We start from the raw sequence: 57671 nt of genomic DNA, 5'->3' as shown, positions 1-57671 counted from the left end.
TACAATACGGAATAAATGATCCTCTACACCTTTTTTTAATTGAATCGGTTCAATTAACCATTCAATTTTCATATGTTGCTTTCTAGACAGTTCTGTTAATAATTCTTCTATACCCTCTATTAGTTTCTTACCTTCTAACTGCACTGGGCGTAAATGAAGGAGCAATGCTCTCATTTCTGATTGTGCATTTACAACCATATTCTCAACAAGCTGCAACTGTTTTTTCGTCGTGTCTGGAATTTCAGCTGCTTGTTCATTAATGGCTGACATCATCATCGACATTGCAAAAAGCTGCTGACTTACAGAATCATGCAGCTCTCTCGCTAATCGATGCCTTTCTTGAGAAATCGCTTCTTGTCTCATCTCTTCATTCCAATGGGCTCGTTCATTCGTTACTTTTTGAAATAGCCCAGCTTGCTCCTCTAAGCGACGAGCAAGACCAATTACTTTTCGTTCCACTTCATGAAATTCATCGTCCGCAGTAAATGAAACATCACTTGGAAAATTCCCTCGTTCTACTTCAAATAGAAAAGTATTTAATCCTTGTATACGCTGTTCTATATAATAACCGATTGCATATCCTACAATTCCTCCGATAAGAAGACTCGTACTCACAATAAACAAGCCAATTGGAACAGAAGCAATGGATTCTTTCCATAGTAAATCATAAACTTGTTGCTCGCTTTTCCATACATATACAATTGTACAAATAAGTGCGATACTCACAGAGGACAACATAGAATAACGAATATACATCCACGAAATATTCCTTTGTTTTTTCATTATACTTTCCTCACTTCCGTATCGCCTACGACAAGCGAAGAAATAATTTTAATACGACGAGGGGCCTCTTTATACTGTTCTGTTCTAAACGTAACATTACGGTTAAATCCAGTTTCTTCGTGTCCTGGCAGGAGCACTCGCCCAACAATAACAGAATGATTTAAAGACAATTCAATATCATATGGTACATATAAACGAATATTACCAATGACGCCCCGAATAACAATAACCGTTTCCCCCTCTGGAATCATAGCAGTTGTTAAATCAATCTCGACATCACAAGCACCATATTGGACGTTAATATCCTCTAGTTCATAAATATGATCCATCATTCGTACATTACCTACAAACATATTTTTTATATACGGTTCTGTACGATATATTTGTTTTTCTTCATCTATATATCCCTTTTCTTTAATTTCAACTTTCATTGCTTTTTGCTGATGTCCTTGTTGAATAAGTTGATAACCAATTAAAGCTAAACAAGCAAACACAACAAGTACGAATGCTGCTGATGAAAATAAGAAGAATAAGAATACAATACCACCGACAAATAAAAATACATTCCCTCTTACATAACGGTTCTTCTTTCGATAATGTCTTCCAAACATAATCATAATAAATGCAAATATTAGACCACCTGGTTCAAAATGTCCAAGTATCATATCAAGAAAAAGACCGAATCCAAATATGATGAGGAGCATCCCCATTAATTGTGTTTTTGAAAAGTGCTTCTTCATTTCAGCTCCCCCCCTCTTTGTCACCTATACATAGAAGAAAAGGCATTGCTTTCCAACACCTTTTCTTCTATCACTATATCATAAGCCTGTTTTATTATATACTACAATTATTTTGTTACTTCTTTCGTTAACGATACTTCATTTTTCTCTTTCATTTCACGCTCTAGTTTTGCAATTTTCATATCAAATGTATCACGCTCATGCTCTTCATTTATACGAAGCTCTATGTCACGAATGTGATCTTCAATTTCTTCGAATCGTAAGAACGGATTATTTTCATCCATTTTATGAATTGCAGTATTCATACGACGATTTGCATGCGCCATATTTTCACGTGCCATTAGTTCCATACGCTTTGCGTTCATTTCTTTTAATTTATTTTTCATTTCAGAAAGGCGACGCTCTAACTCATCAATTTGCTCTACAACACCTGCATACATTTCTTCTAAGCGAGTTACTTGCCCTTCATAATACGCTACTTCTTCTAATGCACGTTCATGCAATTGCAATTCGCCTGCTTCTTGTGCGATGATAGCTTGCTTTGATCTTTTATTAACGAAATAACGTGCTTGCTCAAGCTCACGAGCAAAGTTAGATTTTAATGTTTTATGACGCTGAATTAACTTCTCAATTTTTGATATTTCACGCTCACTATCGCGTAAATATTGGTTTAACATAGCAATTGGATTTTTTCTTTCTTTCTCATCTAACACATTATGAAAATCAGCTAAAATTGCATCGCGTACACGTCCGAATAAAGATTGTTTCATTATAATCTTCCTCTCTTCTACTTCATAGTTTGATTTATTTTATATTAGTTTTTCATTAACTTGTTCCACTCATCTTCAAAGTTGCTATATGGCTTAGAACTTTCCGGAGCAGAATCAACAACTACATTTTTTCCTTTTTTCCACTCACGGTATCCGTAGTATAAAACTACTAATGCTGCGATGCCGATTAATGCTGGGGAATGAGAAAGTGCAATGGACAAACCGATTAAACCAACAATACCCCAAGCTAACTTTCCAAAAAACGATTTAGCTCGCACAAATGATTTATAGCTCCAGTACACAACTCCTGCTCCAATGGCAAATCCTACAATACCAGCAAGACTACCAAGAGCAATTAAAGCCAAAATACCGGCCGCGATAAACGCTAGAAATTGTTTCATCTTGTGCTCGCCTCCCTTCGATTTGATACTCTTATCTTAACTATTTTTTCATTTTTTCATAACGAGCTTAAGAACTGTTTTCGACTCAGACTTAAGACCGAGTTGCATTCAGCCTTTTGTGAAAATATAAGGAAAGATAGGATAACTCACTCTTTTATCGCACATAAAAAGCCGTACAGAGAATATTCTCTGTACGGCTTCTGTTGCTACTAATAAAACTCATATTTAATTATGCTGTTTTATGATACTCTTTTTTTTCCGCCACTTTAGAAAACCTCGGGAAACCAATTAATATAGAAATGATTCCACATACTCCAACTAAAATTGGATAAAATGCATATGGTAACAATTCGACCGGAGATAACGCAGCAAATCCTGCCGCTGTTAACATTTGAGCACCATATGGGATTAATCCTTGCACACAACATGAGAAAAGATCTAATACACTCGCTGATTTACGGGGATCAATTTCATACTGATCCGCAATGTTTTTCGCAAGCGGACCTGTAAAGATAATCGAAATCGTATTATTTGCTGTACACATATTCGTCATGCTCACTAAACCAGCTATACCAAATTCCGCTCCTTTTTTCGAACGAATATTACGCGTTAAAAGATTCATTAAATATTGAATACCACCATTATATTGGATCAGTTCAACCATACCACCGATTAATATAGCAAGTAGTACTAGCTCCATCATACCGCCCATTCCAGTCGTTATACTTTTAAAGAAACTCTCTAACGTGTAACTTCCATCTATAAGGCCGATAGCACCTGATAATACTGTTCCACCAGTTAACACAATAAGTACATTCCAACCAAGTAGTGCTGTAATAAGTACTCCTGCATACGGTAAAATCTTTATCCAGTCAAAACTATGAGCTTTAACTTGTGTATCACTTCCTAAAGTAATTATTACTAATAGTACAATTGTAATAATAGCGGCTGGTAATACAATTAAAAAGTTCGTTTTAAACTTATCTTTCATTTCTGTTCCTTGTGAACGAACAGCTGCGATTGTCGTATCTGAAATAAATGATAAATTATCACCAAACATCGCTCCGCCCACAACAGTAGCCATCGCAAGTGCAATTGAGATATCAGTTTGCCCACTAATACCTACAGCAATCGGTGCTAATGCAGCAATTGTTCCCATTGAAGTTCCCATCGCTAATGAAATAAATGCCCCTATAACAAAAATTCCAGCAACGATAAATCCTTGGGGTAAAATAGATAACGCTAAGTTAACAGTGGAATCTACTCCACCCATTCCTTTTGCTGTTTCAGAAAACGCCCCTGCAAGTACAAAAATCAGAACCATGATCATAATATCAGGGTTTCCTGCACCTTTAGCAAATCGTTCTACTTTCACATTAAAGCTTTCCTTACGATTCATCACTAAAGCAATTCCTACAGCAATTGAAATCGCTACAAGTATCGGCAATTTATAGAAATCACCTGTAATAATCCCAGAACCAATAAATAGCGCCAAAAATATTCCAAGTGGTAATAAAGCTAAACCATTTCCTCTCGTTTCTTTCAAAGTATCATCTCTCCCTAGTTTTCAACCTTTTCTAATGAATAACAAAAGACCTCTTCCGAAAAGAAGAGGTCTTATACATCTATAAGAAACGCTCTTCTCATCATTCAAGCACATGCTTGCTGGATTTGGCACAGCACTCTGAAATCGAGTCCGCTGCCGAGGCATCGTAGGGCCAGTCCCTCCGCCTCTCTTTATAAGAAGGTTTCATATTTAATTTTTAATAATAATTTCTTTCCTAACTTTACTCGCTTACAAAACAAAAGTCAATTATTTTTTGTATAGATTTTTTTGGTAATTATACAAAAACACGAATACACCAATCATTTTAACTTTTCAATTTCTTTATCCAATATTGAGATCCAATAAAATTTTCTATTTTTTATGGTCGCTATAATCCATTTTGTTGTATTCCATGCTAACTCATATTCTTCTTTTGTAACATCACCAGTTTTATAAGCATCCTCTAACTCGTCTTCATCCAGTACATAGATTTCACCGTTCGGTAACAATACTACATCTAAGTATAAATCATCAAAATAAGGTAAACCACGATCGTCTATTTTAAATTCTTTCGTCACATCGATATAATATTGCACTAATTGTTTTTGATTGTCTAACATAGCTGTAATTGCAAAGTTTTTCCCATTTATAAAGTATTGCATCCATGTATACCCACCATCTGCAATGCAAAGCTCTTTACTATTGTATTCTTTATAACTAGGCTCTCTCACCTTTTTTATATCCAATATTCCTAACATACCTGCTTCAGCTTGTTTTACTGTGTATGTCTTCTCTAGTAATCGCTTCCACGTAGAACCATCACCGTACTTACGTTTCATAACTTTCTCTCCTCTTCTACATACAGAAAAGCTCTCACATAATATGTGAGAGCTTTATAAATCATAATTAAGCCGCTTGACCTTTTTCAGAAATCTCTTTTAAATAGGCTTGTCCTTTTTCAGCGTCATATTGACCTTCCCACTTAGACATAACTACAGCCGCTAAAGAGTTACCTACAACGTTAACTGCTGTACGAGCCATATCTAAAATACGGTCAATACCTGCGATAAATGCTAAACCTTCTGCTGGAATACCTACTGTACCAAGTGTTGCTAATAGTACAACGAATGATACGCCCGGTACACCCGCGATACCTTTTGATGTAACCATTAATACAAGTAATAATGTAATTTGTTGTGTAATGGATAAATCAATACCATACATTTGCGCTAAGAAAATTGCCGCAATTGCTTGATATAATGTTGATCCATCTAAGTTAAATGAATAACCTGTCGGAATAACGAAAGATGTAATTGCTTTCGGACAACCGAATTTCTCCATTTTCTCCATAATTTTCGGTAAAACTGTTTCTGAACTTGCTGTAGAATACGCTAAGATCAGCTCGTCTTTTAAAATTTTAAAGAATTGGAAAATGTTAATACCGAATATTTTCGCTGTAAGTCCTAATACTACTACAACGAAGAAGATCATTGCTCCATATACGACAATTAGTAATTTTCCTAATGGAATCAATGAAGCTAAACCGAATGTAGAAACTGTAACACCAATTAATGCAAATACACCAAATGGTGCGAATTTCATAACTTGGTTCGTTACGTAAAACATTGCATCAGCTACACCTTGGAAAAATTGAAGAACCGGTCTTCCTCTTTCACCAATCGCTGCAACCCCTAAACCAAATAGTACAGAGAAGAAAATAATGGCAAGCATATCACCATCAGCTAATGATTTCATAATATTCGTCGGAACAATATTTACAAATGTATCCGCGAACGAATGACTTTGTACTTGCTCTGTCGTAGCTGTATATTTTGAAATATCTGTCTTCGTTAATTTATCCATATCGACGCCGTTTCCTGGTTGGAAAATATTCGCTACCAATAGACCGACAACAATCGCAATCGTTGTAATAATTTCAAAGTAAAGAATTGTTTTTCCGCCTAATCGACCTAACTTTTTAATATCACCAACACCAGCAACCCCAACAACAATACTTGCTACAACAATCGGTACAACGATCATTTTAATTAATCGGATGAAAATATCACCAATTGGTTGTAAGTACTTCACCACTGCCGGATTGTCAAAGAAAATCGCCCCAACTGCAATACCAAGCACAAGTCCTATTAAAATTTGCCATGCAAGTCCTATTCTTTTCATACTTGTGGTAACCCCCTCTTCGATGTGTCACTCTATCTCTCATTCTATCTCTATAAAACATGAAATTAAGAGTATTACATATTATTCGACAATTCACTACATTTTGTCCCTGTTAAAAATCATAAATCAAAAAATTAAATCTGACAACAAAATAACTTTTCCCGAACGCAAATAATTTTCTTGACAAAAACAAATCCCATGTCAGAAAACCTCACATGAGAACGATTCCTCACTAATGATTTATAGGTTTTTAAAGTAATGTTTCATCATGGAAAACTCCATCATTTTCCATGATTTTTTTAGAAAAAAAATAGAAATTGATACCTTTTTCTATACATTCAAGAATTTTAACTTTATGACAAACACTACGAAAAGGTGCTAAATTCCGACAAAACTTAGCAAGTTTATAAAGTTTTCTTTACATTATGATTACAACGATAGACACCCTTCTTCTTCTTATGATATATACATTCATAGGGAAAGGAGCAAGACAACAATGAAAAAGAAATTTGCAGCGTTTAGTGTTTTAGCAGCTGGAACAATTTTCGTTTCCCCGTTACTTTCACCCGTATACGCTGAAACGAATGAAAATAAATTATCTAATATTCAATCTGAATTAGAAGGCAAACAAAATGACTTACAAAATAAATCAGCTGAGAAAGAACAAATAGAAAAAGAAATCCAAGAATTACAAAAGAAAATCGACGAATTAACTACTTCTATTAATAAAAACGAGGCTGAATTAAACGATACAAAAAAAGAAATTAGCAAAACGCAGCAAGTTATTGCTGAAAAAAAGAAACATATAGAGCAATTACAAACGAACATAGATACACGGCAGGAAGTTATTAAACAACGACTACAATCTATGCAAGAAAAGCCTCGTACGAGTATCATTACAGAAGTAATAACAAGTTCTGCAAATATTGCCGATCTTGTTGATAATATGTATTCTGTAAGTTTAATTTTAAATAACGATACAGATATTGTAAAAAAACAAACAAGTGATCAAAATGCTGTAACGACAGAAAAAGAAGCCGTTGAAAAAAAAGAGCAACAACTGAAAGAATCCGAGCAAAAATTAGTACAAAAACAACAAGAGTTACAAAATAACCAACAACAGCAACAAACTCTTATTAAAGATCTACATACGAAAGTATCAAAAGTAGATTCCGAGATTGAAGGATTAGAAGAGTCACAAGGTATTTTAGAAAACCAGCGTCAAGCTGTTCAAAAAGCAATTGAAGAAGAAAAACGTGCGGAAGAAGCTCGGAAAGCTGAAGAGGCACGTAAGGCTGAGGAAGCAAAAAAACAAGCCACCGCTTCTGCTAAAGAAAGCACACAATCCGCACCAACACCGCAAGATACGAACAAAGGTGGATTTATTAAGCCAGCCGCTGGATCAAAAACTTCTGGATTTGGCACACGTTCTTTAGATAACCATAAAGGAATCGATATCGCAGCTTCGGGGACAGTTCCAATTATTGCCGCTGCAGATGGCGTTGTTATCCGTTCAGAATTATCCTCTAGTTACGGAAACGTTGTCTACTTATCTCACCGTGTTAACGGAAAAACATATACGACAGTGTACGCACATATGAATAGCCGCTCTGTATCCAATGGACAAACTGTAAAACAAGGCGATCAACTTGGCTTCATGGGAAATACTGGACAATCTTTTGGACAACATTTACACTTCGAACTTCATATTGGAGAATGGAATGTCGGTAAGACAAACGCAGTTGATCCATCTCCTTATATCGGACTATAAAAAAACTCGGTGCATACCGAGTTTTTTTACTACCATTTCACACTTTATAGGCATTTCACATAGACTACAACTACATGCCTATATTTTGCGGGGGGATCAATATGAATACACAATTACAAGAAGAAATAGAGGAAGCGAGGGAAACATACATCGGCCGATTATTTACATTTGGCGGCTCAGCGTTATTTTTAATTGGATCATTTATCGCCGTTGTCACAGCTTATAAAGCATATAATCGCTTATTAAATACATCTACAACATAATAAAAAGACGGAGAAATCTCCGTCTTTTTATTATGCAAACATTTTAAATACGCCTACCGCATTTAAAAATACGATAATTACAGTTACCGGAATAACATAGCGAAGTAAGAAGAACCAAATGTTAAATAATGTTTTCCCTTTCGTTTCCGTAACTTCTAATTCTTTCATTAATAACTCTTTATTCATTTTATTTGGTACGAATAGCGAAATGGCTAGTACTCCTAATGGCAGTAATACATTACTTACCGAAAAATCGACGAAATCAAAGAATGTCTTACCAAATATTTTCACATCACTCATAATTCCAAACGATAACGCTGATGGAATTCCAACTGCGAAAATAAGAATACCAATTAATAACGAAGCTGACGGACGCTTCTTCTCATTATCTTTCGCAACAGATGCTACTACAATTTCAAGCATTGAAATCGCAGATGTTAAAGTCGCAAAGAAGAATAACACTAAAAACATAATGAAGAAAAATTGTCCAAATGGAATTTTCGCAAAGACAGCAGGAAGAACGATAAACAGTAGCCCTGGTCCTTCTGTCGGTTTAACTCCTAATGCGAAAATCGCCGGAAAAATCGCTAATCCTGCAAGTACTGTAATAAATACAGTTAAACTTACAATAGATGTTGCTGATTTAGCTAAATGCTCTTCTTTCTTTAAATACGAACTATACGTTACCATTACCGAGGCACCTACCGTTAGTGAGAAGAAAGATTGTCCCATCGCATATAAAATCGTATCTGCTGTAAGCTTTGAAAAATCTGGTTTTAAGAAGAACTCTACCCCAGCCATAGCACCATCAAGTGTTAATGCACGAATAATGATAGCAATAAATAAAATGAATAATAGCGGCATCATGTACTTACTTGCTTTTTCTATGCCTTTTTCCACACCTTTACTAACAACAAAAATGGTACAAAGCATAAAGATGAATTGCGCCCCAATCGCACTTACTGGATTTGAAATTGTTTCAGCAAACAATTGCCCATAATCGACTACCCCGTTCCAGAAACTACCTGTGACACTATAGTATAAATAAAGTAAAATCCATCCACCTACAACACTATAAAAAGATAGTACGCTAAAACAAGTAACAACTCCCATACGACCAATCCAAGGATATAACTTGCTATTCGGTACTAATACTTTATAAGCTGTAACTGCCTCTTTTTGAGTACTACGGCCAATAACAAATTCAGCTAAAAGAAGGGGCATACCAATAAATACAGTTAATAGTAAGAATACAAGGAAGAATGCGCCTCCCCCTCCATTACCTGCAACATATGGAAACTTCCATATTGCACCAAGACCTACTGCGGCTCCGGCTGCTGCGAGTACAAATCCAATTTTCGACGTCCATTGCTGTGTTTCTTTCATCATAATTTCTCCTTTTCTGAATATTATAACTTTTATCAATTATACACTTTCATTTCATACTCGCACACCTCCTTTAGAAAATAAAAAAGTCCCCTACACGCAAATATGCATGTAGAGGACGATATATGTAATATAAATACCGTGGTACCACCTCAATTGGATTGATAAATCCCACTTGTTCAAGTACAGGAAAATTCCGATACTCTATCCTTTTAACGGCGGAACCCGGGTTGCCTACTGCAATGTTCAGCATACCTCTCGCAAGCCCATTCTGTATATTTTATCGTACCGGGCTCACACCTTACCCCAGTTCTCTGAACGCCTCAAATATACGTACTCTTCTTGCTCATCGATTTCATCTATTGAAGTTACTTGTGATTATAAATTATATTTTTATATTTGTAAAGGACAATTCACTCACTATCCTATATAAATTCCCCTCTCTAATTCTTGTAAAAAAAGCTCTCTTTTTTGTTCACTTTGAACATATATCGACTTTAATACTTCTTGCAACAATATATTTTTTTGCCTTTTCTCTACTTGTAATTCTTTCACTTTTATTCTAACTTCATATAAAAAATCAAGATACAATTCATACTTCTCATCATATTTATTTGCGATATCATCACGAATTTTTTTTGCAAGTTTCGGACTTGCCCCTCCAGTAGAAACAGCTACATTAAGTAGTCCACGATGAATTGCCGCCGGAAAATGAACATTTCCACTTTCCGGATTCGTAATAACATTTACCAGTTGATTTACCGAGGCATCTTCAGCAATTTGTTCATTTAGTACCGAATCGCTAGTCGCTACAACTACTAAAAAAGCATCTTTAATATCACTTTTCTCATACTCTCTTTGATACCAACGAATTTGCTTTTCTTCTACAAGTTTCACTAAATTCGCATCTAATTCTGTACTTACCACAACTATATCCGCACCTTGTTTTAGTAAAGGAATAATTTTAAACCCTGCTACTTTCCCCCCACCAATGACAACAACACGTTTCTTATCAACTCGCACTGTAAGTGGATACATATTGATCTCCCTTCAATATTTCCTCTGTTTTCTGAATTAACATCTCCCGAAACGCTACATTCTTTCCTAAATATGGACTTATTTTTATCTCTTCCGACTCATATTGACGCACTTCTTTCTCAACATGTTTCATGAGTAAGCCTGTAAATAATAAGTAAGGTAACACAACAATGTTTCGTTCTTTTTGTTCTACAATTTCTTTCAACTTCTCATCAAACTTCGGCTCCGCGGCTGCTAAATAACAAACTTCCACCTCTTTAATGTTCTCTTCTTTTTGAAATAAAGAAGAAATCCACTTTATGTCTTGTAAAGTTTCCGGATCACTACTCCCTCTTGCAACAAGCAAAAGTGTTACTTCTTCTTCATAGTCTTTAATGCCAATTCCGTTATATACCGCTTTTACAAGCACTTCTGATACACCAAATGGATTACCATACACTATTTTGATATCCGGATATTCCTCGTTTAACTTTCGTAATTCGAGCGGAATATCTTTCTTTACATGTCCTGCCGCTAATAAAAAAACAGGAATGGCGACAATCTCTGTAGCACCACGCTTCACACATGTACGAAATCCTTCTTCAATAGAAGGACTCGCTAGCTCTAAAAAACAAATTTCTTGAATATTTGCCTCTACACGGTTCATACATGACGTAATAAATGCAACCGCTTCTTCTTTTGCTGCTTTCAAACGACTTCCATGACATATATATATAACAGCCTTCATTTTACAATACTCCGCTTACTTGATATGCATTTTCCGTTTGTTTCTCAAACCAATGTATCTTTTCTCTAAAACGGACAACTTCTCCAATAACAATCATACTCGGATTTTGAATTTGTTCTTTTTTGGCAACATCTACAATTGTTCCTAACGTCGCTGTAACAGTACGCTGCATAGATGTCGTTCCCCACTCAATGATAGCGGCAGGTGTATTTTGATCTTTTCCATGTTTTATAAGTTGTTCACATATATAAGGTAAATTACTAACCCCCATATAGACCGCTAATGTATCCACACCTTTCGCTAAACTTTCCCACTTCACTTCCTCTTCAGCACCTTCTTTCCGGTGCCCTGTCACAACAGCAAAACTTGCACTTGCATCGCGGTGCGTTACTGGAATTCCAGCGTAAGCAGGAGCAGCTATACCAGCTGAAATACCAGGAATAATTTCAAATGGGATACTTTGCTTCGCTAACGCTTCAGCTTCTTCTCCACCTCTTCCAAATACAAATGGATCTCCGCCCTTAAGCCTCGTTACAACTTTTCCTTTTTTCGCATATTTAATAAGAAATGTGTTAATTGTCTCTTGCTTCATCGTGTGATAATTCGGGAGTTTCCCGCAATAAATTAAATCTGCCTCAGGCTTTGCATAAGAAAGTAACTCTTTATTCACAAGGCGATCATATAAAATAACATCTGCCTTCTCAATACATTTCAACCCTTTAACAGTAATTAAATCCGGATCACCAGGACCCGCCCCGACGATATAAACCTTCCCCATCATCTCTCCTCATTTCTACTATAAAATGAAACTTCCACTCTTCATCACGAATGGAAGTTACCCTTATTTCGTATTACACTGCTCCTTACTCATGAATAACAAATGCCGCGCCTTTTCGAATCTTCTTTTTTTCATATAAAGAGAGTTCTTTCACTTCTGGTAGCGGTAAAAAGTATTTTTCAAGTTCTATCTCCGCAAGCTTAAATGCTTGTTCTTCACTTTGAGCAACAACGACTATCGGAACAACACTATTCGCTAATACAGCTTCAAATCGATATAAATCCATATTGTCCCTCCTAAGACGCTATTACTTCTTCTAATACACGATTTAGTACAATTTGTAATTCTTCCACTCCAACACGTCCTACGAAATCATAAAACGTTTCGGCTAGTAATTTATTCTTTTGGAAATAACTTAAAAAGGACACGAGAACATCCGGCAAATCTTCTCCATCTATTTTCCCTTTTAATTTTTCGTTATATGCTCCTCCGTCTAATAGCGTTCCGCCCACATATATTTCAAACGCCTCAACGATTCCCTTTTCCTTCGTTTTCAGTTTTACCCCTTGCAAACCAATATCAGCAATTTGACGTTGACCACAGGAGTTCGGGCATCCTACCATGTGAATTCGAACTGGAACATCGAGTGCAATTTGTGTATCTAAGTACTCTGCGATTTTGCGTAATCTTTCTTTCGTTTCTACTAACGCAAGATTGCAATACTCAATACCAGTACATGAAACCGCATGACCAATAAATGATTTCGGATTTGCAGAAATTGCTTCAAACAACGGTTCACTTAATAATCCTGCAACATTTTCCGGCGGAATATTCGGAACAATGAAGTTTTGAGAGTTACAAGTTCGAATTTGCCCGTTTCCATATTTCTTTGCAATTCTTGCAATCTCAAACATTTCCTCTGCATGTAAACGTCCTACTGGTACATTAAAGCCGACATACTTTAATCCTTCTTGTTTTTGATCTTGAACGCCATAAAAGTATCCTGCATTCCAGCCTTTGAGAGCACTTTCCCCTTTACCTTGCAACGGGCCTGTGTATTCTACTAGTTTCTCTTTAAATTTCTCAGCGCCCCAGTCAGCGACAAGAAATTTCAAACGTGCTAAGTGGCGTTTTTCACGATATCCAAAATCACGGAATATAGTAGCAATTGCAATCGATACTGCCTTCACTTCTTCTGGTAAAACAAATACATCTAATTCTTCCGCTAAGTACGGACGAGCTGATAAGCCTCCGCCTACTTTTATATGAAAACCAACTTTTTTCTCACCATCTATTTCTTTCGTAGCAGGTGTAAATGCCACACAGTTAATTTCAGCATTTGCTGAATTATAAATGTTAGAACTAATAGACATTTTAAATTTACGTGGTAGATTAGAAAACTCTTCATTATGTTGGAAGTAATCGTATATTTCTTTAACAATCGATGTTGTATCAAATAGTTCATTCGCATCAATTCCAGCAAGCGGATTACCTGTAATATTACGCGTAATATCACCGCATGCCCCTGCTGAAGATAAACCAACTCTCGCTAATCTTTTAAAAATATCCGGAATTTGCCCAATTTCTAACCAATGAAACTGAATCGCCTGTCTTGTCGTAATATCTAACACATCACGCCCATAATCTTCAGCGATGGAAGCTAGCACCTCTGCCTGCGCATTTGTAATGATCCCAGAAGGAATATTAACACGCATCATAAAATAGCCAGCTTCTTTTGGTCGTTGCAAATACAATCCCGCCCATTTAAAGGCATCCCACTCTTCTTTCGGAATAGATTCAAATCCATTCTCCGCATAGTAAGGAATGTTATTAAAGATTTCTAACCCATCTTTTTCTAATTTATTTTTCTCTGTCTGATTTAATTTTTCATTATTAGCCCACACTTTTTCATAACTCATCTTTTATCCCCCTATATGAAACTACGCTCTTGTAAGTACTTCACAATTTGTTCTGCACATTCTTCAATAGAATACTTGTGCGTTTCTACAATTAATTCTGCTCGTTCTGGTTCCTCATATGGTGAATCAATGCCCGTAAACTGCTTAACATCACCTTGTCTCGCTTTTTTATAAAGTCCTTTCGGATCACGTTTCTCACATTCTTCAATTGGACACTTCACAAAGACTTCAATAAATTCATTTGCTGCCAAAAGGTCTCTAACTTGTTTACGATCTACTCGATATGGTGAAATAAACGCTGTAAGGACAACTGTTCCTTCATCTACAAATAGCTTCGCCACTTCACCAATGCGCCTTATATTTTCCATACGATCACTTTCAGAAAAACCTAAATCTTTATTTAAACCGTGGCGGATGTTATCTCCATCTAATACATAGTTTCCGATATTGTTTTCAAATAGTTTCCGAGCCACCGCATTTGCTACTGTTGATTTACCCGAAGCTGATAAGCCCGTAAACCAAATTACAAAACTATGATGACCATTCTTCTCTCTTCTCTCACCCTTTGAAACAGACGCTGCATGCCAAGTAATATTTGTATCCATCTCGTTCTCTCCCTATTCTGTTACTGCTTCTTTCTTCAAGCCTTTAATTAACACTTCCACTACTTCTTTACGGCTAAATGCACTTGGGGGAATCTCTCCATTTCGTAACATTTCTCTTACTTTCGTACCTGACAAAATAACATGGTCCTCTTTCCCGTGTGGGCACGTTTTTGTCGAAGCCATTGCTTCACATCTAGTACAGTAAAAACTATGTTCAAAGAATAGCGGCGTAATCCCTAACTCTTCCACCGTAAAGTCCGTAAAGATTTCCTGCGCTTCATATGTTCCATAATAATTTCCCACTCCAGCGTGATCCCGCCCTACAATAAAGTGTGTACAGCCGAAATTTTTTCTTACAAGCGCATGAAATATCGCTTCACGTGGTCCTGCATAACGCATCGCTGCGGGAAATACCCCTAAAAAAACGCGATTTGGCGGATAATAATTTTTCAGTAATACCTCATAACTTTCCATCCTTACATCAGCTGGAATATCATCTGATTTCGTTTCACCAACGAGCGGGTTTAAAAAGAGACCATCTACAATTTCAAGTGCAGATTTTTGAATATATTCATGTGCACGATGTACAGGATTGCGTGTTTGGAAACCAACTACTGTTTTCCATCCCCGTTTTTTAAATTCTTCTCTTGTTTCGATTGGATCTAAATAATAGGAAGCAAACGGATTATTTTCAGAGCGTTGTATTAGAATAATAGCTCCTCCAACGTAAACGTTCGGTCGATCGTACAATTTTTTCACACCTGGATGAGCCTCATCCGTCGTTTTATACACAAGTAACGCTTCTTTTTCTTTATCCGGTACAAAAATATCTTCTATTTGAATAACACCATATACAGTTCCATCTTTAACCAGTTTTACTTCTTCTCCAATTTTCAATCTATCCGCTTCTTCTTCTGTTACTGGTAATGCAATCGGTATACTCCAAACACTACCGTTTACTAAGCGAAGTGTTTCTACAACTGAGTCATAATCTCTCTTCCCTAAAAATCCTGTAAGTGGACTATATCCCCCTATCGCCAGAAGTTCTAAATCACTAAGCGCAATTTTGTCTAGCTCAATTTCTTTTACAATGTTCGATATGTCATATGTTTCATCAATACGGTTTACTAATTTATTTGTTGTACTCATCTTTTTATATCCCTTCTTAGAGTTATTTCAAGATCTATCTTATTGAAAATGAAGTCCGCATTCTGTCTTCATTTTCCCAGCCCATCTTCCATCTCTTGAGTCGCCACCATTTCCTATAGGCAATGTACATTTTTCACACCCAATACTCGGATAGCCAACATCATGCAGCGGATTATACGGCAAACTATGTTTGTATACATATCGCCAAACTTCTTTCCAAGTCCAATGAATGAGCGGACAAATTTTAATAGACCGAAAACGATGATCTTGATTCACAAATTTTGTATGCTTACGCGTTTCTGATTGTTCCCTTCTAAGGCCTGATATCCACGCTTTTTCGGCTGCTAATGATTTTTCTAGCGGCAAAACTTTTCTGATTTTACAACAGAGGTTCGGATTACTTTCCCATAATTTTTCTCCATGAAGCTTCGCCTGTTCTTCAAGTGTAAGTGCTGGCTGTTTTTCTATAATATTTAATGAAGGAAATCTCTCTCGTACCTTTTTAATTAATTCGTACGTTTCTTGAAAGTGAACATTTGTATCTAAAAATACAACTTTAGCAGATGGATTTACTTGGTTTATAAGATACAATAAAACCATCCCTTCCACTCCAAAGCTACATGCATATACAATTTCACCTTTATATTCTTTATAAGCCCAACTTAATACTGATAGAGCGCCTTTCGTTTCATCTTCTTCTGAAAATGAAATACCATTTTCTTCCCACGTTTCATACGTCAACATGTTTTTTCCCCCTGTAAAAGCAAAAAGGCGGTTTTAATCTAATAAAATAGATTAAAACCGCCTCTAGTTTTTCTAGTCAGCGCTTTTTACTTTAAACGGACCTTTTCACTTTTCTCTAATTGAATCACTTTTCCATCTTGCACAACAATTGTAATTGAACCATATTTCATATCAGCAAGCATCGTTTGAATTTTTTCGGACACTTCAGCAAAATGTTCTCGTACGCTCACGCAAACAGCCCCCCTTTTTATTCATAAAAAAAATCTTTCCCATTTCGAAAAGACTGTTCGGTAATATATTTTACCTTATCTTTCAAAATGGATTCCATTTTGCTGGATTTAGCACCTTGCTTTCTATAAGCAGGTTGCCGAGCTTCATAGGGCCAGTTCCCTCCGCTTCTCTTGATAAGCTTTGTATTTGTATTTTATCACAATTCTGATTTTTTTCAATCCTAGTTTTCCGATATATTTTAATTATTTTATTTTATCCCGCTATTTGTAGGCAGTAAAACTCCCACCTCAAAATTCGGCTGGAGCAAAGAAGTTAGGTGGGAGCCCTGCTGCCCGTAAACGCCCGATTGGTGAGGGCTGATAATCAGTGGGGGATGAACAAAACCCCCATTGATTATCGTTTCACTTTATAAAAAAGGAATTGCCCATCCTGAACAACTCCTTTTTTCGTATTTAAACAAGTTCTTTAATACGTATGCGATCGTTCCCAATAATATTTTCATATGTTTCACGTTCTACAACAATTTGTGATGTTCCGCCTTTTGCGAAGACTACAGCTGGTCTACGAATACGATTATAATTATTAGCCATCGAGTACCCATATGCTCCCGTGCAAGAAATCGCTAGTAAATCAGAAGAAGCAACTTTAGGAAGATTAATATCCCAAATCAGCATATCTCCACTTTCACAGCATTTCCCAGCAATCGAAACAAGTTCTTCATTCTCATCATTCCCTCGATTCGCCAACATCGCCTCATAACGCGCTCCATATAGAGCCGGCCTTAAATTATCTGTCATCCCACCATCGACTGAAACATATTTTCTTATGCCTGGAATCTCTTTCACCGCTCCGACTGTATAAATTGTTGTTCCCGCATCACCTACAATACTACGCCCTGGCTCAATCCATATTTCAGGAAGCGGATATTCACATAATGTAAACTGCTCTCTCACCGTACTTGTTACAGCGTGCACATACGTTTCAAGTGTTAACGGTGTATCAGACTCCGTATAACGTATACCGAAACCTCCGCCGACATTTAATACTTTCACTACATAATTTGTTCGCTCTCTCACTTCTTCTAAAAATTGACGTAGTACTTCAATTGCTCGAACAAAACCAGCCGTTTCGAATATTTGCGATCCGATGTGCGAGTGAATTCCTAGCACATTATAATTTGATTTTTGTAAAGCTAGCTCAATTGCTTGCATCGCTTGACCATTTGAAACACCAAATCCAAATTTCGAATCCTCTTGACCTGTTGTTATATATTCGTGTGTATGTGCCTCTACTCCAGGCGTTACACGGATTAATATGTTCACAAATTTCCCATGTTGCACTGCTAAATCATGTAAAATTTCTAATTCCAAGAAATTATCTACCACAAAACAACCAATACTCGCCTGAAGAGCCATAATCATTTCTTCTTCTGTTTTATTATTTCCGTGAAAATGAATGCGCGATGCCGGAAATCCTGCTTGGAGTGCAGTATATAATTCCCCTCCAGAGACAACGTCTAAAGACATATTTTCTTCACGAGCTACTCGGCACATCTCCATGCACAAGAACGCCTTGCTAGCATATGCTACTTGATAAGAGAAACCACTTTCTTTAAAAGCACGATGAAACGCACGACATTTCCCTCGAATTGACTCTTCATCGTATACATAAAGTGGTGTTCCGTATTGTTTTGCTAGTTGCGTCGTATCGCACCCTCCAATTTCTAAGTGTCCTTGCCCATTGATTCGGCTTGTGCCGTGTAAATACATTTGAATTCCTCCCTTATTTCCTCTAAAACTCATAACCCCAATCTTCTATTCATTGCAGCACGCTTTTAGATAGACAAAAAACGCGCGGAACAATGTTCACACGCGTTTCTTATTAGGAAAAATATATATTGAAAAAATAAACGAGTTGTTATCTTCTCAAAATAAGAAACCGCATCAACATCTCCAAATAGCTCTTCATAAAATAAATATTATGACAGTACTACATTTATTCAATGCAGTCCCAATATAAGAATAACGTGGTCATTCTTATATTTCGGCAATAGTCCCTTTCAACCTATGATCACAGATTCCACTAAATCTCCCATAGCTTACTCTTTCCTATCGCGGCCTCTACCTTTGAGAGTAGATGAGGTAAGTCTATTTAATTTTCAAACATCTAATTGTTGCTATTAACAATACCAAAGGAACATTTTATTTGTCAAACAATTTTTTATATTGTTTTTTTACAGTTTAATTTCGTGTCATTTGGTAAGCGCTTTATAGAGATTTTTGTAACAGTCCATTCTCCTTCTTCATTGTTAAACGTCATACTTATCTTCTCAAACGGCGGAAGTACTTTTCCACCTATTCCTGATTCATATTTCGTTATTTCAATTACTGCTTGAAATAAATATGTACCGCTATAAAGTTTTTTTAAACTAATAATTTTAGGACAATCAAACGGTTTTAATTTTCCATATTGTTTCTCAATCGCTTCATTTATTTTTGGAAATAACACAGAATAAAGAGCATCTTCCATGAGCGGTGCATCATATTGTGCTACTGATACACTCGGTGAAACAAAAAGCATAAAACTAATGCATACTATAAAATATAATAATTTCCGCATCATAACCTCCGTATCATTACGCGATACTTTCCATGTTTAACGAATGATAATAATCATACATAGAAATTCCATTTTATTGTCTCCCACTTCGCTTTTTCTACTCAATTGTTACAAAAAAAGCCCACAACTCCCCTTTATTTTCGTATAATGATACTCATAGTATAATAATCATAATAATAAAGGACTGTTCGTATATATATAGTGAGACGATTTTCAAACAAACTCACATGAACTGTCATGCTTTTAGGAGAGGAGTATATTATGCTAAAACATTTGTTTCCAAAACTGCGATTTGCACTCGTTGCGGTCGTTTTATTATGGATTAAAACATATATTGTGTACAAGCTAGCATTTGATATTAAAATTGATAACTTCTTTGAAGAATTTATGCTTTTTATTAATCCAATAGCTTCATTACTTTTATTTTTCGGTTTAGCTTTACTTGCATCTAAGTACCGAAACCGAATTATTATTGGAATTAGTTTTGTACTGTCATTTATTTTATTTGGAAATGCAATGTTTTACGGGTTCTATAACGATTTTGTTACTTTCCCTGTTTTATTCCAAACAAATAATATGGCCGACTTAGGAACGAGCATTAAAGAGCTCTTTACGTACAAAACATTACTTTTATTTGCAGATGCAATTATTTTAATGTTTATTTCACGTAAATTCCCATCATTTTGTGACAGGGCGCCACTTTCTCGTTCTGAGAAACGGGCTTTCTTTAGTGGTGTAACAGCGCTATTGGCACTGCAAATTGCTGTTTCAGTTATTTATAAACCACAAATGTTCTCACGCTCATTTGATCGTCAAACTGTCGTGAAAAATTTAGGTTTATACACATATCATCTATTCGATATTACACTTCAATCTAAATCTTCGGCTGAACGTGTATTTGCAAGTGGCGACGGATTCTCCGAAATTAAAAATTATACTGACGCAAAAGATAAGCAAGTTGATAAAAACTTATTCGGAGCTGCAAAAGGTAAAAATGTAATTTTAATTTCAATGGAATCTACACAAAGTTTTGTTATTAATAAAAAAATAAATGGAAAAGAGATTACTCCATTTTTAAATCAGTTTATAAAAGATAGTTTTTACTTCGATAACTTCTATCATCAAACGGGACAAGGTAAAACTTCCGATGCTGAATTTATCGTTGAAAACTCACTTTATCCGTTAGACCGTGGTTCTGTATTCTTTACTCATGCAACAAATGAATATACTGCCACACCAGAACAGTTAAAGAAATACGGATATTCTTCCGCTGTCTTCCATTCAAACGATAAAACATTTTGGAATCGTGATGTAATGTATCCTGCACTTGGATATGATCGTTATTTTAATTTAAATGATTACGTAGGCACTGAACAAATGTCTGTCGGTTGGGGATTAAAAGATAAAGAGTTCTTTGAACAATCTATTCCAAAGTTGAAATCTTTACCGCAACCGTTCTATACGAAATTTATTACTTTAACAAACCATTTTCCATTTCTTCTAAATCCAGAAGATCAATATATTGATGAGTTTAATTCGGAAAGCGGTGTTCTAAACCGCTATTTCCCAACGGTTCGCTACACGGATGAAGCTCTCAAATTATTCATTAACCAATTAAAAGAAGAAGGAATATACGACAATTCCGTTATTGTTATTTATGGGGATCACTACGGCATTTCCGAAAACCATAATGCAGCTATGGCTCAGTTCCTTGGGAAAGACGCTATTACACCATTTGATTCTATGCAATTACAGCGCGTCCCTCTCATTATTCATGTACCTGGTCAAGAAGGAAAAGTTATCTCTAAAGTATCAGGACAAATTGATATTAAACCAACACTGCTTCATTTACTTGGTATTAAAACGAATCAATCAGTTGAATTTGGAACTGACTTATTTATAAAAGAAAAAGATCCACTTATGGTAATGCGCGATGGTAGTTTTGTAACAGAGGATTATGTGTATACAAAAAATATGTGCTACAAAAGAAGCTCAGGTGAAGAGGCAGATGTAGCACTATGTCAGCCGTATATTGAAAAAGCAAAAACAGATTTAAAACTCTCTGACAAACTGATTTATGGAGATTTATTACGATTCGATCCTAACAATCGATATAAAACTGGAACGATGACAACAAAATTTGAATAATGTAGGAAGCAACTTTGTGAAAAGTTGCTTCTTTTTTATTTACACTTCAAATCTTTCACAAATTGGGAATTTCTTTCGTATGAGGAAGAAATTTATGGTATGATAAAATAAGTAAAATTTCATACACTAATTAAGAATTTATAACAGAAAGCAAGGGATCAGATTTTGTATAGAGCAGCTATTCCAAACTTATTCACGCTCGGAAATTTATATAGTGGATTCTTGTCAATCGGCTATGCATCTTTAGGATATTATAAATCAGCTGCTATTTTAGTACTTATCGGGATGATGTTAGATAGTCTTGATGGTCGTGTTGCTCGTTTATTACGCGTTGATTCACAAATGGGAAAAGAGCTTGATTCACTCGCAGATGTTGTAACATTTGGCGCAGCACCTGCTGTTTTAATGTATTACACATCTTTTTCCAACTACGGAATCATTGGACTATACATAGCGGGATTATTCCCACTGTTCGGAGCATATCGCTTAGCACGATTTAATGTAACACCATCTTCTACTTCAATGAAATATTTCACTGGGGTTCCGATTACAGCAGCGGGAGGGCTTGTTGCTTTCTTAACATTATTTTCACATACCATTCCAAAAATCGTTCTTATTACAGTATTTGTAACGTTCGCATTTTTAATGGTGAGCCGCATTCGTATCCCAAGTTTAAAAGATGTACCAATTCCACGATATAGCATCATTATTACACTATTTTTAGTTGGAAGCATTATCACAATGTACCAAACAGGTTTTGGTAATTTTTCTGTTTTCTTATTCATTGCCATTCCACTATATATTTTGTATATGCTATCTCAATTCCTTAGACAAAGACCTTCTAAAAAAGCAAATAAAGAAAAATAAAAAGAAACCTTCCGAAATTGGAAGGTTTCTTTTTATCTCGCTATTTACGGGTAGCCCGGTTGGCGAGGGCTAATAATCAGAGAGGGATAGACTCCCTCCACTGATTAAAGTTTCGCTTTATTTTGTAACTAATACTTTTTGATTTACAGGTGTTACAGGTTCTTCACCATTTAATACAGCTAAAATATTTCTTACTGCCATTTCAGCCATTGCATCACGCGTTTCGAATGTTGCATTCCCTACGTGAGGAGCAAGCACCACATTCTTTAATCCTTTTAGCTCTTCTGTAATTTTCGGTTCAAATTCAAACACGTCAAGAGCTGCACCTTCAATTTCATTTGTTTTTAGTGCATGAGCAAGTGCAAATTCATGCATAATTGGTCCACGTGAAGCATTTACAATATATGCTGTTTTCTTCATCATTTTAAACTGTTCTTCAGCGATCATATGATGTAATTTCGGATTATAAGCACAGTTAATTGTAATAAAGTCTGCTGTTTGTAATAATTCTTCCAATGTTACATATGTTGCTCCCAGTTCACTTTCAGCTTCAGGCTTACGATTTGGTCCTGTATATAAAACATCCATTCCAAATGCCTTCGCACGTTTTGCAACTGCCTTCCCGATTGCTCCAAGGCCAATAATTCCGATTGTCTTACCGTGTACTTCGCGGCCCAAGAAAAATAATGGTGCCCAGCCGTTAAATCCAGTTGTACGACATAACGTATCCCCTTCAGGAATTCTACGTGCCGCTGCTAAAAGAAGTGCAAATGTTAATTCTGCTGTCGCTTCAGTTGATACTTTCGGTGTATTCGATACTGCAATTCCTTTTTCTCCTGCATACGTGAAATCAATATTGTCGTAACCAGCACCGTAGTTTGCAACAATCTTTAAATGAGGTGCCGCATCAATAACTTCTTTCGTCACCTTTGTAGAAAGTAAGCTTAACAATGCATCTTTATCTTTTACACGCTCTGTTAATTCCTCTAAAGAAATTAACTCTTCTTTATCGTACATTTCTACATCATGATCCTTTAATAGTTCTAACCCGATTTCTGGAATTTTCCCTGCAACTAATATTTTCGCCACTACTAACACCTCTTCTATACAAAATAAGATATCTCTTATATTTCATTGTAAGAAATCCACATATAAAAACCAAGGAATTTGATTATAGTTTTGAAAATCGACACTTTTTTACCCATAAGAAAAGAGGAGATTCATCTCTCCCCCTCTTCTTACGCTTTCTCTTGAGATTCTTGTCCAAGCTTTGCATCGATTGTTCCCTCTGCAACTGTATCGCTTATTTGTTCCTCGATAACTGAGTTAGCTGTGTTATTCGTTTCAGAAGTATAAGCTTGATCTGCCGCTTGTACGTTTTGTTTATTTTGTTGTTTCGCCATTTTCCACCCTCCTTTTCATTCTTTCTTATTTTGAACAAAAAGGGTGGTTTTCATCAAAAAATCGTGTTTTATTTTGAAATTGTTACTTCTTCTTCAAGCAATCTCATCGTTCTTACTCGTTTCGTAAATGTAGCTATGTGAGAAATATCATGATTGCGTAATGTCTTTATATTTTCTTCCACATATTTTCCTAAATCATTCGGATAATGAGCATCTGAGGATAGAGTAATCGGAACTCCATACTTAGCTAATACTTGTAAATAAAGCGGACTTGGACACATTTCGCGCACAGGATAGCGATAGTACAATCCCGCATTTATTTCTGTTGCGGTATTCGTTTCAACTAACGCACGCGCAATTTCCTTATAATAAGAAAGCTGTTCATTCTCATCTAACCGGTAATTAAATACTTTTATGTTATCAAGATGAGCTATAATATCAAATAACTCGGAACGAACCGCACTCTCAACCGTTTTGAAAAACGTATCATATAGTACATGTAAGTCATGCCCCTTAAAATATTCTTTCGTATCTGGATTATCAAAACCCCATCCGTCTATAAAATGGACCGAACCGATTACATAATCAAAGTCTCCTAATGCTAGTAAACCTTTTAACTCTTGTTCCCCGCCGATAAAATAATCTGCTTCAATTCCAAGTTTAAGTGTGACGCCTCTTTTACTCCAGCGTTCTTTCGCCTCTTCAATCGCCTTTGTAAAATCGTATAGTGAAACTACTCTTACTTGGTCTAACCATTCCTTCTGTAAACGACCGAGTTTTGAATCACTAATATTTACATACTTTTCATAATATCCTTTCGCTTCATGAAAACGGTATAAATGATCGACAATGCCAACTTCTTTTATACCTTTTCGCAAAGCCTCTTCTAAATATAAATCAATCCATTTCGCTGTAAATGGACCTTCCTTCACACGTTTTTTCAGGCGTTCTTGTGTTTTCATAAGCCATCCCATTGAATGTTTATCTTCTTTAAGCGGTTCATAATATTGTAGTGCATCATTTATTTTAGCAAGCCACCCTATTGTATATGGCCCTTCCTCTAAATGAAGATGATAATCTACTTTCATCCATATTCCCCCCCTATAATGTATCTATTTCTCTTCGGTCCCCTACCCTCGAAAGCTTTCCATTTCTTTCTTTCACTTCTTGCAAGACATCTTCCAGTGCAATATTCTTTTCAGCTAATAGAACAAAACAGTGATAGAACACATCAACCATTTCTTTTACTATTTCTTCTTTATCATTATTTTTAGACGCGATAATTACTTCGGCGCACTCCTCACCAATTTTCTTTAAAATTTTATCTTCACCTTTTGAAAATAAATAATTCGTATATGATTCAGAGAGTGGATTTTTCTTTCGTTCTTCAATTGTTTCAAATAATAACTTAAGGATATCTTCCATATGTATCCCCCTATATAATTTTGTAGTGAAAACACGTTTTTTCTCCCGTATGGCAAGCAGGCCCTACTTGCTTTACGACAACAACGATTGAATCTTGATCACAGTCTAAATAAAGTGATTGCACATATTGTACATTTCCCGATGTACCTCCTTTATTCCATAACGATTGTCTCGAACGGGAATAAAACCATGTTCTTTTCGTTTCCAGTGTCTTGTCATACGCTTCTTCATTCATATAAGCTAACATTAAAACTTCTTTCGTATCTTCCTCGATAACAACAGCTGGTATCAATCCTTTTGAAAAATTAGGTTTCATAACCGCACCTCAACGTTTGCTTCTCTTAATTTTCTCTTCACATCCTGTACAGTCGCTTCACCATAATGAAAGATTGATGCTGCTAATGCTGCATCAACTGTTGTCTTTTGAAATACTTCTATAATGTGATCCACATGACCACATCCACCTGATGCGATTACTGGAACAGAAACGCTGTTTGAAATTGCTTCTGTTAAACGAAGATCATATCCGTTTTTCGTTCCATCTGCATCCATACTCGTCAACAAAATTTCTCCTGCTCCGAGCTCAACAACGCGCTTCGCCCATTCGATTGCATTCATCCCTGTATTAAGTCTTCCGCCATTTACGTATACATTCCATTTATCTTCTGCTACTTTTCTAGCATCAATTGCTACGACAATACATTGTGAGCCAAAATGTTCTGCACCTTCCTGGATTAACTTCGGATTTCTCACTGCCGCTGAGTTTATTGAAACTTTATCCGCTCCAGCTCTTAGTAAATTGTACATATCTTGAACATTTGAAATCCCCCCGCCAACTGTGAGAGGAATGAATACTTTTGAAGCAGTTTTTTCTACAACATCTATAATCGTTTTTCGCCCTTCATGCGTCGCAGTAATATCTAAAAATACGATTTCATCTGCTCCCGCATCATTATATAATGCCGCTATTTCAACAGGATCACCGACGTCTTGTAACCCTATAAAATTCACACCCTTTACTACCCGCCCTTCTTTCACATCTAGACATGGAATAATTCGTTTCGCTAACATAGTTTTGTTACCTGTAACACTTCTTCTAAATCAATCGTTTTCTCGTAAAGTGCCTTTCCAATTATGACGCCATATATATTCATATCATTTAATCTTTTCACATCTTGAATAGATGCGACACCTCCAGATGCAATCACACGAATACCCACGCTTTTTTGCAGTAACTCTAATTGCTCAAAATTTGGTCCTCCCAGTGTCCCATCTTTTGAAATGTCCGTAAACACAATCGTTTGAACACCTAAACTTTCCATTTGCTTCGCTAAATCGATGTACGAAATTTCAGACACATCTAACCAGCCCCTCGTTGCTACGAAACCATTTTTCGCATCAATTCCAACTATGATTTGCTCCTTATATAGACGAACAGCTTCTTCTAAAAATGATTTATCGTAAAGGGCAGCCGTTCCTAATATCACTTTTTCTACACCTACTGACAACAACTTCTCCACTGCCGCGAGTGACCGAACTCCTCCTCCAACTTGCACCGGAATACGTACCGCCTTGCATATTTTTTCAATGACAGGTAAATTTACTGACTCCCCAGCAATTGCTCCATCTAAATCAACAACGTGTAGTATTTTCGCTCCAAGTTTTTCAAATATGATTGCCTGTGCGACTGGATTTTCATTCATCACCGTTTCTTTACTAAACTCTCCTTGATACAGCCTTACGCATCGCCCTTCTTTTACATCGATAGCTGGGAAGATTTCCATGCTTCTACCACCTCTTTGAAATTTTTTAACATTTGCATTCCAATTTCACCACTTTTTTCAGGATGAAACTGTGCGCCAAATATATTTCCTTTTGCTACAAAACCAGGTACTTTCACTCCATACTCACTTGCCCCATACACAATTTCATTTGGACAATCTGCATAATAAGAGTGGACATAATATACGAAAGAACCGTCCTCTACTCCATTCCAAAGCGATATTTCTCCATCTTTCTTTAACTCATTCCACCCCATATGTGGAATTTTATAAGGAACTTTTAACTTCCTAATGACACCTGGCAATAAATTTAATCCGTTACAGTCTTGTAGTTCCTCACTTTTTTCAAATAAAAGCTGCATTCCTAAGCAAATACCCAGAAGCGGTTTTCCTGAACTCCCAGCTTCTTTTAGCACACATACTAAATCTTTTTCTTCTAAAACTTCCATCGCTTTCGGAAATACGCCTACTCCCGGTAAAATAACGCCATCACTTCTCAATATTTCTTCTTTATCATCCGTTACAATGTGCTCTGCTCCAATATATTTTAATGCTTGTTCCACACTGCGAATATTCCCCATTCCATAATCTATAATAGCAATCAATTACAACATCCCTTTCGTTGAATTTACACCAGTAATGTTGGCATTTTTATCGACTGCCTCTCTAAGCGCTCGACCAAACGCTTTAAATAGAGCTTCAATTTTGTGATGTGTATTGCTTCCATATAAAATGCGAGCATGTAACGTAATATTTGCAGCATGGGCAACTGCTCTAAAAAATTCTTCCGTTAATTCTGTGTCAAAATCTCCTAGCTTCGGATTTATTAATTCACCTTGAAATACAATATATGAGCGCCCGCTTATATCAATCGCGACAAATCCTAAAGATTCATCCATCGGTACATACGCTGAGCCGTAACGGTTAATCCCCTCTTTATTTTGCAATGCTTCTTTCAAGCAAGTTCCGAGTACAATTCCAACATCTTCAACTGTATGATGAGCGTCAACGAATACATCACCTTCAGCTTCAACTTGCAAACCGAATCTTCCATGCCTAGCAAATAAAGTTAGCATATGATCAAAAAAACCAACTCCCGTTTGAACAGAAACATTCGTACTTTCATCGAGCTGCAAACTTAATTTAATCTTTGTTTCAGTCGTCTCACGTGCTTGACTAGATTGACGCATTATTCTTCCTCCTCAAATCTAATTTGGATCGCTCTCGCGTGGGCATGTAAACCTTCTTTATTTGCAAGTTCTACAATATGATGCTGTACACTTCTTAACGCTTCTTCCGTATAAGAAACGAAGCTTGATTTTTTCACAAAATCATCGACGGATAATGGAGAGAAAAACCTTGCCGTTCCACTTGTCGGTAATACGTGATTCGGTCCTGCTAAATAATCACCAAGCGGTTCAGGTGCATATGGACCAAGAAAAATGGATCCAGCATGCTTTACATAAGCTAGAGCATTCATTGGCTCTTTTATGTGTAACTCTAAATGTTCTGGAGCGATTTCATTTGATAAATGAAACGCCTCTTCTAAAGAAGGGACAATAAAAATTGCTCCATTTCTTTTTATTGACTCACGAGCTATTTCACTTCTTGGTAACGTCTCTAGCTGTCTTTCTATTTCTCTTTCTACCTCTTTAGCAAGGTGTACATTCGTTGTAATACAAATAGCAGTCGCTCTTTCATCATGCTCTGCTTGTGATAATAAATCAGCAGCAATATATTTTGCATTTCCTGTTTCATCTGCAATAACTACAATTTCTGATGGTCCAGCAATCATATCGATATTGACTATCCCATATACTTCTCGCTTCGCTAGAGCAACATACAAATTTCCAGGTCCAACTATTTTATCTACTTTAGGAATCGATTCCGTTCCGTATGCTAAAGCAGCAATTGCCTGAGCACCACCTGCCATATAAATTTCATCTACACCTGCAAGGCTTGCAGCAGCTAAAATATGTGAATCAATTCCTCCTTGCCTCGGCGGTGTTACCATTACAATTTTTTTCACTCCTGCGAGTTTTGCTGGCAATACATTCATTAATACTGATGAAGGATACGAAGCTGTCCCGCCCGGCACATATACACCTACATTTTCTAACGGCCGAATGAGCTGTCCTCTAATTACCCCTTCACTCACGCAATCGAACATAGATTGTCTTGTTTGCTTTTCGTGATACGAGACAATGTTTTTCTTTGCCTCTTCTAACGCTTCTAAAAAAGCTTGTTCTACAAACTTACTTGCTTGTTTTATTTCTTCTGCACTTACACGAAAATTTTTTATCTCTACACCATCAAACTTTTTTGTATAGAACGATACAGCTTCATCTTTACTCTCCCTTACATTTTGAACAATTTCGCTTACACTTCTTTGAACAGTTTCTTCTATTATATTAGCGCTTTCTCGTAGCAACTTTATTTTCGATAAAGCCTCTTGGAAATCTTCACAAACTATCTCCATTGAAAGTCCCCCTATTTCCCTGACAAAATTTCTTGTTCCATCATATTTATAATACCGAATATTTCGTCTTTTTTAGTTTTCAATGCAGCCTTATTCACAATCATTCGAGCTGATATAGAGCACATTTCCTCAAATACAATTAATCCGTTTTCTTGTAATGTTTTTCCTGTTTCAACAATATCAACAATTGCATCTGCCAAACCTAGAAGTGGAGCAATCTCTACAGATCCTTCTATTTTAATAATTTCTACATCCTCCCCTTTATCATGAAAATATGTAGAAGTAATGTGTGGATATTTCGTAGCAATTCGTTTTTTCCGATAACTCTTCGGATTATACGTAGGAATAGAAGCGATACAAAATTTACACACGCCTACTCCTAAATCCACCATCTCATATATATCTTTCTCAAATTCCATTAATATATCTTTTCCAACGACTCCAATATCAGCTACGCCATGTTCTACATAAGTAGCAACATCTACCGCTTTCACTAAAATAAATGAAATATTTGTGTTTTTACTTTTAAACACAAGTTTTCTTCCTTTATCTTTGAGCTCTGAACAATCAATTCCAATTTTTTCAAACAGTGGAATAACATGCTTTTCTAATCTTCCTTTCGTTAACGCAATTTGAATGTTACGCATGAAGCCTCCCCTTCTTTCTGGATGATCCATTTCTCTCTCCATACATATTCCACTAGTGACTCACTCTTCGCCTCAACGACTGTCATTATTTTATTCTTGTTTGCAAATTGAAAAGTATCATTTAAATTAGAGAATAAAGATAACTGGGCATTCTTCCCGTCCTTTTGAAGTAAATTTCGTAACCTTTCCCCTTCTGCTAATCTATTTAACTCATAGTGAATCATAATATCTATTCTCTTTCGTTTATATGGTTCTTGCTGCTCTTGAAGTGCCTTAACTATTTGATTTACTTGCACCGCGAGCCCAACAGCTGGCATCATCTCTCCAAAATTTCCAATTAACTCATCATATCTTCCGCCACTAACAATCTCTTCTCCAATTTCATATATATACCCTTTGAAAATAACACCCGTATAATAATCCAAATGTTGAACCATACCTAAATCAATTGATATGTAGGAAGCATATCCTAACTGTTCAATTGTTTCATATATTTCTTTCACTCTTGCAATGGCCATTTTCATTTCATTACTTGAGGCGAGTTTTTCTGCTTCCTCAATAACATCTAAACTCCCGAATAACCTTGGTAGTTTCTCAAGTAATCTTACTGTTTCATCACACCGATCTAATTTTTTTTCTTCGATAAAATTTGAGAGACCAGCATAATTTTTACTCTCAATATATGTTCTAAGTAACCTCTCTTCTTCATCATGAATGGAGAGTTTTTTTACAATACATTTATATAACTGCACTTGCCCAATCTCAATTGTAAAAGATTGTACCTTCAATTTTTGAAGTGCTTGAATTACGCTTATGACGCACTCAATTTCCGCTCTTACATTATCAATCCCGATAATTTCAATACCACTTTGTACCATTTCATTATATTTTCCAGAAAGAGACTCATTCGCCCGGAATACATTTCCACTATATGTAACTTTAAGAGGAGTGTCCCATCTCTGCGTTCCAATTACTCTTGCTAAAGGAATTGTCATATCTGGGCGTAAAACGATAATCCGCCCTTTTTCATCAAAAAATTTATACATCTTTTCTTCATCTATCGGCCTGTTTTGAAATGCAAAAACATCGTAAAATTCAATTGTAGGTGTCCTTATTTCTTCATAACCTCTATCTAAAAAGGTCCGTCTTAATTTTTGTTCCACTTCTTCAATTAACGTACATTCTTCGAATAAGTAATCCCTCGTTCCATTCGGATTTGCACGCTTCCACTTTGTCATCTCATTTCACACACCTTTCCCTCTCTAATGTATGCTCATTCCATTCACCTAAACCGAAAATAAAAAGAGCCTTGTAGAATAAATACCTACAAGGCTCTTTAGTAGAGTGTAGGTACAACGGGAATAACCCTTGTGCCTACACGTTTTCACGTTAGGTTCAAGGGTTTCATGTATGATGATGTAGTTGTGTAAGCATTTTAATAGATTGCACGATATTCATAATACATACTCCCTTTCTCCTCTGATTTTCAAATAGTATATAACAGTTAATTCTGAATGTAAATGATTTTTTAATATTCCGTTATTTCTTAATATAAGGCTATCTCCCTTTCATACTCTCCAATTTCTCGTTCGTATTGCATCGTAATGCTAATTTCATCTAGACCATTTAATAATTTCTCTTTCCACATTTTCTCGATTGTAAAATGAACCCTATGCGTATTCGTTGTAATTATCTCATTCTCTAAATCTACTTCTATTTGTTCTCTCGCATCCGTTTTAGCAAGTTGTTCACGCATTTCTTTATCCATTACAATCGGCAACATACCATTTTTCATACAATTCATATAAAAAATATCTGCAAATCCCCCGGCGATAATAACGCGGAAACCATAATCAGCAAGCGCCCACGGAGCATGTTCTCTTGAAGAACCGCACCCAAAATTATCACCCGTAATTAATATACTTGCTCCTTTTCTGTCTGGTGCATTAAGAGGAAAATTAGGATTTTCATGGCGCTCATTATCGTAACGCCACTCATCAAATAAATATTTTCCAAATCCCGTCCTTTCAATTCTCTTTAAGTATTGCTTCGGAATAATTTGATCAGTATCAATGTTATCATTCATAAGTACTGCGGTAGTACCTTTATGAATACGAAATGGCTCCATCATAATTCTCCTTTCTAATATCAACAAAATGACCATATAACGCAGCCGCTGCTGCCATAGCTGGGCTTACTAAATGTGTTCGTGCTCCTTTCCCTTGCCTTCCTTCAAAATTACGATTAGAAGTAGATGCACAATGTTCCCCTTCAGGCACTTGATCCGGATTCATTCCAAGACACATTGAACATCCAGGCTCTCTCCATTCAAATCCCGCTTCTTCAAATATGTGATGTAATCCTTTTTGCATCGCTGCTTCTCTTATCCTTTTAGAACCCGGCACAACAAGGGCTCGCACACCGTCTTTCACTTTTTTCCCTTTTACAACAGATGCTGCAATTTCTAAATCAGATAATCGAGAATTTGTACAAGACCCAATGAAGACATGCTGAACTGGAATTTCAAAAGTACTTTGTCCAGGACTCAATCCCATATACGAATATGCTCTTTCATCATTTTTATCATGTTTTTCTGGTAATTTTTCATCAATTCGAACACCCATACTAGGATTTGTTCCCCAAGTGACATACGGTGCTAAATCCGTAACATCTATCGAAATATGTAAATCATAAATTGCATCTGAATCTGTATACAGCTCCGACCATTTTCCCATAAACGTTTCATAGTCTTTCGGTGCATATTCACGCCCTTTTACATAAGAAAATGTTTTCTCATCTGGTGCAATGATGCCAGCTTTCGCTCCCCCTTCAATTGCCATATTGCAAAGTGTCATTCTCTCTTCCATTTCCATAGCATGAATCGTCTCACCGTAAAATTCCATCGCATATCCAGTTCCAACTGCTACACCGTACTTTGAAAGGAGATGCAAAATAATATCCTTTGCATAAACGCCTTTTGGTAACTTTCCTTTTAATTCAATTCCCATCGCTTTCGGCTTTCGTTGCCACAACGTTTGCGTTGCTAATACATGTTCTACTTCACTCGTACCAATGCCAAATGCTAACGCTCCGAAAGCACCGTGGGTTGCTGTATGACTATCACCACAAACAATCGTTTTCCCTGGCTGCGTGAGTCCAAGTTCTGGTCCTATAACGTGAACGATTCCTTGCTCTTCATCACCAATATCAGCTAATGACACCTGAAATTGTTTACAGTTCTCACGAAGTGTATCCAATTGCTGCTTCGCAATACGATCGGTAATATTCCAAACATCTATCGTTGGAATATTATGATCCATCGTTGCAAACGTTAATTCCGGTCTTCGAACAGTTCGATTTGCAAGCCGCAAGCCTTCAAAGGCTTGCGGTGACGTTACTTCATGAACGAGATGAAGATCGATATATAATAAATCCAATCCATTTTCATTCGTTACAACTACATGTCTTTCCCAAAGCTTATCTAGTAATCTTTTTCCCATTATCGTCCTCTCCCTACTAGCGCTTGCTCTTCCATTTCTTGAATAACCGCCTTCGTAAATGAAGTTATCGTCTCATCTCCCCCAATATCAGCTGTACATTTTCCAGATTTAAGAACTGCAGATATTGCGGATTCAATTGCATACCCTTCTCTCGTTAATCCAAATGATTGTCCGAGCATCATCGCAACTGAACGCATCATCGCAATTGGATTCGCTTTGTTTTTTCCTGCAATATCTGGTGCTGATCCGTGAATAGGCTCATATAAAGATGGCCCGTTTTCCGCATGACTCGCCGATGGAAGCATTCCTAATGATCCTGCTAATACAGAAGCCTCGTCACTTAAAATATCACCAAATAAATTTTCTGTTACGATAACGTCAAATCTCCTTGGGTTCCGAATTAACTCCATAGCAGCTGCATCTACTAAAATGTGCTCTAATTCAACATCAGGATAACGAAGAGCTACTTCTTCCGTAACAGCTCTCCATAGTTTACTAGATTCTAAAACATTCGCTTTATCAATAGACGTTACTTTTTTCTCTCTCTTACTCGCTAATTGAAAAGCATACGACACGATACGTTCAATTTCATGACGATGATACGTAAGTGTATCAGTTGCTGATTCTTCCGTTCTTTCTTTTGGATAAGAGAAATAAATACCACCTGTTAGTTCACGAACGACAACGAAGTCAATTTCATCTGCGTTTTTTAATGGCGATAAATGTGCGGTTGCACTTTCTACTGTTACAGGGCGAACATTCGCAAATACACCAAGTCCTTTTCTCAGAGCTAGTAAGCCTTTTTCCGGTCTTTCTTTCGCAGCGTCCCACCGTGGTCCACCAACTGCTCCAAGTAATACTGCATCACTCGCTAAACAAGCGGCAAGCGTTCGTTGTGGCAATGGCTGCCCGCTTAAATCAATAGCAGCTCCGCCAAAGTGCTCATCCTGTAAATAAAAACGATGTCCATATAGCCTCTCTACCATGTATAATACTTCTTTCGCACTTTCCATAATTTCCGGCCCAATACCATCACCAGCTAAACAAACGATACGTTTTTCCAATTCGAGCACCCCTTTGTTTGAATTTTCAGAACTTTTTTGATAGGTGAGGAAAGACTTCCTCACCTATCAAATACTTATTTCACAAGAGTTATAAAAGATTTCAATTTTCCAGCCGCATGGACATACGCTCTTGCCGAAGCTTCCAATACGTCTTGTGCAACACCAAAACCTGATACTTGATGCGTTCCTTCTTTTAATTCAACATGTACATGAGCAAGTGCATCTTGACCTTGCGTAATAGATTGGATGCGATAATCCGCCAATTCACATTCTAATCCTAAAATTCTTTGAATTGCATTATAAATCGCTTCAATACTTCCAGAACCAGTTGCTGCATCTTCGTACATATTTCCTTCCTCATCTTTTAGTACAACTGTTGCACACTGTGTACTATTTGATACGAAGTGTACTTGCAATTGCGTAATGCTATATTGTTGTGCCGAAAATGCTGCTTCACCAAGCATAAGCGCACGTAAATCTTCTTCTGTAATTTCCTTTTTTCGATCAGCTAATTTTTTAAATGCTTCAAACACCGCATCTCGTTCTTCGTTCGTAAATTCGTAGCCTAATTCTTTCATTTTTTCCGTAAATGCGTGACGTCCAGAATGTTTTCCAAGTACAAATAGATTTTGAGATTCACCTATAAGCGCCGGTTCAATAATTTCATATGTCGTCACTTCTTTTAAAACACCATCTTGATGAATACCTGATTCATGAGCGAATGCATTTGCTCCAACAATCGCTTTATTTTTTGGTACAATCATACCTGTTAAACGACTTACTAATGTACTTGTCGCTTTAATTTCTTTTAACGTCATAGAGGACTCTGCTTCATAGAAATCCTTTCTAATATGGAGAGCAACCGCAACTTCTTCTAAGGCTGCATTTCCTGCTCTTTCTCCAATTCCGTTAATCGTTCCTTCTACTTGTAACGCTCCGCCTTCAACTGCAGCTAACGAATTCGCTACCGCCATCCCAAGATCATCGTGACAGTGACAAGAGAAAATTGCTTTTTCATACGAAGGAACGGCTTCTTGTAAATATTTAAAGAGAGAATAATATTCTTCTGGATTCGTATATCCAACTGTATCAGGAATATTAATTACATTCGCTCCTGCACGGATCGCTACTTCTACTGCTTCAGCTAAAAATGCTCTCGTTGTTCTTGTCGCATCTTCTGCTGAAAATTGTACTGTTGGAAATAATGATTTTCCAAGTGTAACTGAGCGATGAATGCTATCTAATACATCTTCTTTCGACATACAAAGCTTATATTTCATATGAATATCACTCGTAGCTAAAAATACGTGTAAACGAGGAGAGACAGCACCTTTCACTGCGTCATATGCTCTTCGAATATCGCTTTCCTTTGCTCTAGCTAAACTCATAACCGTAGCATTTTGAATGGTATTCGCGATACGTTTTACCGATTGAAAATCACCTTCAGAAGCCGCTGCGAATCCAGCTTCCATTACATTAATACCAAGTCTCTCTAGTTGCCTCGCAATTTGTAATTTCTCTTGTTCATTTAAATTAACTCCTGGTGATTGTTCGCCATCACGAAGCGTCGTATCCATGAACAAAATCTGCTTCATATTATTTAATCCCTACCTTTACTCGTGGCTGTACAAAAGGCATCATTTCACGTAATTTACGTCCAACTACTTCGATTTCATGTTCATTTTCTTTCTCATTTGTCGCCTGGAAATTTGGTCTTCCTGCTTTATGCTCTGCAATCCAGCCTCTTGCAAATGTACCATCTTGAATTTCTGCTAATACTTCCCCCATCGCTTTCTTTGTATCTTCAGTAACAACGCGTGGTCCCGATACGAAGTCACCCCACTGCGCTGTATCTGAAACTGAATATCTCATATTTTCAAGTCCGCCTTCATACATAAGGTCAACAATTAGTTTCAGTTCATGTAAACATTCAAAATATGCAAGTTCAGGTTGATAGCCAGCATCAACTAGCGTTTCAAATCCCGCTTTTACAAGTGCAGTCACTCCGCCGCAAAGTACAGCTTGCTCTCCAAATAAATCTGTTTCTGTTTCTTCTTTAAACGTTGTTTCTAATACACCCGCTCTCGTCGCTCCAATTCCATCTGCATAGGAGAGTGCCTTTTCAGTCGCAGTTCCTGTTGCATCTTGATATACTGCAAATAATGCAGGAACTGCTCCCCCTTCCGCAAACGTACGACGTACTAGATGTCCCGGACCTTTCGGTGCTACTAAAAATACATCTACATTAGCTGGCGGTTTTACTTGATCAAAGTGAACATTAAATCCATGCGCGAAAACGAGAGAATTGCCGCCTTGTAAATTTGGTGCAATTTCAGCTTCATATACTTCCGGCTGTAATTCATCAGGTAGTAGAATCATTACTACATCTGCTTTTTCCGCCGCTTCCCCTACTGTATATACAGAAAAACCGTCTTCTTTCGCCTTATCCCATGACTTCCCTTTCCTCAGTCCTACTACCACATCAAATCCGTTATCACGTAAGTTTTGCGCATGCGCATGGCCTTGCGATCCATATCCGATGATTGCTACTTTCTTTTCCTTTAATACATTTACCGTTACGTCTTTTTCATAATAAACTTTCGCCATTTTCATTTCCCCCTATTATTTAAATAATTATTGAATTAACATAACTTGTTTATCTTGTTTTTTCATACTACGTGTAAATGCTGTTACACCTGTTCTAGCAATTTCTTTCAAACCGTATGGACGAAGTAATTCAATTAACGCTTCTACTTTCTCCTGAGTACCTGTTACTTGCACCACTATGGAATCCTTCCCAACATCTATTACAGTGGCTCGAAATGGTTCAATTAAACTATATAATTCTGCTCTTGCTACAGACGTTGCTACTTTAATAAGTGCAAGTTCTCTAGCGATCATCGCTTCTTCTGTAATATCTGATACTTTCAGTACATCGATTTGCTTATGAAGTTGTTTAATTAACTGCTCAACTTGCTGTTCATTTTCAACGTGTACAACAATCGTCATTCTCGAAATATCCGATGATTCCGTTTGACCTACTGAAATACTTTCAATATTAAAATGTCTACGTGTCATAACACCTGTAATTCGATTTAACACACCGCTTTGATTTCGAACTGTCGCTATTACAATTCTCTTCACCTTTTCTCCACTCCCTCCATTTGGTGAACCCCTTTCCCTGGGGCAACCATCGGCATAACCTTTTCAGATTGAAGTACACGGCAATCAATTACAACAGGCTCTCTTAATTCAATTGCATACTGTAATTGTTGCTTTGCAAGAAGTGGGTCTTCAATACGAATACCTTTTATGCCATATGCATTGGCAAGCGCGACAAAATCTGGTTGGCATGAAAGTAAAGAGTGCGAATATCGCCTATTATAAAATTCCTCTTGCCATTGTCTTACCATCCCTAAAGCTTCATTATTTAAAATAAAAACTTTAACTGGTAAAGAATGCTCTTTTAACACACTAAGTTCTTGCAAGGTCATTTGAAATCCAGCATCACCTACAATTGCAATAACTAGTTCTTCAGGCTTTGCGATTTGTGCACCTATTGCTGCTGGAAACCCGAAGCCCATTGTTCCCAATCCCCCAGAGGTTACCCATCTATCTGGGTTTTTCAGTGGATAATATTGAGCTGCCCACATTTGATGTTGCCCAACATCTGTTGTTACAATCGCTTCTCCTTTCGTAATTTCATATAACATATCAATTGCATATTGAGGTTTAATACGTTCTGCATGTTCTTTGTAAGAAAGAGGATATTTTTCTTTTCTACTATTCAATAACGAAAGCCAATCATTGTAATCTACTTCCCCTTCTTTACAGTTGAGTAGAGCTTCTAATGCTTGCTTCGCACTCGCAACAATAGGGATTTCAGTCGGCACATTTTTCCCAATTTCCGCTGGATCAATATCTATATGTGCGACAATCGCTTCTTTAGCAAAATAAGCTAAATTTCCAGTAAGACGATCATCAAATCTTGCACCTATATTAATAAGTAAGTCACATTCATATAACGCCATATTTGCGGTGTATGAACCGTGCATTCCTCCCATCCCTAGAAATAGTTCATCATCTGGCGGAAACCCACCAAGACCAAGTAATGTATGAACAACTGGAATATGATATTTGCGAGCAAAACTTGTTAATTCTTTCGATGCTTTCGCATGCAATACACCTGCTCCAGCTAAAATTAACGGCTTTTTTGAGACCTCAATCGCTTGTAATAATTTGTTTATTTGTAGTAGATTCGGTTCATAATTAGGCTGGTATCCTGGTAAGTCCATTTGTACGTCGCTACATCGCTCGCCTTGCTCTACGACCATATCTTTCGGAAGGTCAATTACGACTGGGCCCGGTCTTCCTGTTCTAGCGATATGAAATGCTTCTTTAATAATTCGGGGTAAATCCGATGCTTTTCGCACTTGATAATTATGTTTTGTCACCGGCATCGTAAGCCCCATAATATCTGCTTCTTGGAAAGCATCACTTCCGATTAACGTTGTTGCTACTTGCCCTGTAAATACAACAAGCGGTAATGAATCAATCATCGCGTCAGCTAGACCAGTAATAACATTTGTAGCACCCGGTCCACTTGTTGCAATTACCACTCCTGGATTCCCTGTAATTCTTGCATATCCTTCAGCAGCATGAATTGCACCTTGCTCATGCCTCGTTAAAATATGTGGAATCTCACAATCATAAAGTGCATCATATAGAGGTAAAACAGCACCACCTGGATAACCAAAAATCACCTCTACGCCTTCTCTTTCTAGCGCTTCTAACAATAACTGTGCACCAGTTGCCAGTTTCTCTTCTGTTTTTGAAGACATTTTTCTTATAAGCCCCCTTTTTTAAAACATTTATAAAATAAAAAAATCCTACGTCCACACTCCAGCTATGTGCTGAAGGGACGAAAGATTTCGCGGTACCACCCTTCTTTGCAAGAATACTCTTGCCTCAGTGACTCGGGATGAGTCTAGCTAATAACGGGGCTACCGTCTAAGCCTAAACAAACGCTTCAGCTTAGCACTCAAGGGTGATGTTCGTCGACGTGAACCATCGGTTTCCAGCAACCACCGACTCTCTGTGAGGCTTCACAGTCAACTACTCCTCCCTATCAACGCTTTATCATGTCATAAAGAGCTATTATCCAACTTTATTTTCTTCGTAAATTTTCTCTCCATCTTCTACAACTAATTTACGGAATTCTTCTAATAAACGATTCGTATGTGGCCCTGTTCTACCTAAACCAATCGTTCTTCCATCTACTGTCGTAACAGCAATTACTTCAGCAGCTGTTCCTGTTAAAAATACTTCATCAGCTACATATACATCGTGCCTTGTAAATAATTCTTCTCTTACGTCATATCCAAGTTTTTCGCCGATTTCTAAAATCGCGTTTCGTGTAATACCTTCTAACGCTCCAGCAGAACTTGGCGGTGTAATTAATTTATTTCCTTTTACAATAAATACGTTATCTCCAGAGCCTTCAGCTACATACCCTTGATCATTTAACATAAGTGCTTCTTGTACTCCAGCTAATTTCGCTTCAATGCGAACTAAAATATTATTTAAGTAATTTAAAGATTTTACTTGAGGCGACAAAACATCTGGGCGATTACGACGCGTTGCAACTGTTATAATTGGAATCCCTTTTTCATAATATTCTTGTGGGAATAAAGATAGTTGTTCTGCAATTACTACTACATTTGGTTTCGTACAAGAATCGGGATCTAATCCAAGATCCCCTGGTCCTCTTGACACGACTAGGCGGATATATCCATTAGATAGTTTATTATGTCGAATCGTTTCAACAACGATCTTCGTTGCTTCTTCTAACGTATATGGAATTTCTAACATGATGGATTTCGCTGATTCATATAACCGGACAAGATGTTCTCTCAAACGGAAAACATTACCGCTATACACCCTAATCCCTTCGAACACTCCATCGCCATATAAATAGCCATGATCATATACTGAAACTTTTGCTTCGTCTTTTGGAACAAATTCTCCATTTAAGAAAATCCATTGCTCGTTCACTGGAAAGCGCCCCCTATGTTCTATGAGTTTTTTATTGTTTCCTAGTTTACTCTCCTTTCTAAATAAATCAAGTGAATTTTTAGAAAATTTTTAATTTTTAATCGTACGCACATCTTTATTTATACTGATTTAACAACATTGTTAACGTTTACAAAAAGTCAAAAATTTTTTTTCGCCAATTTCCACTAAAAAAAATATTTGTTTAAAAGAAGGATTTTTGTCAATTGATACGAATCTATTGTATTCAATAAACGGACGTCCGTTTTTATAAATTCAGGAATATACAACGACTTTTGCTGAAAAAGGGGGAAAATAATAAAAATAACGCTGTCTAAAAATAACATTCATATTTTTCATTTCGTAATCATAATCCTATTTTTAAAAAACAATTTGTCAAAATGAAGGAGGAAATCAATATGGCGTGTGTACAAATTAAAGGAACGAGACAAGAGGTAGTAGAAATGCTTCAACTATTTGACCTAATGGATACGAAAGGTTTTTGTAAATTCGATAATTACGTTGAAGTAGAACCACATAGCAAGAAACATAACAACTATACAGCTTCAATCGACATTCATTCAAATACTTCTTCCGCCCAAGATACTTTAAACGATCAATTCGTAAGTCAAATGCTTACTGGTGTATATAACGACTAAACAAATATTCTCTTCCTACCATCTTTTCATAAATATATGCTATGAACTTGAGCATACTAGCAACTAGATGGTAGGAGGTGAAAATTATGGCTAGAATTGGTGTTGAGAACTCTTTAACTGATGTTCAACAAGCCCTTCAGCAACAAGGGCATGAAGTCGTTTCACTTAACTCTGAAAGTGATGCACAAGGTTGTGATTGTTGTGTTGTAACTGGGCAAGATTCTAATATAATGGGTATTGCAGATACATCGATAAAAGGATCTGTGATTACAGCACATGGTTTAACAACAGATGAAATTTGTCAGCAAGTTGAAAACCGCGCTTAATCATTTTTATCACATTATTTGTGAGCTAATATTTAACGGGAATGGTCTCACTGATTATAGTTTCAATTTATCTATAGAAAGAGGGCTCCTTTTGAAAAGGAGCCCTCTTTTTTATATTCACCTAACGGGAAAGTAACATATACTGGATGAAAGCCCTACCTCTCTCTCATCATTACGGTTCCACTGACCGCTCCTTGATTCACTAGTATACATATAAAGCTTACATATACAATTTATAGGGTTTGTTCACAAAAGTTGTTGGTAAGACTACCCGATCTTTCGCAAACTTTTCGTATTATATTCATAAGATTTATTTACTTTACACTAGCTTTAACCGAGACACGAATTAAAATTTTAACACCAATACAATAACTTGTCAACATTTTTTACAAATTAAAAACAGACATTAACGGTTTGTCTGTTTTAGAATGGAGCTTTTTCTTTTATTACATATACAACAAAACCGCTTACTAACATAAATAAGCCAACTACTAAGTTTTTGATATTAATCATAAATTCCTCTCCCTTATTCCACACATCATATATATTTACAGTTCAATTATTCCGATCATCCTAAAGCGCACTTTTTCTAATATATCATAATTCCTAAAAAATGCAAGTTCACTTGTGGCGACCATTTACAAATTTATCTACAGTGCTTGGTACAGTATTTAACGCTTTTTCAATTAAATGTGTACTACTATTGAGATGCAACACTTGCACACCGTTAGAACCAACTACTAAAAAAGCAACTGGGCTAATAGAAACCCCAGCCCCGCTTCCGCCTCCGAATGGATGACTTTGCTTGTTCTCTTTATGCTGCCCTTGTCCGTTATTATGTTTTTCGGAAATAAAATCACCTTTAAAGTCACTTCCGCCGGCACCAAAACCGAAAGCCACTTGAGACACTGTTAATACTACATTTCCGTCAGCTGTTGAAACTGGACTTCCAACAATCGTATTTACATCTACCATCTCTTTTAAATTTGTCATTGCTGTTTTCATTAAATTTTCAATTGGATGTTCCATTATGTATTGCACCCTTTCCTCATTATTCTTTTTTATACTTTCCAAAATAGAGGAAGTCATACTTAGTTTTCCTATTTTGAAAAAACATTTTTACTTTCCAATTGGATATTACTCCCTGTACAGGCTCGGATAAAGTGAAACTTTAATTAGTGGGGGTTTTGTTCATCCCCCACTGATTATTAGCCTTCACCAATCGGGCGTTTACGGGCAACAGGGCTCCCACCTAACTTCTTCGCTCCAGCCGAATTTTGAGGCGGGAGCCTTACTGCTCGCAAATAGCGGGATAAAAACAGTAAAGAGAAACATACTATTATTGAACCTTGTTATGAAAGGAGTCCTTACTTTGACTGAGAAATTTGATGAATATAAAAAAAGAGATCGAATAGATAGTGATTATAGTGACTATAAAGAAGAATACGCAGCTGAAGTTGCGCCACAGCGTATTGATTATGATGATAAAGATAACGATGATGTAAGATCATCTGCAGCTGGATCGACTGCTGGTTTTATTGCTCTTGCTTTAGCAATATTATCATTATTCACATTCCCAACACTATTTGGTCTTGTGTCTGTTCTACTTGGTATTTACGCTTATAATCGCGGGGCTACTGTAACTGGCGGTACCGCTGCCATTGTGGGTGGTATCGCTGCACTCATTGCGATTTTATTCCGAGTGGCGCTTATTGGTTTATTGTTCTCTCTTTTTTAAAAAGAAAAAGGTATCTCGCTTTATGCGGGATACCTTATCCTGTAAATACATCTTCTGATGGATATTTAATTTTTTGTTTCGCTGGTCGTGCCAAAGAGAACACAAGTGTTAACGGTCCGATTAATCCACAAAACATAACAAACATAATAATACATTTTCCAAACGCCGATAGCTTCGCAGTAATCCCCATTGTTAACCCTACTGTGCCAAACGCTGAAATTGTCTCAAATAATAACTGAATAAAACTGAAGTCTTCTGTAAGCATTAATACAAATACCGCTGTAAAAATAAGTATTTGACTAGCAACGACAATTGCTAACGCTCTCGTTACTGTCGACATTTTAATCGTACGCTGAAATAAAACAAAATCCTCTTTCTTTCTAAAGAAAGAAAGAACTGATGTAATTAAAATAACAAATGTTGTTAACTTAATTCCACCGCCTGTCGATACACTTCCCGCACCAATAAACATTAATACCATCGTAAATAGTATCGATGACTCTTCCATCCCTCCATAATCTACAGTGTTAAAACCGGCTGTACGAGGTGTAATTCCTTGGAAGAACGAAGCCCATAACTTTTCATTTAAAGATAAGTGTCCCAAAGTCTTCACATTATTATATTCCAATACAAAAATCACAATCATCGCAATAACATTAAGTGCTATCGTTCCAACAATCATGATTTTAGAGTGCAGTGATAATTTTCGGAAACTACGGCTATACCATATATCAATTAATACCGTAAACCCTAACCCTCCTATTACAATTAAAGAACAAATCCCAATATTAATAATAGGATCTCCTACATATCTTGTTAAATTATCTGGCCAAAGTGCAAAGCCGGCATTATTATATGACGCAATAACGTGAAAAATACTATAGTATAAACCTTTTCCAAAGCCAAACTCTGGAATAAAGCGAATCGATAAAAAGATAACTCCAATTAGCTCAATACAAATAGAAAAAATAAAGACACGTTTCACTAATTTCACAAGACCACCAATATTTGTTTGATTAAATGCTTCTCCAATTAATAACCGGTGGCGTAAACCAATTTTTTTTCCTAATACCCAAACAATTAAAATGGCTATCGTCATAAGACCGAGACCACCTGTTTGAATTAAAAACATAATAACAATTTCACCAAACATCGTAAACGTACTTGCAGTATCTACAACACCTAAACCCGTTACAGTCGCTGCCGACGTAGCTGTAAAGAAAGCATCTATCCAACTAATATGTACTTTCGTTGCAAACGGTAACTTTAATAACAATCCTCCGACCACAATTAAACAAAAAAAGCCTAATGCTAAAATCTGTGGTGGATTTAATCGTATAAAGCGATTATACAACCCTTGTTTTTTTGCTACTTCCATATCACTAACTCCCTTTATCAAGTGAAGCTTTTATCCCCTCATAAATAAAGACTCTTTAAGAGCCTACAAGTAGCGGGATAAACCTTATATTCTTATAATATAGTTGAGCATAATCCTTTTTTTCATAGATTTCAACTTTTATTTATATTCAGACTCCTATCGTTTTACAAAAGAATATTCTCTATTATATCTCCACTTATACCATAACTCTTACAACAACAACTATTTTATCCCTTTTCAAATTCCCATATCTTTCACTCCAAGTTCACACGAGGGTCACATCTACCTTTTATAGTATACGTATCGGAGCTGTTCCTCCCTAATTTATAAGACATTCCCCAGTGTCTTGAACAGCTTTCCATCCCTAATTAAATTGACATAAATTGTCCCCTTCCTTTGACCATCCTATATGTGATGGTCTTATTTTTTTATTCTCTCTTTCTTCTTACTTAAAAATCCCTTTCTCTTTCACTCTATGTTCACATCTAGATCACATCTACCTTTTATAGTATACGTATCGGAGCTATTCCTCCCTAATTTATAAGACATTCCCCAGTGTCTTTGAATAGCTTCCATCCCTAATTAAATTGACATAAATTGTCCCCTTCCCTTGACCATCCTATATGTGATGGTCTTATTTTTTTGTTCTTTCTATCTTTTATTTAAAACTCCCTCTCTCTTTCACTCTATGTTCACATCTAAGTCACATCCACCTTTTATAGTATACGTATCGGAGCTATTCCTCCCTAATTTATAAGACATTCCCCAGTGTCTTTGAATAGCTTCCATCCCTAATTAAATTGACATAAATTGTCCCCTTCCCTAGGCCATCCTATATGTGATGGTCTTATTTTTTTATTCTCTCTTTCTTCTTACTTAAAACTCCCTCTCTCTTTCACTCTATGTTCACATCTAGGTCACATCTATCTTTTATAGTATATGTATCGAAGCTGTTCCTCCCTAATTTATAAGACATTCCCCAGTGTCTTTGAATAGCTTCCATCCCTAATTAAATTGACATAAATTGTCCCCTTCCCTAGGCCATCATGTGATGGCCTATTTTTTTCCAAATACATAATTTAACTCTCTTCGCTTATTTCAGCAAAATTGGTCTATCTATATTCAAACAGATATTTTTATACAAAATATTCAGAAAATATTGTCAAAACAGGTATTTTTTCGGTACAATTAACTTAGAAAGTACTTTTACAAAAACAAGGGGGGCTTTTATTGAAACAAACAAAAGCAATCTTAATTGCATTATTTCTCGGCCTAGTCGTTGGACTCACTTTAAATTTAGCTGCTCCATCCATTTTCGAGCCATTAAATCAATATGTGTTCAATCCACTTGGTCAATTGTTTATTCGACTCATTAAAATGCTAGTTGTTCCTGTTGTATTCATTTCTATCGTACTTGGGGCTGCTGGTCTTGGAGATCCGAAACAGCTTGGAAGAATCGGCTTAAAATCAATTTCATTCTTTCTCGTAACAACAGCAGTTGCCATCTCCATTGCGGTTACATTCGCACTTATTATAAAACCAGGGGCTGGCGGTAATTTTAAAACAGAAGGGCTTAAGTATGAAGGTGCAAAAACTGAAACATCTTTCGTCGATACATTGCTGAATATTGTACCGGATAATCCAGCAAAAGCGATGGCTGATGGGAACATGCTACAAATTATTGCCTTTGCCGCATTGATCGGACTCGGTTTAGCTGTTTTAGGAAAACGAGTTCAAGGTGTCCATTCATTACTTGAACAGGGTAACGAATTAATGATGTATCTTGTTAATCTCGTCATGAAATTAGCTCCAATCGGAACATTCGGGTTGCTCGCTTCGTCCGTTGGTAAAATGGGTCTTGCAGGCGTCGCTGCGATGTTCAAGTATATGATTGTCGTTATGTTGGTACTCATTATTCACGGTGTCTTCGTATACGGCGGCTTATTAAAGGTACTAGCCAAAGAAAGTATTATTCGTTTCTTTAAACATTTCGGTCCGGTAATGGCAATTGGGTTTAGTACATCTAGCTCTAATGCGTCCCTTCCATTTGCCATGAAAACCGCCCAAGAAAAACTTGGAGTTCCAAAAGCGATAAGCTCTTTTGTACAACCACTAGGTGCAACGATTAATATGGATGGTACTGCTATTATGCAAGGGGTAGCAACTGTATTTATCGCTCAAGTATACGGCGTTGAACTTACATTACCACAATTAGCTATGGTCGTATTAACTGCTGTACTAGCTAGTATCGGTACTGCAGGTGTACCAGGTGTTGGACTAGTAATGCTTACGATGGTTTTAAATCAAGTAAATCTACCAGTAGAAGGCATTGCTTTAATTATCGGTATTGACCGCATTCTAGATATGTCTAGAACTGCTGTAAATATTTCCGGTGATGCAATTTGTGCAATGATTGTTGCAAAATCAGAAGAAAAATATAATACGGATCAATCTGCAGTATCTTAAATCAAAAAAGGAGTGAATCATTTCACTCCTTTTTTGATTTACTTCCTTTTTTCGAACGATATTCTTTTCCTTTATTATCATTTCCCGTTTCAAATTCAGTACTAAACTCCTGCTGGAATTGCCCTGATTTTGGTGAACCTTGATTTCCACTTCCTTGACTACCATTACGATTTGTCATACTTCTGCCTCCTTCCTTTACTAGTAGTATGGTACATATTTTCTTTTTTATAATCTTTTACATACGAAAGAAGGCCTCCCCAATATAAGGAAGGCCTTTACCGTAATTACGTAAGCGTTTTCTTTATTGTAATTACTTAAATAAGTTTTTGAGAAATAGATATCATTATATTCATTTCATCTTCTGAAAGTGCGGAAAATCTTTCTTGTAAATATTTCTTTTTCTCACCTTCCATTTTCGCCACTAAATCTTTCCCTTGTTCTGTAATTTCTAAATATACAACTCTGCGATCTGACGTAGAACGTGAACGAGTTACAAAGCCTTTATTAATTAATTTTTCTGTAACGGCTGTAATATGACTATTCGACACATTTAACTCATTAGCTACACGTGATACCATTTCTTTATTCGTACGATTCAATATTCTAAGGACGATGAACTCATTCCACGGTATGTAACCACCAAATATTTTTCCAATATCATTACGCAACGTGCGAAACATAGCAAAAACATTTGTCGATAGTTCTTCCATTAATTGCTCTCTATTTTGAGACAACTTTGACAGCCCCTTTTATTTAATTTAGTTAAATAAAAACCTTATTAATAATTTTACATGAAATCTTACTTTTTGTCACCTTTTTTTCCATAATTCGTAGTTTTTTTAGTATATACTTCATGCTACAATGAAATTGATTTTCCAGAAAAAGGAGTGAAGTCAATGGATGAGGAGGACAAGTTCTCTAATTTCAGCCTAAAAGATAAAACAATTATCATTAGTATTATTGCTCTTTTTCTCATTATAATTTTTACATTTATTTTTTTTGTATATGTAGGAATTTTTCAAATTGCCGGTATAGAATACTCATCACGAGCAGCTCTACTACTCTTCTTTTTATTTATCCTTTTCTTAGATGGTATTACATACTTAATCTTAATCTTCTTTAAAGTACTGTTATATCCAATGACAACAAATATGCCTAATTGGCTCTCAATTGCTCTTCTCTCCATTATTGAAATTACACTAGATTGGTTCGTCATTCATACTGCCGACGACTGGATAGAGAGCATACAAATGTCAAATACAGCTGAATTATGTGTCGCACTATTCCTTTTCACACTAAATAAATTATTATGTGATAAGAAAGAGTAAGAATACAAGCTTTTCTATATAAAAATTGATACAATGAAAGCAAATCATACTAAAGAGGTGTTACTTATGAACTTACAGCAATGGGCTGATAAAGGCATGTCCTTTGATACATATGTAAATGAAATGAAAGTAAACCAATACGAGCTACTACACATTTACAATAACTTTTTAATTCCAAATGAATTACTTCCAGTTTTAGAAGAACGTCAAAATGATGGCTGGCGCGTTATCGTACTAACAGCTGACTGGTGCGGCGACGCTCTTTTATGTGTACCTGTCATGAAACGAATTTCTGAAGTTGCAAATATCGATATGCGTTTATTAATTCGCGATGAAAACTTAGAGTTAATGGATCAATACTTAACAAACGGAACAGCACGTGCGATTCCAATCTTTATTTTCATTGATAAAGACGGAAATGAACAAGCCGTCTTTGGACCACGCGCTCCAAAAGTACAAGAATTAGTAACTTCCATGCGAGCTACATTGCCTGAAAAAGAAGATCCAACATTCGAGGAAAAACAAAAAGAAATGTATGCTAATTTCCGTGCTACATTAGCTGATGATACTTCTCTTTGGGAACATGTAATGGAAAGCATGATTGAAAAAGTAGTAAAATAAAAAACCTGCCGAGTTTGGCAGGTTTTTTATTTTACAAAATTATAATCCTTTTTTCTGAGAATATGCAGCATCTACGCACTCTGCTAAACGTTCCATTTCCCCCATATATACTGCACGTGTCATCCATCCAGTCAACTTATACATAATCTTATATAAAAAATTCTTCGGTTCAAATTCTAGGATTAAGGTAAGCGATGTACCTTCTTCATCTTCTTCTAACATATAAGTTACGGCTGTATAGCCTTGCTTCATGTCACATCCAATTGACACAATATAAGGTGCTTCACACTCTAAAATTTCCGCCTCAAACTCATATATTTTCTTCCCCATCTTTTGCACGGATATATATTTATCACCTTCACGAGGATTGTTTACATCTACGTTTGGAGAATACCTATTCTCTACCATAAAGGTACTCCATTCCATTATTTTCTCGTCATTATTTACATAATCAAACACAACATCAATTGGTGCCGGAATTACTATTTCTATTGCAAAACTCACTAAACTGCCCCTCTCAAATACCCTATCGATTTTCTAAAAGTTATTATAACGAAATCATTATGGCATATTTTACATGGTGAAATACAAGTAATTGAAAGTAAAAGTTTTATTTTTCTCTCGCTATAAAAAAATACCCTATAGAATAGACTTTTTTCAAATGTCTATTCTATAGGGTATTGCTGACAATTTATTCTTACATAATGAAGAAATAGAATACCGCAGCTAAAATGAAACGGTAATAAGCGAACGGTGTTAGTTTTACACGACCTAATAATTTTAAGAATGAAACAATTGCAAGCATCGCAACAACGAATGCTGTAATAAATCCAGTTGCAAATAACGGTATATCAGCCGCGCTTAATATATCCCAGCTTTTAATTAAATCTAAGGCACTTGCAGCTACCATCATTGGCACCGCTAAAATAAACGTATATTCCGCTGCCGCTGTATGCGAAACACGTGCTAATAAACCACCACTTATTGTTGATCCAGAACGAGAAAATCCTGGCCAAAGTGCTAAACATTGGAACATTCCGATTGTAAATGCTTGCTTATATGTGATTTCATCTAACGTTCTTGCTGTACTTGGTTTTGAAAACTTCTCAGCAACAATCATTAAAATACCACCAGCTACTAAACTAATAACAACCGGTCCTGGACCGAATAAAACTTCTTTAATTGCACTATGGAATAATACACCGAGTATGCCGGCAGGAATCATCCCGATAATAATATGTAATAAATTTAACGATGGTCCATCAGTTACTTTCCCTATTCCAACTAATGACCATAGACGTTTCCAAAATATAACAACAACTGCTAAAATCGATCCCAATTGGATTACAACTTCAAAAACTTTCGCTCTATCGTCTTCAAATCCAATTAAGTGTCCTGTTAAAATCATATGTCCTGTTGATGATACTGGTAAAAACTCTGTTAACCCTTCAACAGCACCCATGATTAAACCTATTAACCAATCAGCCACAAGTAGTGCCTCCTTAATAACGAATATGTAATTTTTTCACACCTTATCATAATACCTTATCCCTTTTCAAAGTGCATCCTTTTTTATTGATTTCATTTGTTGTATACGCGTATTTCTTTTCTATTTTTTGATTAAATTGTATGATAGTAAGAGTTTGTTTTTTACGTTGAAAGGGGATTTTATGAAAGAAACTACTTCATTCTCACAAAAGTTAAAGCAATTTTCATTACTCTTTTTCCCGATTTTTGTAACGCAAATGTCATTATTTGCGATGAGCTTTTTTGATACGACAATGTCCGGACACGCGAGTCCTATTGATTTAGCAGGTGTCGCTATCGGAACGAGTATATGGCTTCCCGTTAGTACCGGCTTAACAGGAATTTTAATGGCTACTACTCCTATTGTTGCACAGCTCGTTGGATCAAAGAAAAAGGAGGATGTTCCCCACATTGTCATACAAGCAGTATATTTAGCAATTTGTGCTAGTTTCGTTGTTATCCTTATCGGATTCTTCGCTGTTTCACCTATTTTAAACGGCATGCACTTAGAAGAACCTGTGGAACGTATTGCAGCACAATTTTTAAGTATTATCGCGATTGGAATTATCCCTTTATTTACTTACACCGTTTTGCGTGGATTTATTGATGCATTAGGAAAAACTCGAACAACGATGATTATTACATTACTATCATTACCGATTAACGTAATATTAAATTACTTATTAATTTTTGGGAACTTCGGTTTTCCAAAACTCGGTGGTGTTGGTGCAGCAATCGCTTCTGCGGCTACATATTGGTGCATATTAATTATTACCGTCATTATTATTCGTACGAAAGAGCCTTTCGCTTCTTTCAATATCTTTAAACAGTTATATCGCCCTTCCTTTACAAGCTGGAAGGAATTCCTGAAACTTGGCGTCCCTATCGGATTTGCTATCTTTTTTGAGACGAGTATTTTCGCTGCGGTAACACTTATGATGAGTAATTTTAGTACGACAACAATAGCAGCACATCAAGCAGCTATGAACTTTGCTTCCTTGTTATATATGACTCCTTTAAGTTTAGCAATGGCAATGACGATAGCAGTTGGATTTGAAGTTGGAGCAAAACGATACAATAATGCGAAACAATATGGATTTATCGGAATTGGATTAGCCCTTGCTTTCGCTCTATTATATTCAATCCTTCTCTATTTCTTTGATGATGAAATTGCTTCTATTTATACGACTGATACAAATGTCCACCATTTAGCAAAAGAATTTCTTATATTCGCGATTTTATTTCAAATTTCAGATGCGATTGCAACTCCAGTACAAGGGGCACTTCGTGGGTATAAAGACGTAAATGTTGCCTTAATTATGACATTAATTGCTTATTGGGTAATAGGCCTACCTCTTGGCTACATATTAGCAACTTATACTGACTGGGCAGCGAAAGGTTATTGGATCGGTCTTATTATCGGTCTGGCATTTGGGGCAGGCTTCCTGCTTATCCGTCTCTTTCAAGTACAAAAAAAATATACAACGCAAAACAGCCGCTAACGTTATAGCGGCTGTTTTCTTCATGCATATTTTCTCTTGTAACGTGTAACATAATGAAAAAGAAAGGTGGATACATATGGACGAAAAACAAAAGAAACAATCATTCGATGAAGAATTCGCCCCTGAAATTTCACCTGGATATCGGCAAGATATACATAAGCCACCTAAATATAAAAACACTTCTTTTTTAATGGGCATTACCATTTTCGCAGCCGTATTACTTGTACTTATCATTTTCGTTTATTTTTAAGGAAAGGTGACATATTATATGAAGAAACAAGATTCAAATCGTTCAAAAAGAACTGTGAAAACACAAAAAGGATATGCAGGCGATTCTGTTCATACACTTAAACAAGTTGAGCAAGGAAACTTATACATTGCTCAAAAAGAACTTGGGCAACAAAATGAAAATCTTTAAAGTCCCTCTGCTTCTAGAGGGTTTTTTATTGTACATATTGTTTTTGTTCTAACACCATGAATAAATTATTAACCTTTACAATTTTCATGTCATAATTTAATTTCATTTCACTTCTCTTGCCATTTTCAATACCAGTAACGTACGCTACAGCATGATAGCGAAAACTCTCATCTGTCTCCTCACGTATCTCTTCGTTTGTAAATTTATACTCTAAATCCCGAAAACGGTTTGGGTAATAATTTTCTATTAACTGTTCATACCCTCTATTTACAAATATTTCTTCACCTTTTCGTTTCACATCTTCTTTATTATTAAACTCAAACACTGCTAGTTGCGCTGTCACAAAGTGTTCTCCTACATTTTTCTTTTCTTTATGAGTTAAAGTTTCTATACTTTTGTTCTTTAATTCCTTATTTAACTCGTAGCGATCTATCGGTTTAAAAGTGGCAAAAACCTCCTCTTTATATGACCAAAACAATCCAAAAGCGATACATAGAGAAATGATTAATATTCTTTTCTTCGTAATGCACCCCACCCTCCTCCATAATGATAGTTATATTTTAACATATAGAAAGAAAATTCTGATATCATAAGTGGAATAACCTACCTTTAACTTAGAAACGAGGAACAATTATGGACTCTTACAAACAATATATAAAAGAAGCTCTGCCCGGTCTTTCTATACATTCATATAAACAAAATGAAGAAGGTTGGGATAATATAGCGGTTATTATAAATGACGACCTACTCTTTCGTTTCCCTCGAAAACTTGAATATGCAAACCGAATTCCGTTAGAAAAAGAACTGTGCACAATTCTTTCTCATTCATTACAAGAAATTGCAGTCCCTAAGTATAAACTATTGTATAAGAATAATTGTAATACCGTTCCATTTTGTAGCTATTATCCTCTCATTCACGGTGAACCGTTAACAACTGAAATAGTTACCAAGCTAGAGAAAAAAGAATTGAAAGCAATCATTACACAATTAGCCACTTTCCTTGCGGCTTTACATAGTATTCCTTTAAAACGTACTGAAACGCTAGGGTTCCCTATCGAAAAAACACTTACCTACTGGAAAGAACTACAAACAAAATTAAATCAATATCTTACTAACAGTCTTACTTCATTACAGAAATCAGCCTTAAATCGTTTATTCGAAAATTTCTTTACCTGTATAACTAAATCTACCTTTCAAAATGCAATCATTCATGCTGACTTTACACATCATCACATTTTATTTAACAACCTGCACAAAAACATTTCAGGTGTTATCGATTTTGGAGATGCTCAAATTGGCGATCCCGCTTTTGATTTCGCTGGGCTATATTATGATTTCGGTCATGAGTTTACTACATCTGTATATGAACAATACAGTGCAGTTATTTCTCACCGCGATCCATTACTCATTCACCGCATCACTACCTTTTATCAATACAGCCCTTTACTACATAACCTTATTTATAACATTGAAACAAACAACGAAATAACATTAAAGAAGAATGAAGAACAGCTTAAAGCAATACTACAGGGACGAGATTAAATTCTCTCCCTATACTCTCTCTCCTCATACATCATTAACTTTTTATCCATTTCAACAATAACTTTATACAATTGAAACGCCTGTAAAATTTGCAGTTGAATTCCAAAAGGAGCATTCTGTTCTTTTAACCATTGAAATACTACCGTTTCATCTTTCATTGATTATTCCTCCCTTTATTAATCTGCTACTCATATACCGTAAATGATGAAAAGCTTTTCATGTCAATAATAAAAAGGATGCAAAATTGCATCCTTTAATGTACTATATTTTTCTTCTGCTTCGCTTCTTTCTTTACTTCTTCCCTTTGGCATTCACTACGAAACGCACAACTCATACACTCAGAACGAAAATGACGCTCTGTATAGTGCTCAGGTTGCTGCAACATTTCTTTCATTCTAAATAAATCATCCATTCCAGTTATAATATCTTCCTGCTTTGGAATGTACTCATACTTAGTTCCTTCTATTAAATTAATAACTTCAATTTTCCCTGGAAGAATCCCGAAAGCTTTATAACTGAATACTGTCATTAGCTTCTGACAAAGAGCAAGCATTTCCTCATCCGCATCGACAACATACTTTTTAATTACAAACGATTCAGTACTCCACTCACCAACTTCAAATGTCAATGACATGTGGACACCTAACTCTTCCATATATGTTTGAAACTTCTCATATAAAAATAACGGCGGTGCCTGACTATCATCCCTTTCAACAAACTGTAATAAGTGATCAGTTAGCTTCGCTAAAACAATATAGTACTCCGCCTTTGAAGCAAACATATTAATCCTTACTTTTTTCCAATACTTTTCTATTAATATTAAAAGTACAATTTTCGTTTGTTGGCCCGCAGGTAGCGTGTAATATTCATTAATAATTTGATTCACAATCATTTGCGCTATTTGTTGCCATTCAAATGAAGAAGGTTCTCTTCTTTTTATATGACGGAAATAAAATTTATGCGGACAACGCATAAAATCATACAAATGGTAATCTGTCATCGTTTTGATTGAGATTTTCTCATGCAATTGCTCTTCATCTCCCTTCTGCCATTAAGAAAGGTGTTTTACGAATTCAGCTCCAAACTGTAAACATTTTTCTACATCTTCATCTTCTGGCGTTAATTCTACTTTCAATCCTTCTAACACAACTGCCGCCCCGCGCTCCTGCAGCTTTTCTATTAAAATATCAACCGCTACCCCGTATTTCGGATAAGCCGAATCACAAGAACCGAATGCAGCTGCTTTTTTACCAGTTAAGTTAATAGAATCCATTGCATCATAAAAATCTAAAAAATCATCAGGAAGATCACCATCTCCCCAAGTATAAGCACCTAAAATAATCCCGTCATATTGCTCTAATATAGAAGCTTCTGGTGTATCCATAATATCAATTACTTCAATCTCATTTTCTGTTTCACGAATCGCACCCGCAATATGGTCAGCCATTTCCTCTGTATTTCCACTCATACTTGCAAAAATCATTACTAACTTACTCAACTGAACCTCTCCTTTTACCTTGTATCTCTTTTTCTGTTTGAAGTGTACTCTTCTCACCTACATATTCAGAACGAATTACATTTCGTTGCCATTCAATATGCTTATCAACATCTTTATTTTTTAATTCCCTTCGTAAAAGGTGAAATGTTTTTCTCATTAAGGTTCCTCATCTGTTTCATTGATAATAATTATCAAAGTCAATAACTATTTTTTTAAAAATAGTTAAAATGCACAAGCTTGTCCGTTAGCTATTCATATACTATAAATGAGCATAGTTCTTTCTCAGCCCTCTCTGACGGAAGAAATAAAAGCAACTGCAATAGAGTGCAGTTGCCTTTTTTTATGCTTTATCAGTTTCTAGTAGTCTTATAGTTGTCTCTAAAAATAGTTCCACTCCATTAATTAAAGCCGATTCATCCACATCAAATTTCGGATGATGATGTGGATAACAAGTATCAATATTTTTATTCCCTGTTCCTAATTTAATGAAACAACCAGGTGCTTTTCTTAAATACGCTGAAAAATCTTCTCCTCCCATAGAAGGTTCAAGATGCACAATACGCTGATTTCCGAACAATTTTATCGCACTTTTTTCTACTATTTTCGTAATGTACTCATTATTAACAACTGGATCATATCCGTAACGATACGTATATGTATAATCTCCCCCATGTGCTTCTGTAATTCCTTTTACAATTTGCTCAATTTTCTCTTTTGCTTCCTCTCTTAATGTTTGATTAAAAGATCGAACAGTTCCCATTAAAGCTGCTGTGTTTGGAATGATATTATCGGCCATCCCCCCATGAAATTGTGTAACTGACACTACTCTATGCATAAAAGCACTTGTATTTCTTGATACGATATGTTGTAAATTTGTAATAATTTGTGCTCCGATAGCAATAGGATCTATCGTTTCTTCTGGTCGTGCCGCGTGACCACCCTTTCCTAAAATTTCAATTGTAAATACGTCTGGTGCTGCCATCATAGGGCCATATACAATTCCTATCTTTCCACTTTCTAATCCAGACATAACGTGCAAACCTACTACATAATCGACGCCGTCCATAACACCTGCCTCCACCATTTCTTGTCCACCACCGGGATACACTTCCTCTGCGTGCTGAAAGAACAGACGGATTTCGCCTGCAAAATCTTCCTTCATATTTGCTAGCGTCTCTGCTGTACTTAATAAAATAGCTGCGTGAGCATCATGCCCGCATGCATGCATTATTCCTTTATGCACAGACGTATAAGGTTTCCTTGTCTCCTCTTGGATTGGTAAAGCATCTATATCAGCTCGAATCGCAACTACTTTCCCTTGTTGCCTTCCTCTTTTAATTGCTAGCACACTGTACTGCGTTGGTCTCGTTACTTCAAAAGAAGAAAATGAGCATAATGTTTCATATATAAATTGCGAAGTTTCTTTTTCATGAAACGATAATTCCGGATACTTATGGAAATGCCGTCTCCATTTAATGATATTTTCCTCTGAAATAAAACTCCTCCACTCTCTTTTCATAATAATTACCTCCTTTTAAAAGGCTCTATGCTCTATACCTTGAAAATGTACTAAGTACCCAGTGATTATTAACCCACTCCAATTCAGGAATAACAAAACAAATATTATATTTTCACGCCTTCCCACAATCCAC

Annotated in this window: 66 protein-coding genes, 1 pseudogene, 3 riboswitches and 2 other annotated features (1 of these 72 running past the window's edge); of the genes and pseudogenes, 14 read left to right on the top strand and 53 right to left on the bottom strand. The window is 36.2% G+C overall.

What is annotated here, in order from left to right; genetic code table 11:
* From FT637_RS08070 to gltP, 7 genes are all read right to left on the bottom strand, one after another.
* Nucleotides 1–783, bottom strand: partial view of a sensor histidine kinase gene (locus FT637_RS08070; protein ID WP_193645839.1) — the 5' portion only. Its footprint begins 273 nt before the window's first position; 783 of the gene's 1056 nt are visible here — the first part of the coding sequence; it begins with the start codon at nt 781–783; its stop codon lies off the left edge, out of view.
* Nucleotides 783–1523 (bottom strand): cell wall-active antibiotics response protein LiaF, encoded by a 741-nt coding sequence (gene liaF / locus FT637_RS08065; RefSeq protein WP_002117517.1) that lies wholly within the window; start codon nt 1521–1523, stop codon nt 783–785. Before liaF ends, FT637_RS08070 begins: the two co-directional genes overlap by 1 nt.
* A 107-nt stretch (nt 1524–1630) precedes the next feature.
* Nucleotides 1631–2293 (bottom strand): PspA/IM30 family protein, encoded by a 663-nt coding sequence (locus tag FT637_RS08060; RefSeq protein ID WP_193645838.1) that lies wholly within the window; start codon nt 2291–2293, stop codon nt 1631–1633.
* 44 nt (nt 2294–2337) lie between these two features.
* Nucleotides 2338–2694, bottom strand: a complete 357-nt coding sequence (locus FT637_RS08055) for a hypothetical protein (protein ID WP_002149463.1) — start codon at nt 2692–2694, stop codon at nt 2338–2340.
* Nucleotides 2695–2923: 229 nt separating this feature from the next.
* The gene (locus FT637_RS08050; RefSeq protein ID WP_193645837.1) at nt 2924–4240 is read right to left on the bottom strand and encodes a Na+/H+ antiporter NhaC family protein; all 1317 of its coding nucleotides are present in this window, start codon (nt 4238–4240) and stop codon (nt 2924–2926) included.
* A gap of 94 nt (nt 4241–4334) precedes the next feature.
* Nucleotides 4335–4440, bottom strand: a riboswitch (SAM riboswitch).
* Nucleotides 4441–4560: 120 nt separating this feature from the next.
* The gene (locus FT637_RS08045; protein WP_193645836.1) at nt 4561–5079 is read right to left on the bottom strand and encodes a DUF402 domain-containing protein; all 519 of its coding nucleotides are present in this window, start codon (nt 5077–5079) and stop codon (nt 4561–4563) included.
* Nucleotides 5080–5146: 67 nt separating this feature from the next.
* Entirely contained in the window at nt 5147–6421 is a 1275-nt protein-coding gene (gene gltP, locus FT637_RS08040) for a glutamate/aspartate:proton symporter GltP (RefSeq protein ID WP_193645835.1), read from the bottom strand.
* 496 nt (nt 6422–6917) lie between these two features.
* On the opposite strand from gltP, the gene FT637_RS08035 reads away from it, so the two are divergent.
* Both FT637_RS08035 and FT637_RS08030 read left to right on the top strand, forming a co-directional pair.
* The gene (locus FT637_RS08035; protein WP_193645834.1) at nt 6918–8192 is read left to right on the top strand and encodes a murein hydrolase activator EnvC family protein; all 1275 of its coding nucleotides are present in this window, start codon (nt 6918–6920) and stop codon (nt 8190–8192) included.
* A gap of 101 nt (nt 8193–8293) precedes the next feature.
* Complete coding sequence (locus tag FT637_RS08030) at nt 8294–8455, top strand: hypothetical protein (protein ID WP_002158647.1); 162 nt, start codon at nt 8294–8296, stop codon at nt 8453–8455.
* A 30-nt stretch (nt 8456–8485) separates the two neighbouring features.
* Here the strand turns inward: FT637_RS08030 and FT637_RS08025 are convergent, their stop codons facing one another.
* From FT637_RS08025 to FT637_RS07970, 12 genes are all read right to left on the bottom strand, one after another.
* Entirely contained in the window at nt 8486–9841 is a 1356-nt protein-coding gene (locus FT637_RS08025; protein ID WP_193645833.1) for a sodium-dependent transporter, read from the bottom strand.
* A 111-nt stretch (nt 9842–9952) separates the two neighbouring features.
* Nucleotides 9953–10200, bottom strand: a binding site (T-box leader).
* A gap of 61 nt (nt 10201–10261) precedes the next feature.
* Nucleotides 10262–10879, bottom strand: coding sequence for an NAD(P)-binding protein (locus FT637_RS08020; RefSeq protein WP_193645832.1), 618 nt, complete (start codon nt 10877–10879; stop codon nt 10262–10264).
* Nucleotides 10854–11606 carry a sirohydrochlorin chelatase gene (locus tag FT637_RS08015; RefSeq protein WP_193645831.1) on the bottom strand — a complete coding sequence of 251 codons (753 nt, stop codon included), beginning with the start codon at nt 11604–11606 and terminating at the stop codon, nt 10854–10856. The genes FT637_RS08020 and FT637_RS08015 overlap by 26 nt, the downstream gene beginning before the upstream one ends.
* A gap of 1 nt (nt 11607) precedes the next feature.
* Nucleotides 11608–12384, bottom strand: coding sequence for a uroporphyrinogen-III C-methyltransferase (gene cobA, locus FT637_RS08010; RefSeq protein ID WP_193645830.1), 777 nt, complete (start codon nt 12382–12384; stop codon nt 11608–11610).
* 85 nt (nt 12385–12469) lie between these two features.
* The gene (locus FT637_RS08005; protein WP_070141468.1) at nt 12470–12670 is read right to left on the bottom strand and encodes a DUF3906 family protein; all 201 of its coding nucleotides are present in this window, start codon (nt 12668–12670) and stop codon (nt 12470–12472) included.
* 10 nt (nt 12671–12680) lie between these two features.
* The gene (locus FT637_RS08000) at nt 12681–14303 is read right to left on the bottom strand and encodes a nitrite/sulfite reductase (protein WP_193645829.1); all 1623 of its coding nucleotides are present in this window, start codon (nt 14301–14303) and stop codon (nt 12681–12683) included.
* An 11-nt stretch (nt 14304–14314) separates the two neighbouring features.
* Nucleotides 14315–14908, bottom strand: coding sequence for an adenylyl-sulfate kinase (cysC, locus tag FT637_RS07995; RefSeq protein ID WP_193645828.1), 594 nt, complete (start codon nt 14906–14908; stop codon nt 14315–14317).
* 12 nt (nt 14909–14920) lie between these two features.
* Nucleotides 14921–16057: a sulfate adenylyltransferase gene (gene sat / locus FT637_RS07990; RefSeq protein ID WP_193645827.1), complete on the bottom strand. Its 1137-nt coding sequence runs from the start codon at nt 16055–16057 to the stop codon at nt 14921–14923.
* Nucleotides 16058–16096: 39 nt separating this feature from the next.
* On the bottom strand, nt 16097–16801 hold the full coding sequence (locus FT637_RS07985) for a phosphoadenylyl-sulfate reductase (protein ID WP_193645826.1): 705 nt from the start codon (nt 16799–16801) through the stop codon (nt 16097–16099).
* An 86-nt stretch (nt 16802–16887) separates the two neighbouring features.
* The gene (locus FT637_RS07980) at nt 16888–17031 is read right to left on the bottom strand and encodes a YezD family protein (RefSeq protein ID WP_193645825.1); all 144 of its coding nucleotides are present in this window, start codon (nt 17029–17031) and stop codon (nt 16888–16890) included.
* 72 nt (nt 17032–17103) lie between these two features.
* Nucleotides 17104–17212, bottom strand: a riboswitch (SAM riboswitch).
* 272 nt (nt 17213–17484) lie between these two features.
* Nucleotides 17485–18801 carry a diaminopimelate decarboxylase gene (lysA, locus tag FT637_RS07975; RefSeq protein WP_193645824.1) on the bottom strand — a complete coding sequence of 439 codons (1317 nt, stop codon included), beginning with the start codon at nt 18799–18801 and terminating at the stop codon, nt 17485–17487.
* A gap of 180 nt (nt 18802–18981) precedes the next feature.
* A riboswitch (Lysine riboswitch) is annotated at nt 18982–19163 on the bottom strand.
* An 89-nt stretch (nt 19164–19252) separates the two neighbouring features.
* Complete coding sequence (locus FT637_RS07970; RefSeq protein WP_105584080.1) at nt 19253–19651, bottom strand: DUF3888 domain-containing protein; 399 nt, start codon at nt 19649–19651, stop codon at nt 19253–19255.
* Nucleotides 19652–19912: 261 nt separating this feature from the next.
* Here FT637_RS07970 and FT637_RS07965 point away from each other — a divergent pair, with 261 nt between their 5' ends.
* On the top strand, nt 19913–21799 hold the full coding sequence (locus FT637_RS07965; protein ID WP_193645823.1) for an LTA synthase family protein: 1887 nt from the start codon (nt 19913–19915) through the stop codon (nt 21797–21799).
* 165 nt (nt 21800–21964) lie between these two features.
* Nucleotides 21965–22666, top strand: coding sequence for a CDP-diacylglycerol--serine O-phosphatidyltransferase (pssA, locus tag FT637_RS07960; protein ID WP_193645822.1), 702 nt, complete (start codon nt 21965–21967; stop codon nt 22664–22666).
* 117 nt (nt 22667–22783) lie between these two features.
* On the opposite strand, the gene FT637_RS07955 is transcribed toward pssA, so the two are convergent.
* The 21 genes and pseudogenes from FT637_RS07955 to FT637_RS30445 all read right to left on the bottom strand — a co-directional run bounded on the left by FT637_RS07955 (nt 22784) and on the right by FT637_RS30445 (nt 41376).
* On the bottom strand, nt 22784–23755 hold the full coding sequence (locus tag FT637_RS07955) for an NAD(P)-dependent oxidoreductase (protein WP_193645821.1): 972 nt from the start codon (nt 23753–23755) through the stop codon (nt 22784–22786).
* Nucleotides 23756–23904: 149 nt separating this feature from the next.
* On the bottom strand, nt 23905–24069 hold the full coding sequence (locus tag FT637_RS07950; protein WP_002158663.1) for a YozQ family protein: 165 nt from the start codon (nt 24067–24069) through the stop codon (nt 23905–23907).
* 68 nt (nt 24070–24137) lie between these two features.
* Complete coding sequence (locus FT637_RS07945) at nt 24138–25157, bottom strand: histidinol phosphate phosphatase domain-containing protein (protein WP_193645820.1); 1020 nt, start codon at nt 25155–25157, stop codon at nt 24138–24140.
* Between the two features lie 13 nt (nt 25158–25170).
* Nucleotides 25171–25494 (bottom strand): phosphoribosyl-ATP diphosphatase, encoded by a 324-nt coding sequence (gene hisE / locus FT637_RS07940; protein ID WP_193645819.1) that lies wholly within the window; start codon nt 25492–25494, stop codon nt 25171–25173.
* A 10-nt stretch (nt 25495–25504) separates the two neighbouring features.
* The gene (hisI, locus tag FT637_RS07935; protein ID WP_193645818.1) at nt 25505–25810 is read right to left on the bottom strand and encodes a phosphoribosyl-AMP cyclohydrolase; all 306 of its coding nucleotides are present in this window, start codon (nt 25808–25810) and stop codon (nt 25505–25507) included.
* Nucleotides 25807–26565, bottom strand: a complete 759-nt coding sequence (hisF, locus tag FT637_RS07930; RefSeq protein WP_193645817.1) for an imidazole glycerol phosphate synthase subunit HisF — start codon at nt 26563–26565, stop codon at nt 25807–25809. The genes hisI and hisF overlap by 4 nt, the downstream gene beginning before the upstream one ends.
* Nucleotides 26559–27278 (bottom strand): 1-(5-phosphoribosyl)-5-[(5-phosphoribosylamino)methylideneamino]imidazole-4-carboxamide isomerase, encoded by a 720-nt coding sequence (gene hisA, locus FT637_RS07925; protein ID WP_193645816.1) that lies wholly within the window; start codon nt 27276–27278, stop codon nt 26559–26561. The genes hisF and hisA overlap by 7 nt, the downstream gene beginning before the upstream one ends.
* Nucleotides 27251–27880, bottom strand: coding sequence for an imidazole glycerol phosphate synthase subunit HisH (hisH, locus tag FT637_RS07920; protein ID WP_193645815.1), 630 nt, complete (start codon nt 27878–27880; stop codon nt 27251–27253). The genes hisA and hisH overlap by 28 nt, the downstream gene beginning before the upstream one ends.
* Nucleotides 27881–28465: an imidazoleglycerol-phosphate dehydratase HisB gene (gene hisB / locus FT637_RS07915; protein ID WP_193645814.1), complete on the bottom strand. Its 585-nt coding sequence runs from the start codon at nt 28463–28465 to the stop codon at nt 27881–27883.
* Nucleotides 28465–29754, bottom strand: a complete 1290-nt coding sequence (hisD, locus tag FT637_RS07910; protein ID WP_193645813.1) for a histidinol dehydrogenase — start codon at nt 29752–29754, stop codon at nt 28465–28467. The genes hisB and hisD overlap by 1 nt, the downstream gene beginning before the upstream one ends.
* A gap of 11 nt (nt 29755–29765) precedes the next feature.
* Nucleotides 29766–30401, bottom strand: a complete 636-nt coding sequence (gene hisG, locus FT637_RS07905; protein ID WP_193645812.1) for an ATP phosphoribosyltransferase — start codon at nt 30399–30401, stop codon at nt 29766–29768.
* Complete coding sequence (locus FT637_RS07900; RefSeq protein WP_193645811.1) at nt 30377–31639, bottom strand: ATP phosphoribosyltransferase regulatory subunit; 1263 nt, start codon at nt 31637–31639, stop codon at nt 30377–30379. The genes hisG and FT637_RS07900 overlap by 25 nt, the downstream gene beginning before the upstream one ends.
* Nucleotides 31640–31947: 308 nt before the next feature.
* Nucleotides 31948–32529 (bottom strand): 3-isopropylmalate dehydratase small subunit, encoded by a 582-nt coding sequence (gene leuD / locus FT637_RS07895; protein WP_193645810.1) that lies wholly within the window; start codon nt 32527–32529, stop codon nt 31948–31950.
* Nucleotides 32507–33901, bottom strand: coding sequence for a 3-isopropylmalate dehydratase large subunit (gene leuC / locus FT637_RS07890; RefSeq protein ID WP_193645809.1), 1395 nt, complete (start codon nt 33899–33901; stop codon nt 32507–32509). The genes leuD and leuC overlap by 23 nt, the downstream gene beginning before the upstream one ends.
* Nucleotides 33901–34965 (bottom strand): 3-isopropylmalate dehydrogenase, encoded by a 1065-nt coding sequence (gene leuB / locus FT637_RS07885; RefSeq protein WP_193645808.1) that lies wholly within the window; start codon nt 34963–34965, stop codon nt 33901–33903. The genes leuC and leuB overlap by 1 nt, the downstream gene beginning before the upstream one ends.
* 74 nt (nt 34966–35039) lie before the next feature.
* Nucleotides 35040–36560: a 2-isopropylmalate synthase gene (gene leuA / locus FT637_RS07880; RefSeq protein ID WP_193645807.1), complete on the bottom strand. Its 1521-nt coding sequence runs from the start codon at nt 36558–36560 to the stop codon at nt 35040–35042.
* A 1-nt stretch (nt 36561) separates the two neighbouring features.
* On the bottom strand, nt 36562–37572 hold the full coding sequence (ilvC, locus tag FT637_RS07875) for a ketol-acid reductoisomerase (RefSeq protein ID WP_193645806.1): 1011 nt from the start codon (nt 37570–37572) through the stop codon (nt 36562–36564).
* Nucleotides 37573–37599: 27 nt separating this feature from the next.
* Nucleotides 37600–38109, bottom strand: coding sequence for an acetolactate synthase small subunit (gene ilvN / locus FT637_RS07870; protein ID WP_193645805.1), 510 nt, complete (start codon nt 38107–38109; stop codon nt 37600–37602).
* Nucleotides 38106–39806 (bottom strand): acetolactate synthase large subunit, encoded by a 1701-nt coding sequence (gene ilvB, locus FT637_RS07865; RefSeq protein WP_193645804.1) that lies wholly within the window; start codon nt 39804–39806, stop codon nt 38106–38108. Before ilvB ends, ilvN begins: the two co-directional genes overlap by 4 nt.
* A gap of 73 nt (nt 39807–39879) precedes the next feature.
* Nucleotides 39880–40106: a binding site (T-box leader), on the bottom strand.
* Between the two features lie 16 nt (nt 40107–40122).
* On the bottom strand, nt 40123–41019 hold the full coding sequence (gene ilvE, locus FT637_RS07860) for a branched-chain-amino-acid transaminase (RefSeq protein ID WP_193645803.1): 897 nt from the start codon (nt 41017–41019) through the stop codon (nt 40123–40125).
* 119 nt (nt 41020–41138) lie between these two features.
* Nucleotides 41139–41376: pseudogene (locus FT637_RS30445) on the bottom strand (hypothetical protein).
* Between the two features lie 59 nt (nt 41377–41435).
* On the opposite strand from FT637_RS30445, the gene FT637_RS07850 reads away from it, so the two are divergent.
* On the top strand, nt 41436–41675 hold the full coding sequence (locus FT637_RS07850) for a DUF3911 family protein (protein WP_000752501.1): 240 nt from the start codon (nt 41436–41438) through the stop codon (nt 41673–41675).
* An 86-nt stretch (nt 41676–41761) separates the two neighbouring features.
* Nucleotides 41762–42001 (top strand): YkuS family protein, encoded by a 240-nt coding sequence (locus FT637_RS07845; RefSeq protein WP_000101008.1) that lies wholly within the window; start codon nt 41762–41764, stop codon nt 41999–42001.
* Between the two features lie 423 nt (nt 42002–42424).
* Here FT637_RS07845 and FT637_RS07840 read toward each other — a convergent pair whose 3' ends face one another.
* Both FT637_RS07840 and ytfJ read right to left on the bottom strand, forming a co-directional pair.
* Nucleotides 42425–42514, bottom strand: a complete 90-nt coding sequence (locus FT637_RS07840; RefSeq protein WP_000608227.1) for a hypothetical protein — start codon at nt 42512–42514, stop codon at nt 42425–42427.
* Nucleotides 42515–42622: 108 nt separating this feature from the next.
* Complete coding sequence (gene ytfJ / locus FT637_RS07835) at nt 42623–43090, bottom strand: GerW family sporulation protein (RefSeq protein ID WP_002075130.1); 468 nt, start codon at nt 43088–43090, stop codon at nt 42623–42625.
* 283 nt (nt 43091–43373) lie between these two features.
* On the opposite strand from ytfJ, the gene FT637_RS07830 reads away from it, so the two are divergent.
* Nucleotides 43374–43739 carry a hypothetical protein gene (locus FT637_RS07830; RefSeq protein ID WP_016104280.1) on the top strand — a complete coding sequence of 122 codons (366 nt, stop codon included), beginning with the start codon at nt 43374–43376 and terminating at the stop codon, nt 43737–43739.
* Between the two features lie 34 nt (nt 43740–43773).
* Here FT637_RS07830 and FT637_RS07825 read toward each other — a convergent pair whose 3' ends face one another.
* A complete protein-coding gene (locus FT637_RS07825) occupies nt 43774–45117 on the bottom strand; it encodes a TrkH family potassium uptake protein (protein WP_193645802.1) in 1344 nt (447 codons plus the stop codon).
* 1230 nt (nt 45118–46347) lie between these two features.
* Between FT637_RS07825 and FT637_RS07820 the strand changes: the two genes are divergently transcribed.
* The gene (locus tag FT637_RS07820) at nt 46348–47583 is read left to right on the top strand and encodes a dicarboxylate/amino acid:cation symporter (protein WP_193645801.1); all 1236 of its coding nucleotides are present in this window, start codon (nt 46348–46350) and stop codon (nt 47581–47583) included.
* 22 nt (nt 47584–47605) lie between these two features.
* On the opposite strand, the gene FT637_RS07815 is transcribed toward FT637_RS07820, so the two are convergent.
* Both FT637_RS07815 and FT637_RS07810 read right to left on the bottom strand, forming a co-directional pair.
* A complete protein-coding gene (locus FT637_RS07815; RefSeq protein WP_002011733.1) occupies nt 47606–47761 on the bottom strand; it encodes a hypothetical protein in 156 nt (51 codons plus the stop codon).
* Between the two features lie 136 nt (nt 47762–47897).
* A complete protein-coding gene (locus FT637_RS07810) occupies nt 47898–48317 on the bottom strand; it encodes a MarR family winged helix-turn-helix transcriptional regulator (RefSeq protein WP_193645800.1) in 420 nt (139 codons plus the stop codon).
* A gap of 162 nt (nt 48318–48479) precedes the next feature.
* Between FT637_RS07810 and FT637_RS07805 the strand changes: the two genes are divergently transcribed.
* Nucleotides 48480–48911: a regulatory YrvL family protein gene (locus FT637_RS07805; protein ID WP_193645799.1), complete on the top strand. Its 432-nt coding sequence runs from the start codon at nt 48480–48482 to the stop codon at nt 48909–48911.
* A 33-nt stretch (nt 48912–48944) separates the two neighbouring features.
* A complete protein-coding gene (locus tag FT637_RS07800) occupies nt 48945–49532 on the top strand; it encodes a thioredoxin family protein (protein ID WP_193645798.1) in 588 nt (195 codons plus the stop codon).
* Between the two features lie 39 nt (nt 49533–49571).
* On the opposite strand, the gene FT637_RS07795 is transcribed toward FT637_RS07800, so the two are convergent.
* Both FT637_RS07795 and uppP read right to left on the bottom strand, forming a co-directional pair.
* Complete coding sequence (locus FT637_RS07795) at nt 49572–50036, bottom strand: SRPBCC family protein (protein ID WP_193645797.1); 465 nt, start codon at nt 50034–50036, stop codon at nt 49572–49574.
* 193 nt (nt 50037–50229) lie between these two features.
* On the bottom strand, nt 50230–51021 hold the full coding sequence (gene uppP / locus FT637_RS07790) for a bacitracin resistance undecaprenyl-diphosphatase (RefSeq protein WP_002086752.1): 792 nt from the start codon (nt 51019–51021) through the stop codon (nt 50230–50232).
* Nucleotides 51022–51202: 181 nt separating this feature from the next.
* Between uppP and FT637_RS07785 the strand changes: the two genes are divergently transcribed.
* The 3 genes from FT637_RS07785 (at nt 51203) to FT637_RS07775 (ending at nt 52979) form a co-directional block, all read left to right on the top strand.
* On the top strand, nt 51203–52561 hold the full coding sequence (locus tag FT637_RS07785; protein WP_193645796.1) for an MATE family efflux transporter: 1359 nt from the start codon (nt 51203–51205) through the stop codon (nt 52559–52561).
* Nucleotides 52562–52637: 76 nt separating this feature from the next.
* A complete protein-coding gene (locus FT637_RS07780) occupies nt 52638–52811 on the top strand; it encodes a 2-isopropylmalate synthase (RefSeq protein ID WP_193645795.1) in 174 nt (57 codons plus the stop codon).
* 18 nt (nt 52812–52829) lie between these two features.
* Nucleotides 52830–52979: a hypothetical protein gene (locus FT637_RS07775; protein ID WP_000743742.1), complete on the top strand. Its 150-nt coding sequence runs from the start codon at nt 52830–52832 to the stop codon at nt 52977–52979.
* A gap of 25 nt (nt 52980–53004) precedes the next feature.
* On the opposite strand, the gene FT637_RS07770 is transcribed toward FT637_RS07775, so the two are convergent.
* A complete protein-coding gene (locus FT637_RS07770; RefSeq protein ID WP_002135146.1) occupies nt 53005–53514 on the bottom strand; it encodes a hypothetical protein in 510 nt (169 codons plus the stop codon).
* A gap of 98 nt (nt 53515–53612) precedes the next feature.
* Here FT637_RS07770 and FT637_RS07765 point away from each other — a divergent pair, with 98 nt between their 5' ends.
* Nucleotides 53613–54521: an aminoglycoside phosphotransferase family protein gene (locus tag FT637_RS07765; protein ID WP_193645794.1), complete on the top strand. Its 909-nt coding sequence runs from the start codon at nt 53613–53615 to the stop codon at nt 54519–54521.
* Here FT637_RS07765 and FT637_RS07760 read toward each other — a convergent pair.
* The 5 genes from FT637_RS07760 to FT637_RS07740 all read right to left on the bottom strand — a co-directional run bounded on the left by FT637_RS07760 (nt 54518) and on the right by FT637_RS07740 (nt 57538).
* Nucleotides 54518–54679: a hypothetical protein gene (locus tag FT637_RS07760; protein ID WP_002135143.1), complete on the bottom strand. Its 162-nt coding sequence runs from the start codon at nt 54677–54679 to the stop codon at nt 54518–54520. The genes FT637_RS07765 and FT637_RS07760 overlap by 4 nt on opposite strands.
* A 95-nt stretch (nt 54680–54774) precedes the next feature.
* A complete protein-coding gene (locus FT637_RS07755; RefSeq protein WP_002086758.1) occupies nt 54775–55548 on the bottom strand; it encodes a hypothetical protein in 774 nt (257 codons plus the stop codon).
* A gap of 24 nt (nt 55549–55572) precedes the next feature.
* Complete coding sequence (locus FT637_RS07750; protein WP_002086759.1) at nt 55573–56019, bottom strand: flavodoxin; 447 nt, start codon at nt 56017–56019, stop codon at nt 55573–55575.
* Nucleotides 56012–56176, bottom strand: coding sequence for a hypothetical protein (locus tag FT637_RS07745; protein WP_002086761.1), 165 nt, complete (start codon nt 56174–56176; stop codon nt 56012–56014). The genes FT637_RS07750 and FT637_RS07745 overlap by 8 nt, the downstream gene beginning before the upstream one ends.
* A gap of 183 nt (nt 56177–56359) precedes the next feature.
* The gene (locus tag FT637_RS07740; protein ID WP_193645793.1) at nt 56360–57538 is read right to left on the bottom strand and encodes an amidohydrolase; all 1179 of its coding nucleotides are present in this window, start codon (nt 57536–57538) and stop codon (nt 56360–56362) included.
* Nucleotides 57539–57671 lie beyond the last annotated feature (133 nt).

The sequence above is a fragment of the Bacillus cereus genome, assembly GCF_015071065.1.
GTDB lineage: Bacteria > Bacillota > Bacilli > Bacillales > Bacillaceae_G > Bacillus_A > Bacillus_A cereus_BA.
The sequence above is the reverse complement of the archived record's forward strand: the minus strand, read 5'-3'. Positions and strand labels throughout refer to the sequence as shown.

What these genes read in the sequence shown, in the direction of transcription:
- leuA (WP_193645807.1), bottom strand. Translation starts at nt 36,560, where the DNA reads ATGAAGCAGATTTTGTTCATGGATACGACGCTTCGTGATGGCGAACAA.
- FT637_RS08000 (WP_193645829.1), bottom strand. Translation starts at nt 14,303, where the DNA reads ATGAGTTATGAAAAAGTGTGGGCTAATAATGAAAAATTAAATCAGACA.
- FT637_RS07760 (WP_002135143.1), bottom strand. Translation starts at nt 54,679, where the DNA reads ATGAAAGATGAAACGGTAGTATTTCAATGGTTAAAAGAACAGAATGCT.
- FT637_RS07850 (WP_000752501.1), top strand. Translation starts at nt 41,436, where the DNA reads ATGGCGTGTGTACAAATTAAAGGAACGAGACAAGAGGTAGTAGAAATG.
- FT637_RS07775 (WP_000743742.1), top strand. Translation starts at nt 52,830, where the DNA reads ATGAAGAAACAAGATTCAAATCGTTCAAAAAGAACTGTGAAAACACAA.
- FT637_RS07970 (WP_105584080.1), bottom strand. Translation starts at nt 19,651, where the DNA reads ATGCGGAAATTATTATATTTTATAGTATGCATTAGTTTTATGCTTTTT.
- hisE (WP_193645819.1), bottom strand. Translation starts at nt 25,494, where the DNA reads ATGGAAGATATCCTTAAGTTATTATTTGAAACAATTGAAGAACGAAAG.
- hisI (WP_193645818.1), bottom strand. Translation starts at nt 25,810, where the DNA reads ATGAAACCTAATTTTTCAAAAGGATTGATACCAGCTGTTGTTATCGAG.
- FT637_RS08025 (WP_193645833.1), bottom strand. Translation starts at nt 9,841, where the DNA reads ATGAAAGAAACACAGCAATGGACGTCGAAAATTGGATTTGTACTCGCA.
- hisA (WP_193645816.1), bottom strand. Translation starts at nt 27,278, where the DNA reads ATGGAAATCTTCCCAGCTATCGATGTAAAAGAAGGGCGATGCGTAAGG.
- lysA (WP_193645824.1), bottom strand. Translation starts at nt 18,801, where the DNA reads ATGTATTTACACGGCACAAGCCGAATCAATGGGCAAGGACACTTAGAA.
- FT637_RS08030 (WP_002158647.1), top strand. Translation starts at nt 8,294, where the DNA reads ATGAATACACAATTACAAGAAGAAATAGAGGAAGCGAGGGAAACATAC.
- FT637_RS07950 (WP_002158663.1), bottom strand. Translation starts at nt 24,069, where the DNA reads ATGGCGAAACAACAAAATAAACAAAACGTACAAGCGGCAGATCAAGCT.
- FT637_RS08005 (WP_070141468.1), bottom strand. Translation starts at nt 12,670, where the DNA reads ATGGATTTATATCGATTTGAAGCTGTATTAGCGAATAGTGTTGTTCCG.
- sat (WP_193645827.1), bottom strand. Translation starts at nt 16,057, where the DNA reads ATGAGTACAACAAATAAATTAGTAAACCGTATTGATGAAACATATGAC.
- hisD (WP_193645813.1), bottom strand. Translation starts at nt 29,754, where the DNA reads ATGGAGATAGTTTGTGAAGATTTCCAAGAGGCTTTATCGAAAATAAAG.
- FT637_RS08055 (WP_002149463.1), bottom strand. Translation starts at nt 2,694, where the DNA reads ATGAAACAATTTCTAGCGTTTATCGCGGCCGGTATTTTGGCTTTAATT.
- FT637_RS07845 (WP_000101008.1), top strand. Translation starts at nt 41,762, where the DNA reads ATGGCTAGAATTGGTGTTGAGAACTCTTTAACTGATGTTCAACAAGCC.
- ilvB (WP_193645804.1), bottom strand. Translation starts at nt 39,806, where the DNA reads ATGTCTTCAAAAACAGAAGAGAAACTGGCAACTGGTGCACAGTTATTG.
- hisG (WP_193645812.1), bottom strand. Translation starts at nt 30,401, where the DNA reads ATGCGTAACATTCAAATTGCGTTAACGAAAGGAAGATTAGAAAAGCAT.
- FT637_RS07985 (WP_193645826.1), bottom strand. Translation starts at nt 16,801, where the DNA reads ATGTTGACGTATGAAACGTGGGAAGAAAATGGTATTTCATTTTCAGAA.
- FT637_RS08060 (WP_193645838.1), bottom strand. Translation starts at nt 2,293, where the DNA reads ATGAAACAATCTTTATTCGGACGTGTACGCGATGCAATTTTAGCTGAT.
- FT637_RS07800 (WP_193645798.1), top strand. Translation starts at nt 48,945, where the DNA reads ATGAAAGCAAATCATACTAAAGAGGTGTTACTTATGAACTTACAGCAA.
- cysC (WP_193645828.1), bottom strand. Translation starts at nt 14,908, where the DNA reads ATGGATACAAATATTACTTGGCATGCAGCGTCTGTTTCAAAGGGTGAG.
- FT637_RS08035 (WP_193645834.1), top strand. Translation starts at nt 6,918, where the DNA reads ATGAAAAAGAAATTTGCAGCGTTTAGTGTTTTAGCAGCTGGAACAATT.
- FT637_RS07900 (WP_193645811.1), bottom strand. Translation starts at nt 31,639, where the DNA reads ATGACAAAGTGGAAGCGTGCAAATCCGAATGGAACGAGGGATTACTTA.
- FT637_RS07805 (WP_193645799.1), top strand. Translation starts at nt 48,480, where the DNA reads ATGGATGAGGAGGACAAGTTCTCTAATTTCAGCCTAAAAGATAAAACA.
- FT637_RS07840 (WP_000608227.1), bottom strand. Translation starts at nt 42,514, where the DNA reads ATGATTAATATCAAAAACTTAGTAGTTGGCTTATTTATGTTAGTAAGC.
- FT637_RS08020 (WP_193645832.1), bottom strand. Translation starts at nt 10,879, where the DNA reads ATGTATCCACTTACAGTGCGAGTTGATAAGAAACGTGTTGTTGTCATT.
- hisB (WP_193645814.1), bottom strand. Translation starts at nt 28,465, where the DNA reads ATGCGTCAATCTAGTCAAGCACGTGAGACGACTGAAACAAAGATTAAA.
- gltP (WP_193645835.1), bottom strand. Translation starts at nt 6,421, where the DNA reads ATGAAAAGAATAGGACTTGCATGGCAAATTTTAATAGGACTTGTGCTT.
- FT637_RS07965 (WP_193645823.1), top strand. Translation starts at nt 19,913, where the DNA reads ATGCTAAAACATTTGTTTCCAAAACTGCGATTTGCACTCGTTGCGGTC.
- leuD (WP_193645810.1), bottom strand. Translation starts at nt 32,529, where the DNA reads ATGGAGCCATTTCGTATTCATAAAGGTACTACCGCAGTACTTATGAAT.
- FT637_RS08045 (WP_193645836.1), bottom strand. Translation starts at nt 5,079, where the DNA reads ATGAAACGTAAGTACGGTGATGGTTCTACGTGGAAGCGATTACTAGAG.
- FT637_RS07785 (WP_193645796.1), top strand. Translation starts at nt 51,203, where the DNA reads ATGAAAGAAACTACTTCATTCTCACAAAAGTTAAAGCAATTTTCATTA.
- liaF (WP_002117517.1), bottom strand. Translation starts at nt 1,523, where the DNA reads ATGAAGAAGCACTTTTCAAAAACACAATTAATGGGGATGCTCCTCATC.
- FT637_RS08015 (WP_193645831.1), bottom strand. Translation starts at nt 11,606, where the DNA reads ATGAAGGCTGTTATATATATATGTCATGGAAGTCGTTTGAAAGCAGCA.
- FT637_RS07745 (WP_002086761.1), bottom strand. Translation starts at nt 56,176, where the DNA reads ATGAGAAAAACATTTCACCTTTTACGAAGGGAATTAAAAAATAAAGAT.
- FT637_RS07740 (WP_193645793.1), bottom strand. Translation starts at nt 57,538, where the DNA reads ATGAAAAGAGAGTGGAGGAGTTTTATTTCAGAGGAAAATATCATTAAA.
- ilvC (WP_193645806.1), bottom strand. Translation starts at nt 37,572, where the DNA reads ATGGCGAAAGTTTATTATGAAAAAGACGTAACGGTAAATGTATTAAAG.
- FT637_RS07815 (WP_002011733.1), bottom strand. Translation starts at nt 47,761, where the DNA reads ATGACAAATCGTAATGGTAGTCAAGGAAGTGGAAATCAAGGTTCACCA.
- FT637_RS07825 (WP_193645802.1), bottom strand. Translation starts at nt 45,117, where the DNA reads ATGGAAGTAGCAAAAAAACAAGGGTTGTATAATCGCTTTATACGATTA.
- leuC (WP_193645809.1), bottom strand. Translation starts at nt 33,901, where the DNA reads ATGGGAAAAAGATTACTAGATAAGCTTTGGGAAAGACATGTAGTTGTA.
- cobA (WP_193645830.1), bottom strand. Translation starts at nt 12,384, where the DNA reads ATGGGGAAGGTTTATATCGTCGGGGCGGGTCCTGGTGATCCGGATTTA.
- FT637_RS07945 (WP_193645820.1), bottom strand. Translation starts at nt 25,157, where the DNA reads ATGAAAGTAGATTATCATCTTCATTTAGAGGAAGGGCCATATACAATA.
- FT637_RS07780 (WP_193645795.1), top strand. Translation starts at nt 52,638, where the DNA reads ATGGACGAAAAACAAAAGAAACAATCATTCGATGAAGAATTCGCCCCT.
- ytfJ (WP_002075130.1), bottom strand. Translation starts at nt 43,090, where the DNA reads ATGACTTCCTCTATTTTGGAAAGTATAAAAAAGAATAATGAGGAAAGG.
- hisF (WP_193645817.1), bottom strand. Translation starts at nt 26,565, where the DNA reads ATGTTAGCGAAACGAATTATTCCATGTCTAGATGTGAAAGAAGGGCGG.
- FT637_RS07765 (WP_193645794.1), top strand. Translation starts at nt 53,613, where the DNA reads ATGGACTCTTACAAACAATATATAAAAGAAGCTCTGCCCGGTCTTTCT.